Genomic DNA, 54525 nt, shown 5'->3' with positions numbered 1-54525 from the left:
TCATCGAGTTCACCGATCCCGACTGCCCCTATTGCCATGCCCTTGACCGGTTCTGGGCGGCAAAGTCCGCGGAGGGCAAGGCCGTCCAGCGGCTGATCTATTTCGTGAGCGGGATCCATCCGGAAGCCGCCGCCAAAGCCGAACATATCCTGTGTTCGGCAGACAAGGTCGCGGCCTTCAAGGCGATCTATGCGGGCGCCCGACCGACCACGTTGCTCAAATGCGAAGCCGGGCGCGAGAAAGTCGCCAAGGACGCGATGACCGTCAGGAAGATGGGCGTGTCGGGGACCCCGACGCTGTTCGTCGATGGCAAGCTGATCTCCGGATTCCAGCAGGCCGAGCTCGAGGCGTTCCTCGAGCAGAAGCAGGGGCAAGCCAATGGCCACCCCTGATCCACGAGCCGTGACCGCGCGCGAGCGTGCTCCACTCAATCTGGCGGGCCTCATCCGCGCCCCGCGCCAGCGCTCAGCCGAGCGCGCGCCGGGCTACGAGAGGGCCGGGATGCCGGCGGTCGCGCTCCTCCGGAGCCGTCCAGCGTCGCCGTCGGCCGACAACGATTCCCATCGGTGCCGGCAGGCATGTGTTTGGACGGCTCCGCACCCAAGGAGACCATCAATGCTCAAGATGCTTCGGGGCCGGACGTTCCGCACGATCGACGCGGCCGTCCTGATCCTGCTCGCCGCACTCGCGGGGACGACCATGGCCCACGCCTTCACCGCTCCCGCGGCGGGCGATCTCGGTTACGATATCTACGACATTGTCGTGAACCAGGGCGTCAAGGGCCCGCTCGGTTTCGTCGCGGGCGTCGCCGCCTTCCTGTTCGGCGTCAGTCGCCTGTTCAGCAACATCATGATCGGCATTCCGACGATCGTGGCTGCCGTCTGCCTGATCAAGGCGGACAGCATCCTCCAGACCTTCGGCATGGTGATCTGACGCATCGGCGTGCGGGCCGGCGCGACCGGTCCAGCACGCCTTCCGGGACGGGGGGTGATGGTCATTCCCCGGAAGTCACGCTGACGGCGTGATGAAGCAAGGGAGAAGGGCGTTGGACGAACGTCTTCCACAGTTCCTGCATCGGCCGGTCCAGATCCTCTGGTTCGATAGCCAGGAATTCATTGTGGTCATGTCGACCATCTTCGTCGCCGTCATCGTCGGCGGAATGATCGGCTGGGCGCTCCTCGGTGTCCTTCTCCTCTTCATCCCCTGGAAGCGCAGCAAGCCGCGCGGGTTCATCCCGCACCTCGCCTGGCGCTGGGGGCTCCTCAAATTCCGCAACTATCCGGGTCCGACCCAGACCCGCTTCTTCGAGTAGCGAACATGCCCCACCCCTCCAGACGCAAACAGGCAGCCGACATGATCGGCGACGTGCGCCCGAGCTGGCACCTGCACCGGTATCTGCAGGGCTCGGCGAACCTGTTCGAAGAGAACCGGCTGCTCAAGTTCGCGATTGCCGGCCTGTTCGGCATCACGGCGGTGCTGGGCGCGGTCGTCTACACCTCGAACCAGAATGCGCGGACGGTGATCGTCCCGTTCGGTGCGAGCGGCGATCTGTACGTCACCGGCAACAAGCCTTCGGCGACCTACCTGCGTACGATCACGCGCAACATCGTCAGCATGGCGGGGACCTATTCATCCTATTCCGCCGACCGCCAATTCCAGGAGCTGCTGAGCCTCGTCCATCCGAGCGCCTTCAACGGCCTGCGCGACAGCCTCAACCGGCTGCTCGACGAGCTCAACAGCAATTCGACGCTCTCGATCGCCACCTACATCCGCTCCGATCTGCCGGTGACGTACACCGACAATGAGATCGTCGTGCCCGTGGAGAAAGTCCGGGTGATCGGCGGCGTGATCCGCAAGTTCCGCGGCAATCTGCGCATTCGCTACGCGATCGACAATGGCCGCTTCTGGCTGACCGCCCTTCAGGAGGAGAATTTCAATGCCGAGATTCGGTAGAAGGAGCCGTGTGCGCCTATCGGCGCTTGCCTGCGGCCTCGCCGCGCTGACGGCTGCTGCGCCGGCAGTCGCCCAATCTATCGCAGCGCTGCCCGATCAGACCAGCCGCGTCCGGCTCTCGAACCGCGACGTCAATCACGTCGTCTGCGTCGGCGGCGACATCGAGGACGTCAAATTTTCGGCCGAGAAGGGTCTCGCCGTCGAGCGCGGCGGCTCGGACGCCTGGGTCAAGTTCCTGTTGCTCGAGACCGACGATATGGGGGCCAAGACGCGCACCTATGTGACGACGCCGTCCGAGTTCTTCGTCTCGTGCAACGGCGCGATCTACCCGCTCTATGCGGAGCCCGCCGATATCCCGGCGCAAACCGTCACCCTGGTGCCCGGCGCCACCCAGCGGGCGCGGGCGAACGACGCGCTGCTTGGACCCCTAGTCGAGGAGGAGCGCGCGGTCGGGATCGTCCTCGCGCTCCTTCAGGACCGCGTTCCCGCATCGTTCACCGAGGTGGCGCCAAGCCGCGAGCGGCTGACGCTCCCCGACCTTCCCGGCGTTCAGATTGGCGAACGACGGCGGCTCGCGATCGAAGGTGCCGGGCTCTCGGCCAGCGAGTATCTGGTGAGCAGTACGGACGCGGTGTCGCTTGAGGAGCGCGCCTTCCTCGATGGCGCGTTCGGGCCGGACATCTTCGCGGTGACGCTCGACCGGCTCACGCTGGCTCCAAGCCAGAGCGCGCGCCTTATCGTCGTGCGCCGGAGTATCGCACAATGAGCGCCGGCCCCGACACCGGTGCACCCGAGCCAGCGCCGCTTCCCGAACGCCATGACGCCGCGGCGGGCGCAGCACTCGACAGCGGCGCCGATCGTCCGGCACTGCTCGATCTGCGATCGCAATGGTCCCGCCTCACCTCCGATCAACGGCTCCGTGCCAAACAGATCAGCGTGGCGGCGACGATCGCGGTGCTGGGCTATGGTCTTTATTCCGCAAGTTCGAGCGGCACCAAGGAACAAGCGCCGGTGCCCGAAGCCTCGAAGCTCGACATGGGCGCGGGGCTCCGTGGCGACAGTCTCGAGCTGAAGATGCGGGGCGACCTGCAGAAGATCCTCGACGGCCAGTCGCTGCTCGGCGAGCGCGTGACCGCCATCGAAGAAGGCAAGATCGCCCCCGGTGGGACCGCGGGGCACGCCCCTCCCGACGGCACCGACGCGGGTCTGCCCCCGGCTCTGCCTGGCGAGGTCCCGGCCTATCCGCCTGCGCCGCCCGAGGCGAGCGGCGAGGCTGGGTCGCTGCCCCCACCGCCTGCGGCGCCTTCCGCACCTCCCGCCCCGCCCGCGCCGCCGACCGAGCGGCAGGTCGGCGCGATCGGCGCGGCGATCTCCGCGCCAGCGAGCGAGGGAGGCGCAGCCGGCGGGGCGCGGTCAAAAAAAGCCAATCGCACGATCTATTTGCCGCCTGGTTTCATGAAGGCGCGGCTTCTGACCGGAGTGGACGCACTCGCGAGCCGCGATGCGACGAGCAATCCCGAACCGATCATCGCGCGTGTTCAGGCGCCCGCCGTCCTGCCGAATGACGTGAAGGCAAACCTGTCCGGATGCTTCGTAATCGGCAACGCGACCGGAAGCCTCGCGAAGGAGCGGGTCGAGATCCAGCTCGTTTCGATCTCCTGCGTCGATTTCGACGAACATGCCGTGGTCGACCAGCCGATCAAGGGCTTCTTCGTCGACGCGGATGGCAAGAAGGGCCTGTCCGGCAAGGTCGTGACCCGCGCCGGGGCGACCCTCGCGCGCTCGTTCATTGCCGGCACGATCGCGGGCATCTCCCAGTCGGTCGAAGGCACGTTCGGCGACGTCTCGACATCGGCTCTCGGCAGCGTGCGCACGCTCGATGCGGGAGACGCGGCCAAATCAGGCGTCGCCTCCGGGCTCTCGCGCTCCTCGGACAAACTCACCGATTTCTATCTCGATCTCGCCCGTCAGGCGGGCCCGGTGGTCGAGGTGGGGGCCGCGAAGGATGTCGTGGTCGTCATCCAGGAGGGCCTCGCCCTCGAAATCAAACCCTCGGTCGGAGCAAAGTTCTGATGCGCCGCCCGCCCGTCTTCCAGGGAGCCCCCGCCATGCCAAGATTTCCCTCGCGCGCAGGCGCGCTCGCGCTCGCCGGCGCCAGCCTCCTCCTTTCGGGATGCGCGACGATGGGGTCGCTCATGTCGCCCTATCCGGAGAAGTTCAGCTGCAAGAATGACGACCATGGCCAATGCATCCATCCTGAGCGGGCTTATGAGGATGCGGTTGCGGGTGTCGCCTCGACATCCGACCCGGCGGTCACCAACGACCGCAAGAAGCTCCGCGACCAGTCAGCCGAAGCCCGCGTGCGGGGCAGGGGCAAGGCCGCGGTCCCGAGCGCCTATGCCGGATATCGCGCCAGCGTCTATCAGGAGCTCAAGGGCCTGATCGAAGCGCCGGTGACGCCGATGCTCAAGCCCGCCCGGACGATCCGCACGCTGATCCTGCCCTATGCCGACAGGCAACGGCCCGACCGGCTCTACATGCCTCGCTACGTTTACTCGATCGTCGACAAGCCCGTCTGGGTGGTCGGCGGCACCCTCGTCGCGCCGCCCAGCCAGGCCGCCAGCGCGCCGATCCTGGGCCAGGTCCGGGAGTCGGCCGCGGTGGCCGATGGCGCGGAGGAGGCGGCGCATGCCGTGGCTGGGACCCGCGCGCTGACGGAACCGAAGCAATGAGCGGTCCCGGCAGCAGGAACGGGGGGCTCACCTATGCGCGCCTCCGCAACGCGGTCCGCCGCGACGCCTATTCGGATTATCTGCCGCTGGTTGCCTGGGACGAGGAGACCGAGGCCTTCCTGTGCATCGACGATTGCTGGGGCCATGCCTGGGAGATCGTGCCGACCGCGTATATGTTCGCGCACGTCCAGGGAGCACTGCAGGGCCTTCTCAATATCCACTTCCCGGATGGCACGGTCCTCCAGCTCCACACCTTTGCCGACCCGCTGATCGACGACGCGCTCGACGCCTTTCTCGACCTCAAGACCCGCGACGATCCGCTGATCCAGGCCTCGGCGCGCCATACCCGCGAATATCTCAGCCAAGGACGACACGGCCTGAAAGCCCTGCACGGCATCCCGGTGCGCAACTTCCGCACTTTGCTGTCGATCAAGACGCGCCGCCCCCTCGGCGAGGATCTTCGGCGCCAGGTGGAAGAACAGCTCGCCAAGCTCGGCATCCGCCGGCTCCCCCCTGAAGAGATGGTCGCTTTCTACCGACGCATTTTCAACGGCGTCGCCCGGCCCGCACCCGGCGTCTTCGCCGATGGCGCGACGATCGGCGCGCCATCGCTCGCCAAGCAGATCATTGATGCGGGACCGGACCTGGTGTTCGAGGGCCAGGAGGTCTTTCTCGGCGACCAGGTCGCGCGATGCCTGACGCCCAAGGCGCCCGCCCGCCGGATCACCGCGGAACGCGCCAACCGGCTGCTCGGCGGCATGCGCGGCTCGGCCGAGGACAGCGACCAGATCGGCGGCCCGTTCCTCTACACGCTCAACATCCTGTTCGATCATTCGCAGTTCGAGATTCACAAGCGCGCGCAGATCCTCTCGGCGCAGAAAGCGGCGGGCTCGTTCGCGGTGGAGGTCGGCAAGCAGATTGAGGAGATCGGCTGGATCCTGGACGAGGCGGGCAATTCCAAGTTCGTCCGCGTCATTCCGACGATCTGGGTGTTCGGCCGCGACCGTGCCCATGCCCGCGATCTCGCCGCGCGCGCCAAGCGCCTGTGGGAAGGCGAACCGCTGCCCTTCTCGATGCAGGAAGAGAGCTATCTCAACCCGACCTTGCTGACGATGAGCCTGCCGTTCGGGCTCTATCCGGACCGCACGACGATGCGCATGCTCGAGCGTGACTTCCGCATGCCGGTGAAGGCGGCGGTGCTGATGGCGCCGATCCAGACCGACTTCCGCGGCGGCGGGCGCCCTGCCCTCCTTTATACGGGCCGCAAGGGTCAGCTGATCACGCTCGATCTCTTCGATCCCCGCATCAACAATTACAACTTCATCGTCTCGGCCGAATCCGGCGCGGGCAAGAGCTTCCTGCTCAACAATCTGTGCCAGCAATATTACGCTTGCGGCGCGCTGATCCGGATCATCGATATCGGCGGGAGCTATCGCAAACTCTGCACGCTTTGCTCGGGTCGCTATATCGACATCGGCGAGGAGCAGCTCGTCCTCAATCCTTTCGACATGGGGCTTGCGCTCGACGGCGACGACAAACAGTCCGCCATCACCATGGCGGTCGCGATCGTCGCCGAGATGGCGAACGCCTCGACCCGCAAGGGCGTCACGACGTCCGAATGGAATTTGCTGAAGTCGGCGGTCCAATGGACGATCGATACAGGCCGCGCCGACCACGGCATCGATTCGGTGCGCGAATGGCTCGGCACCTATCCGGCCCATGCCGGCAGCGATCTCGACCGGGTCGAGCATCTCGTGCCGACGTCGCGCGAACTGGCGTTCAACCTGCGCGATTTCGGGTCGGACGGCGCCTACGGCCATTATTTCAACGGCCCCTCGACGCTCGACATTCGAAATGACGAGTTCGTCGTGCTCGAGCTCGAGCGCCTGAAGTCCATGCCCGATCTCTTCAACGTGATCGTGATGGTCGTGGTGAACGCGGTCACGCAGGAGCTTTATCTCTCCGCCCGCGATCGGCCGCGCTTTGTGCTCTGCGACGAAGCTGCGCAGTTCATGACCCGCACCGAAGGCCAGGATCTGAGCCGCCTCGCCGAAGCATTCGGCCAGGGCTATCGGCGCGCGCGCAAATATCGCGGCTCGTTCGGTATCGTCCTCCAGTCGATGAATGACCTGACCCTGTTCGGCGGCACCGGCCAGGTCATCCTCGAAAATGCTGCGACGCGTTTCCTGCTCCAGGGCTCGACCTATGACCGCGCGGTCGAGAACAAGATCCTCGACTATTCCGGGTTCGTCCTCGACCTGCTGAAGTCGGTCCGCAACTCCAAACCCAATTACAGCGAAGTCTTCATCGACTCGCCGCTCGGTCTCGGCATCGCACGGCTCGTCGTCGATCCCTTCTCCTACTGGATCAACACGTCGGCCCCGGACGAGGTCGCCGCTTTCGAAGCGTTGCTCCGGCATGGGCTCTCGCCCCTGGAGGCGGTGTGCCGGCTCGCCGGCGTCGATCCCGCCGAAATCCTCGGACCGGCGGGCCCGGTCGCCCAGGCTGCGGAGTGATGGCCATGGTCCGCTCCACGAGACCGCACCCCGATCAGCTGCCGCTCTCGCTCGGCTCGGAGGATGAGCTCGAAGCGATCATCGAAGCGCGCGTCGCCGCGCGGTGCGAGGCCGAGTCCTTCGTCTGGAAGTTTCGGCTTGTCGCGATCGAGACCGTGCTGATGGGCGTGCTGATCGCTGCCGCCGGCATGGCACTCGATCAGCCCCCTGCCATGGTCGCCCGCGCGGCGCTGATCGTGGCGGCCTCCTGTCTTGCCAGCGGGCTCCTGCTGCTGGGCCTCTCGGTCTGGAGCGCCCGCCTGCTCGCCCGCTTCAAGCAACGGAGGGCGTCATGAGTGGCTTGCTCTCGGGGAAACCCTCGCCCGGTTCGGTGCGCCTCGCCGTCGGCGGCTTCGTCCTGCTGTTCGTGCAGACTTATCTGCTGATGCTTGCACCGGGTGTGGCCGAGCGGCTGGGGCTGATGGTCTGGATCGTGACCTTCGTGTCCGGCGCTTCCTTCATCGGCGCGCTCGTCGGTCCGCCCGATACTCCCACCACACCCTGGAGGCGCCGCCATGGCCGCTGATCTCCCCTTCCCGCCCCGCGCCCGTCGCGTGGCGCTTGGCCAGGCCGCGACCGTCGCGCTGCTCGTCGTGGCCGCCGGCACCATCGCCATCGCCGCCGACGCCCAGACTGCACAGTCAGCTCCGACGGCACGCAGCACGATCGGGCGGACCTGGCCGATTGCCGAGCCCGATGCGCTGTCCGAGATCGAGGCCAAGGTTGCGACGCTGCCGCGCGACATGTCGAAGGCATTCGGTCCGCGCGACAAATGGAGCGCGCTCAAGTCCGCGCCGCTCGCGCCGGCGACTGCCGATCGCACCCGCACCGTCGTCCCCTTTTACACGCTCGATTTCGACATCACGCTGCCGGGCGGTAAGACGCTCTACCCCAAGGGCTTCACCTTCAACCCGCTGACCTTCGTGAAGCTGCCGCAGCGGCTTGTCGTCGTGCATCCGCGCGATCTCGCCTGGGCGCTGCGGACCGCGAGGCAGAGCGATTTCATCCTGCTGACCGCACTCGGACAAGAGAATGGCGATCCGATAACGCTGACCGAGAAGACGGGCCGCGCGATCTACATCCTCGAGGAGCGGGTCAAGGAACGGCTCGGCCTCACCGTCGCGCCCGTCGTGGTTGCGCAGGCGGGGCAGAAGCTTGTGCTCACCGAGTTCGGGCCGCGCAGTCGCAAACTGGCGGACATCGTACCGGGAGCAGCGCGATGACTCGGCGCTGGCCCATCTTCCTCATCGGCATCGCCCTCGGCGTCGCCGCGTCGCTCGGCTGGCCGGGTCAGGCGCATGCCTCCAAATGCGAGAGCGGCGTCTTCAATCCGATCACCAAGGTCCGCTGGACCTGCATCTTCCCGATCACGGTCGGCGGCATCCGGGTCGGAAGCTACGACAAGCTCGACAAGGCGCTCGATGCGCAATCGGCGTCGAAGCCGCTCTGCGCGTGCCGAAAGGGCGTGCAGTTCTGGTTCGGGGTCAAGGTCTCCTACTGGTCTCCCAACCGCATGGTCGATGTGGTGACCGAGCCCGGCTGCATGATGGCGCTCGGTGCCGATCTCATGAAGACGGGTGGCAGGCTGCAGGGCAGCCAGTCGTCGATCGCCGATGGCACCAACACGCGCAAGATGTTCGCACAGATGCATTATTACATCTCGCCGGTCTGGGCGATGCTCGACATGTTCACCGATCTTCCCTGCCTGGAGGATGACGGGTTCGATGTCGCGCTGATCACCGAGGTGCTGCCAACGTGGCAGTCGGGGACACTCGGCGCGATCATCCAGCCCGAAGGCATTTTGTTCGGCAATCCCGCCGCGGGTCTCGCCTGCATGGGCGACAGCGCAGCAGCGGCTGCGGGCAACGTCATCGATCCCCTTTTCTGGTGCATGGGCAGCTGGGGCGCGACCTATCCGATCGCCGGCGATATCCATTTCGACGACAGTGTCGAGGCCTGGGCGGGGCTCGCCGCGCGCGGCACGTTCATGATGGGGCGGCTTGGCGCGCTCACAATTTCCTCGTCCGACGGCTGCTCGTTCAAACCCAGCCCGATCTGGACCAAGTCGCGCTACAAGCTCCAGCTGATGGAGCCGGTCAAGGGCGGCAAGTGCGTCAATATCGGCAGGCCCGGCTCGCTGTGGACCAGCGGCAAACACGCGCCGGGCAAGGACAATGCCCAGTTCATGCTCTTCGAGAAGGTGATCTGCTGCGCCGGGATCCCGGTGCCATGAGCGGATCGCCTGTCCCCCACCCCTTTCCCGAACGTCTCGTGGACGCCGCCGGCATATACCGGAGGTCTGCCCGCCAAGGCCCTGACGGCCGCCGGCGCGCGCACGAGACAGGAGCGGCGTCGAAGCCCCCCTGCGGCGCCGCTCCACCCCCGGCCAGCGCGGTCGTTTCGCTCCCCCCACGCTCCAGATGCTCTCCTCTCGTCTGGACCGTGAAAGCGACCGCGCTGGCCACCCTGTTCCTGCCCGCGGCCGTGCTCGCCCAGTCGATGGAAGATCGCGCGCGCACCGCGGCCGAGGCCTCCCGCGCCAAATCGGCCGACAGTGAAGCGATCCAGCGCAACTATGTGACGCCCGGCCTCTCCGGCCAGCCGATCACCACGGTCGATAGCAGCAAGACATTCACGCCCAACCTCGCCTGCCAGAAGACGGCGACGCTGATGGAAGTGGTGGTGCAGCCGGCCTCGACCGGAGACCTCGGCACGGTCCAGATCGCCCGCGACACGGATATGGACGGCACTGTCGACAGCCGCATCACCCTGCCCGTCCCGGTCTCCGGCATTTGCGCGAACGGCGTGATCTCGTGCCAGCCCGGCAGCTGGAGCCTGTGCAACTATTTCCGCTGGGACGTGGACGCCGCTCGCCGCCTCAAGCTCACCGAGGTCAACATGCCCGAACTCGCCGGCTGCTACTGCATCAACAATAGCTGCGGCGCCAATCTCGCCTGGGGCAACCTTCCCTCGGTGCTGGGCGATCTTGGCGGCGGGATGATCGGCGCGTTGACCACGGCGGACCCAAGGATCGGGGTCGCGCAGGCGGTGATCGACGGACCGAGCATCCGCTATGTCGGCGCGCAATCGACCGCCTGCTCGAGCAATCCGGAGCTGCCGCAGACTGTCTATCGGGCGACGCCCAATGCGCTTGCCGGGGACGCGGTCGCTGCATCGACCGGCAACGCGGTGTTCCAAGCGCTCGCCGCCTCGCCCGCTGGGTCGGCCAAGGGACAGCAAACACGCCGCTGCACGATCGAGCGGCAGGTCGCGATGGACGAGGTCGGCCCCGACGACATCATCTCGCGGGTCGCCGGCGGTTATTCTGAAGTGCGCAGCCCTACGTCGATCGACTGGCTGATGGGATCGCCCACGGACGATTCACTGCGCGGCGGCAATTGCCGGCTGTTCGACTATCGGATGGTGCTGCACGTCGGCGCGGCCGATCGCATCCGCGACGCGCGGCTGAGCCATATCTATTTCGACGACGCGGCGCAGGTCCGAATCGACGGCAATCTGGTGCTGGCCGATCCGGGCTCATGGACCTCGTCCTCGTTGCCCGGCTCCAAATGCGAACGGAGCAAGACCTGGCACAATTATCCGAACCTCGACCTCAAGCCATATCTGACGCCCGGCGACCACGAGATCTGGCTGCGGGTCGCCGTCGGCGGCGAAGGCGAAGCGTTCGCGCAAATCCATGTCGAGCTCGACACCAGCTGCCGCACCACCGAGCAGGTCGTCGATCTGTGCGCGCCCACCGCCTCGGATTCGCGCTGCCGCCTGACCGACGAGAATGTCGATGGTGTCCAGACCTTCCGGGCGGGCGTCCAGACCGGGCTGCGTCCGCTTCCTCAAACACGCATCCTCGGGAACGGTGCCTGTGCGGTCGAATTGCGGCGCGACTTCTTCTTGAAGGAGCGTAGCTACAGTTGCGAGATCGACAATGGGACGCTGCCCCAGCCCGACCTCAGCCGCGGCGCGTACATCCTCGATCGATCGACCGAGACGATGCTCGCCGATCGCACCCGCAACAGCGACGGTAGCTTCTCTGCGTCGACACGGCCGTTCGCGCTTCCGGATCGGGGCTCCGTCCCTGCCTGCGAGCCAATCTGCAAGACGCGCGCCCCGCGTGTGAACAACGCCGCCGCTCCTGCGGGGGTGGTCGGCAGCCAGCAGAACGATCCCGCCTCGTTCGACATTTTCTACCATAGCTGCGGCACGAACAATGTCTGCCCGGCAGGGCCAGGCGAGGAAATCGTCTCGGCGTGCGGCTGCCTGGACGATTTCCCGGAGGCAGTGGTGATGATGCAGACCGTCCGGCTGGCCGGTGCCGACCTCGTATGCACGGCGGCCCCGCAATGACCCGCTGGCACTTCCTCACCCCGCGCATGGCCGCCTGTTGGATGCTGGCGGGCGCCGCGCTCCTCATGGCGTCCGGCCTCGCGCACGCACAGGTCATGGCGCCGCAGCCTTCCGAGCGCGCCCTCGCGCTGCCGGTCAATCCCGAACCGGATCTGCCCGGAGAGCCGGGCGAACCCCCGGTCGATCCCGGCCCGGGCCCTGGTCCCGGTCATGGGCCTAATCCCGGGGCAGGCCAGCAGATGTGCGCGGCCGATCTCAACGGCAATGGCGACGCCAGCGACAGTGGGGAGTTCGCGTCGTGCGAGATGACGTCCGCCGGCCAGTATCAATGCCCGCTCGAGAAAGTCTCGTGCGTCGAGCAGCCCGGCGGCAGCTATAGCTGCCCGCTCGGGCCCCAATATGCCTGCCTCGCGCAGGATGGCGGGCCGGCCTGTTCGCCGAACAGTTGCGCGGATCTCTCCAGCACCCCGATCGTCGAGGAGCCCCCGGTCGACGACCCCGGCGTCCCCGCCGACGGCCCAGTCGACGCCGAGGGCAATTGCCTCGGCACCGTCGAGATCTTCAGCGGTCGCGGTATGCGCTGCCGCCCGCCCGGGATCAGCAACACGCTGTCCAATTGCTGCAAGGACAAGGGCAAGATCGTCAAGGACGGCATGGGCTCGTCGATCGGCTCGATCGGTACCAAGATCGCCGTCGCCAAAGGCGTCTTTACCGGCATGAGCGCGGCGTTCACGGCGTTCCGTGCCGGAGCGACGGCGGGCCAGGCGGCCAGCGCCGGGGCGAACGCCTTAATCATCGGGCTCGATCCGACCTCGATCGCGATCAGCCTTGCGATCAATTTCATGGTCGAGTTCCTGTTCTCCGGCTGCGACCAGCAGGACATGGAGACCGCGATGCTGCGCGGCTCGGGCATGTGCCACGAGGTCGGCAGCTATTGCACCGCGAGCTTCCTCGGCGTCTGCCTGCAAAAGGCGCGCGGCCATTGCTGCTTCAACACCAAGCTCGGTCGGATCATCCAGGAGCAGGGCCGCCCGCAGCTCAAATCCTTCAACGGAGTCGGCTGGGGCACGCCCAAAAAGCCGATCTGCCGCGGCTTCACGCCCGAGGAATTTCAGGCGCTGGATTTCAGCAAGATCGACCTCTCCGAATATTATGCGGACATCGAGGCCCGCGCCCAATCCGACATCCAGATCGATATGAAGGAGCGCGTGGATGCGTATCTCAACGCCATCGACCAATAGCGTGCTGGCGGCGCTAGGCTTGCTACTGGCGACTGCGGCGCTCGCCCAGGACTCGTCCCGCGACAAGATCCAGGACCAGGGCGACGCCGCGATGGAACGCGTGAAGGGCGCCGTGTCCCGAGCGAAGCGTGAACGGACCGACGTGCCCGATCCGAGGCTGCCGCAACCTGCCAGCGAAGCCGAACGCCGACGTGCCTTTGAAGGCCTGCGCAAACGCCTGCCCGCTCCCGCGATCGACGCGCGCGCCCGCGCCGCTTTGGCTTCGGGAGAAGCGCGCATGGCGGCAGAGCGCGAGGCGCAGGCGAAACGCCTACGCCAGGCACTCGGTCTCGAGCCCGGCGAGATGGAAGCCGTGGCGAAGGCAGGCGCTGCCCGTGCGATCAAGGCGTGGGTGCCGGTGCTGTTCGTGTCGTCCTCGATGCCGGTGCCGGTACTCCGGGCCTATGCCGCCCAGCTCGAACGCGTCCACGGCGTGATCGCGTTTCGCGGGATTCCCGGCGGGTTGCGCAAGGTCGGTCCGATGGCGAAGCTGACGGCGGAGATTTTGCGGCTCGATCCCGGCTGCGAGGGTCCGTCCTGCGCTATGCGCAGCGTCCAGGTCATCATCGACCCGATGGTATTTCGCCAGCACGCGGTCACCCGGGTGCCGGCGCTCGCGATGATCCCGGGCGACCCGACCCAGGCCTATTGCGAGCGGGAGGATGAGAGCCCGAGGGCGTCGCACGTCGTCTACGGCGACAGCGCACTCTCGGGCATGTTCGAGGAATATGCCCGGCTGGGCGGAGACAGGGAGGTACGAGATGCTCAGGCTCTTCTGGGCGCTCGCTAGCGCCCTGCTCGGCCTCTGGCCTCGGCTGCGGCGCTTGCCCGGCAAGGCCGCTGTCGCACTCGGCGCACCGGGCAATGGCGAGCCCGCGAGGCCGGAACGCTTGTGGCAGGTTCTGGCGGTCGTCCTGCCGGTTGCGCTTGTCGCTGGAATCGCGCTTCCCAAGGTCAGTCTGGTGATGACGCCGTCGATCGACGCCTTCGCGGTCCGGCAGGCGCCGGGTCCGATCGCCCGGGGTGATTATGTCATGTTCACGCTCCATCATCCGATCGCCGGTCCAAAGCCGGTCAAGGTGACCAAACATGCCCTGTGTATGCCGGGCGACCGCCTGACCAAGATCGAAAAACCCTCGGTGGCAGCGCGAAATGCCTTCGATGGCTATTATTTCTGCAATGGCGAGTTGCTCGGGGTCAGCCTGCCTTACGGCATCCACGGGCAGAAGCTCGACCATATGCAGTGGAGCGGCGTGGTCCCCGCCGGCATGATCTACGTTGGCTCGAACCATCCCAGAGGGTTCGACAGCCGCTATTTCGGCCTAGTGCCGATCGCCACTCTCACGCGCATGGAGCGATTGCTGTGATCGGCCGCCGTCCCCTGGTCGCGCTCGCTATCGCCATGTCCCTGTCGGCCGCACCCGCCTTTGCGCAAGGTACTGCGAGCCGGCGGCTGAGCGAGCCGGCACCCGATGCCCCCCGCAAGCAGGGCTATTGGTGGTACGAGGCGCCAAAGCCCTCCACCCCGGCGGAGGATGACCCGGAAGCGCTTCACAAGCCGGCGATCCCCCCGATGGCCGAACTGGCGACCTGGACGCCCCCGAAGATCCGCAAGCTGATCGAGCAGCAGCGCGATTATGCGGCGACGGTCCTGACGGTCGATGCTGTCGCCGACTTTTGGCGACTCCAGGATTTTGCGCGGCGCAAGGCGCGGGCCTTTGCGGGCGTGACCCAGCTCGCAATGCTCCAGAACCCGGAACTCAATTCGAAATCCGCCAACCCGATGGTCGGCGACGCCCGCTCCGAGCTGACGGCGCAGAAGGATGCCATCCGCCGTTCTTATCTCCGCGCGCATGCGGGTGAGTTCGCGCTCGTCATGTTCTCGCGCTCGACCTGCGGATATTGCCGCGTGCAGTGGCCGATCGTGCAGCGCTTCCAGGAGGAAATGGGCTGGCAGGTCACGCTGATGGACGTCGACAGGCGTCCCGAGGTTAGCCAGCGGTTCGGCGTCGAGATCACGCCGACGACGATGGTGATCCGCCGCGGCAGTGCGCAGCGCATGACAATCGCGAGCGGCGTCGAGGCTTATCCCAACCTTGCGCAGATGGCCTATCAGGCGGTCCGGTTGCTTCGCGGCGATATCCGGCCCGAGCAGTTCCTGACCGGTCCCGGCGAGGATGACGGTTTCTTCGACGCTCTCGCCAATGGCCCGGTTTCCGCGACCGATCCCCGAGCCCTCGGCGGCGATCTCGTCGATGCCAATGCCGGGCGCGATCAATGAGACGCTTTCCGCTCCCGATCGGCATCGCGATCGCGGCAATCGCCGCGGGCTCGACCGCGCAGGCGCAACCCGTGATGCGCGACCAGGCGATGCGCGCCGCTATCCATCCCGTCGCCGATAGCAAGGCGATGCAGACCTGGCTGTCACGGGTGCCCGTTACGAAGGACTATCCGGACGACTTCGACGCGACGCTGCGTGGTCAGGGGCCCGCGTTCGTCATCGAGATGACCACCAGCCCCGGCTGCGTCCCCTGCGGCGACCTGTGGACCAAGCTCACCGGCCTGGCGCAGCGCTATCGCTGGCGCGTCCGCACGATCGGTACACAGGAGGCGATGCTCCGCTCGGGGCGGCTCGGCCTGCCCTGGGTCGGCAACCCGGTCGCCTGGGTCAGGCCGCTCACCGATCCCGAGCGCATTGTTCCTGTCGCCATCGGCACCGACCATGCGCCCAACCTGGCGCGCAACCTCTATCTCGCGGCGAAGATGCTGACCGGAGTCAGGCCAGCGGTCGGCGTGCGCGCCATGTCGAAATTCACCGGCATCGTCGGGATGCCGCAACCGTCGCGATCGAGGCGCTGAGCAATGGCGGGCACAGCGTCTCCCCTTTCCATCCGATCTCACAGGAGCCCGCCATGTTCCCGAGCCTTGCACGCGTTCGACTTCTCCTCGCTGGGCTGACGCTCGCCATTGCTGCCGGCGCCAGTCCGGCGAACGCCCAGAGCTGGGCGGAAAGCTGGTTCGACAATGTCACCTATACGAGCCCGGGCAGCTTCGAGGATCAGACCCGGGGCTATGTGACCGCGGGCGGCATGTCCGGCCGGGTCGATGTCCATAACGACTATTTGATGTCGGTGACGCTCCCCAAGGTGAAAGCCGGCTGCGGCGGAATCGACATGTTCCTCGGCGGCATGTCGTTCCTCGACCCCGATTATCTCGTGCAGAAACTCGAGAGCATCCTCCAGGCGGCACCCGCCGTCGCGTTCCAGTATCTGCTCGAAACGCTCGACGAAAAGATGGGCAACATCATCTCGAAGATGGAGGCGGCGACCAACTATCTGAACTCGATACAGGTCAATGACTGCCGGCTCGCCAACCGCATGGTCCAGATCGCCAGAGGCGACGAGAACATGTCGGGGATCATCGAGGAGATGACCGGATACCGCTCGGTCAAGCAGGGCTTTTCGAAGAGCTACCAGCAGAGCCGCGAGCGGATCGAGGCGAACAAGAACAATCCGACCGAGGATCTCCGCGAGGCGCTGACGAATTGCCCCGCGGAAGTCACCGACATCTTCCGTACCGGCTCGCTGCTCGGCCATGCGGCGACGCGCGTCGGCGCGGGCGACTGGGCGAGCGTGATGCGCGCCCGCGTCGGCGACGTCTATATGCGCTGGGACCCCGCCGACAAAGTGCCGCTGTTCACGGCGATTCCGCAATGTCCTGCACAGGATACGGAAAGCGCGCAGGATTTTCTGACTGGGCGCGTGCGGAAACGCTCGCTGAACGTGCCGCCGACCGGCGCGGACTGCTCGCAGGACGGCCCGGGCCGCGGCGCGCTCGTACTTGCCCGCGAGCGGATGCAGTCGATCGCGACCAAGATCCGCACCCGCGCGGCCTTGTCGGCGGAAGAGCGGCAGTTCGTAGCCAATGTCCGGACGCTGCCGGTCTACCGGATGCTCGAATGGGGCGTCCGCCAGGGCGTGGTGGATTCGGTGATCGGCGACACTGACGAGCTGGTGGCGCTCACCTTGGCCTATCAGATGCTCAACGACCTCACCCGTTCGATCGACTTCGCCGTCAGCAACGCCGAGCGCGGCGCGAGCGCTGCGGGCGCCTCCGACGGAAACAGCGCCAACATCTGTCAGACGCGTATTCTGACCAAGGGGATCGAGCAGCTGCGCGATCTGCGCGACGAGGTGCTGCGGCAGCGCGCGCAGATGCGCCAGAGCTATATGGCCGCGCTGGGCCAGGCGAACCTCTCCGCCAATTATGCCGGACTGATCCGCCAGCGCGACCGCGATGCGCGCGACGCCGCCGGCGCCGCCTCGAACCGCAACCAATAGCCGGGGAGCCCTCCATGCGCCGCCTCGCCCGTATCCTCGCCGCCCTCCCCGCCTTGCTCGTCGCTTCGCCCGCCCTTGCGGTCGAGACCAGCTTCCACACCTATGACGGCTTCGCGGAGACGGTCGACGCGTTCCGGCTGGTATCGATGATCTTTGGCGACCCGCGCTACGAGACACTGGTCCTGATCATCGCCACGGTCGGGATCGCGCTCGGGGCACTCCTTGCCAGCGTGCGCGGTTCCGGCATGGGGCTCGTCGCGTTCGGGTTCCAGATACTGATCGGCATCGGACTGTTCGTCGGTCTCGTCGCCACCACCGGCACGGTTCACGTCTATGACCGGGTCCGCAACGCCTATCAGCCAGTCGGCGACGTGCCCGTCCTGCTGGTGCTGATCGCCGGCGCCACCAACATGATCGAGCGGGCGCTGGTCGAGACGATCGACGACAATACCCTCGATCCGAACGCCAAAATCGAGTTCGGCGCGGGCGGGCATTCGTTCGATCTCTTCCTGAACGCCGTCAGCCCGCGCGGGCCGATGACCGACACCTTCCTCGATGCGACGATCAAGGATTATGTCCGCCAATGCTATCCGGTCGCGCGCGTCTCGGCAGCATACGGCGTCGATGACGACAAGCTGTTCCGCACGACCACCGACTTGCCTGCGGCCTTCGCGGCAATGGCGGGGCCGGCGACCTTCTCGACGGTCTATGCCGAAAGCGACAAGGGCGGCACGACGGTGAGCTGTACCGACGCCTGGGACCACATCTCGGAACGGCTGTCCGACCCGACCCTGTTCGAGGGCTATAGCCGGCAGGTGTGCGCGCGCACCGGGTTCGATGCCGGCAATGCCCAGCAGCTCGCCCGGTGCCGGCAGCAACTCGGCGAGATGGGGCAGATGATGCTCGGGCGCCCGCTGACCGCACAGTCGCTGCTGACGCATATCATGCTCGCCAACACCGTCGGCGACGTGCTGTTCGAGGATTCGCCGGCGACCGCGGCGCGGGTCATGGCCAATCGGGCGGTCGTCTCCAATGGGCTCGCCACCATGTCGGTCGCGAATGAATGGATGCCGACGATCCGCGCGACCGTGTTCGCGATCATGCTCTTCATGATCCCCGTGGCACTGCTGTTCATCTTGACCCCGATCAACATGCGCGTGGCGAGCTTCGCGCTCGGCCTGTTCGTGTTCGTGGCGCTTTGGGGCGTGATCGACGCCGGCATTTACCAGCTCACTTTGGGCCGCGCCGCCGACGTCCTCCAGGAGATGCGATCGAACGCACTCGCGGCTAACGCCTGGCTGCTGGCGCCATCCGCGGCGATGAAGGCGCTCGCAATCTTCGGCAGCTTCCGCACGGCCGCCGCCGGGCTGGCCGGTGCGTTCGTGTTCACCGTCTTCCGCTTCTCGGGTAACGTATTCACCTCCTTCACCAGCGGCGCGCTCGGCGTTGCGCATCAAGGCGCAGCCGCGGCCGCACCGATCGCGACGACCGAGGGCTTTGCCTCGGCGCTCGAGAGCCAGGCATCCGCCGCCGGCACCCGCGCCCGCGCCAATGCCTCGGCCAGCTTCGGGGATTTCGGGGAACGGTCGACCTTCGGAAGCAACCGGGTATTCGGAGAGGCGAACCGGATCATCGGCGAACGGCCGGCAACGGCGGGCGGCACTGCGTTCGCGCTCGGCGGGATCGAAGGCGCACGCCAGATGGGCTCGCTCTCACCGGCACTTGGTGGCCGCGATCTCGCCGATCCGGCCGTCGCGCGCGCCGTCCAGGCTAACGCCGCGACCAGCGCCATCCACCAGTTCGCCGAGAAGGACGCGCTGCGGAAACTCGGCACCAACTATTTTGGCCAAGGCGAGGCCGGCGAGAAGGCGTTCGGCGCCTTCGCCCAGAACCTCGTCCAGTGGCGGGCGTTCGGCGACCAGCGCGCCTACGGCATGATGATGCAGGCCGCGACGCGGCATTTCGAGCGCGGCGGCTATTCGGCGAAGGATGCCGAGCTCAAGGCGTCTGGAGTGATCGGCGAGGCTCAGTCCGACCCGACCTTCGCCAAGCTCATCGCCAATGCCTATGACCAGGAAGCGATGATCGCCAACGATTTGACCTCGGCCCAGACCCAGGTCGGCGCGATGGAAGGCCGGCGTGACTTCGCCGGCGACCAGGTTGCAGCGGTCGAGCGCGGCAATGTCGCGACCGAGCAGGCGCTGCGCACCGGCACCAACCAGGGCCAGCGCGACGCAGCCCAGATGCTGGGCCTCTCCCCCCAGGAGACCGCGCGCCGCATCGGCTTCATCAATGCGCTCTCGGGGGAGGCACGAAGCTCTGCCGTTTCCCAACTCTCCCGCGCTACCGGTCGGAACGAGGCGCAGGTCCTGCGTGCTCTCGAGACGTACAATGTGGCAACACAGGTCGGCACCGCGGATGGGGCGACAGCAGAGGCCGGGCGCGAGGGTACCAGCGTCTATGGTCGCACGCGCGAAGCGGCGGGTTATGATTTCGCCGAGCGTTCGGGCAAGCTCGACGCGCAGCGCGAGGTAGGCACGGGAGGCACACGGTCGGCGGCACGGATTGGCGAGCAACGCCGCCAGTCCGAGAATTTCGGCTTCGCGGAAGGCGCGTCCGCCGCCGGTGTATCGACCCGTGAAGCAGCGCGGCTCGACAGCTTCATTCAGGCCCTCAGCCGGACCGCCGGCAACCAGGTCGATATGGCCGAAGGTGGCGCGGCCGGTATCGCCGACCGCGCGCGCAACGAACGGCTCACCCGCATCGTCGACAATGAGCGGCTGAGCCGCATGCAGGGCCTCCTGCGCGCCGAGGGCGTTACCATGTCGAAGCGCGAGATCGCGATGGCGCAGAATGGCGATCTGGCGATGAATGTCACCCCAGAGCGCGCCGGCCAGCTGCTTCGCGCCGGTCTGATCAACGAGAGCCAGTTCGGCGCGCTCGCGAACGGCGGATCGGCCCGGTTCAGCTTCGCGGACAACGACCTGCTCGTCTCCAGCAGCGCCGGCTTCCAGCAATCGGCGCGCAGCGACACCAGCACCCGGTTCGAGGCAGGGAAGCAAGCCGGCCCCGACACGATCGAGCATTTCATGGGAGGCGGCGAGGAAGGCCGCACGGCAATGGCGAACTGGTTGCGCGGCGGGTTCGAGATGGACCGCAAGGGCGAGTGGCGGCTCAAGCCCCAGGTCGCCGACACGCTCCAGCGGGACGTTCAGGCCATCATGGCGCAGACCGGCTGGCAGCGGTCGCTTTCACGCAGCGCTGAGAAGCAGACGACGATGGGTACGTCGTGGGGCGCCAATCTTGGGGGTGGTGCAACTGTCGGCTCGGGCGTAGCAGAGGGATCGGGAAGAGGTGGCACGACTGGCAAAGGTTCGCGGGGAAGTCGCGGTCACGCTGGTGTCCAGGTTGGCATCGACAGTCGCGATACCGGCTCGACCAGTTCCAGGGCCACGTCGACGATGGATATCGCCAACTACGATGTTCGCTCTGCAATCGCGGCAGCTGAGAAATCGGCAGCCCGATCAAACGATCCCGCCGCAACCTTCTCTCAGGAGTTGGGCAACCGGATTATGGGAAGTGACGGGCTACGGAACCGCTATCTCGAGAATTCGGACTCGGGGCGAGGCACATGGGATTACGCGGCGCCCATCACCTCCATGGAACAGTCGGCAATCCTCAAGGGCGGGAGGTTCACAACCGATCGTGACCATAGCGGCGGCGATGGCGACCCAACGTACAAGACCAGGAAGGACTAGCGCGGAAGCTCGTCATGCCCATGGTTGCCGATCCAGCGCGGACCTGACCGAGGATCAAATTCGTCCATTGTAGGATGTGGCATCCCCCAGCCGCGGCGAGTTCCATAACCGATGTCCAAGGGAGGATCGACGGGCTCGCCCTCTTCCAAAAACCGCCCAAAGTAGCGGAGCCCAAGGATGAAGAGCGCAGTGACTGGCAGGAACACGATGTTGGTGACGACCGCGTAGCCGCTCTCATAGAAGTCAGCCAGCCACGCGATCCGGGTCGGACCTCCGGCCGGCGCCCAATAGAGTGGGATCGCGGCCCACCACATTTTGGCGTACCAAGGTCTCCAGAGATAATCGGATGCTCGCAAGCGGGCCGGCTGTTCGGTAGCCTCGTCGGGCCCTTGGTCATCACTGCAAGTTTCTGACGACATGGAGCAATCTCCTTAGCCTCGCCTTCATAACAAAATCGAGGCTTCGTTAGAACTGTTGATCACCGGCATTGCGAAATTGTGATGTCCCTCAGCCGCCTCCGCGATGCCCCGCCCCCCTTCCCTCCTTTCCAAACGTACTCTTGTTGGTGTGATCAATAGGGCGCTGTGATTACGTTCGCAGGACGATTTGCGGCTACCGGTTTAGGCCGTCGGCAGAGCCACCAGACCGCTTCTCGGCCGTTAGCCGTCTGCCGGTGTCGGACGATAATCTAGAAGAGCAGCCACCCCGTTTGCCAATTGAAGCATTCGAAAGGGACGTGAGCCTCAATTAAGGCCGAGTTTGGAAAAGAACGCCTCGTTACGCAGGCGAGCGTCATGCAGCAGCTTGTTGTACGGAAGAACTTCGACGACAGCATTGTGAATCGGGGAAAAGCCGAAATACCCCTCGCCGTCCGCGCTCCGGCTCTGGGCAATCGACAGTGACACCATCTCGATCAGCTTTGGCGTGAAATCAGCGATCACAAAGCAGATGAACCGGGTGGAAAGAGGTATTGGTTTGCGAATACGGCCGGTCCGATCCTTAAAGGCGCCCCCGTTGCGCATGATGTTCACGTACTCCAGCACCTGGGTGATAGGATTGTCGTCATGACCATAAGCGGTCCGGCCTGGTCGTTTGAACTCGACGATGATGATGGGCTCGTCCGTCCCCTCCCGATCAAAAGCCAATGACCGATCAAACACGACGGCAATGTCGGGCTCGCGACCGCTGTCACTGTCGGCCAGAAAGGTTTTGAACGGCTTGTCGGATTTCAGATAGGAGTAGAAAGCGAGCCTGTCGTCCAGGATCCAGAGATTATGGTCCTCGTATTCAAGCGCCTCCCCATCCGATCGGATAGGGATGATCAAGTCATGAACGATCTCTTCCCGCAGATAATTGCGTGCCTCAGGATCGGCGTACGCGAGTGAGCTGTCGAGGAGGTCGAGGATCTCTTTCCGCTTCACGACATATTCTGCGAGCGAAGCCTTCTTGTCGATGTTGATCGCGCCCGCGACCTTTTGCACGCGTTCCGCCATATCCTCGCCGGTTGCGGTCACCAGTGCTTTGATCTCCCGCCGAGTTTCCCGCTGCTTGCGGCGACGCTGCCGCGCCAGCTCGAGGAAGATATCCTCTTCGGATTTTGCATTGAGCGAAAGGTTTTCTTCAACAAATGCCGGGACGTCACCCGCCACCGCAAGAAACTGAGGGTTTTCGCGGATAATGCGTAGAGTAGTCTCTGCCTGCTTTAGCCTGACGAGCTCGATATAAGGCGCCAGTCGCTGCTTGGCGGCAGCGACAGCCGCGGCGTGCAGGGCACGATAGGCTTCCTCGGAGAAGGTGAAATTCGTCCGCTCCTGATTGACATGCCCGTTCAGGAAGTCGCCGGAGACAAGGCCGATATACACACTGTCGGCATTCTCGCCGATATAGCCCAGTCCAAGCTGGTTATCGATCTTCTCATCCCGCACCACCCGTCCGTCACCGACATAGAGGTTCCAGTGCTTGGATCCCTCGTGAAGACGGAGACCCTTGTTGAGCAGGATATGATAAATGTCGGCTGAGATCGGCTCGGCGTCTGGCTCGAGCGATATGCGGATTGTCTCCAGCACCTCGGATTCTACGTTCTCGCTGTAGAAATCGAGCAAGCTGATCCGCTCTGCGCCGTCGATCAGGACAAAAGCCGGAACCTCGTAGCTGGCGAAATTACGAAGGAAGTGCCCGATAATCTGAGCGGCGATCGTATCGGTCCTACGCGGGCAGTGCGCGCTATAAGCTGGAGCATAGGGCTCCAGATGTATCCTGGTTCCGACCTTCGCCGCCGTGCCGCCCACCGACAGCTCGTGACCCCGCACTGGATTGCTGTCGCTATCCCCGATCGCAAAGGCGAACGTTCGATAGAGGATCTGGCCGTCTTCCTCGAAGCCGCTCGACACTTTGGTGTTTTCGAAGACCTTAAGCCACGAAAGCCGACCGACGCCCTTGCCGCCACGGCTGATCTTGCTGGCTGTGTCCGCCGTTCGAAACGCCCTCCAGTTTTCGGGAGTCAGGCCAATCCCATTGTCTTCGACTGAGAAGCCGATGACCGGCGGGCTTTCGTCCTCGCTATCGCTCCGCAAGACGGTCACGGTGATACTGCCCCGCTTCGTCGCTTCCCGATCCCAACGCGCCTCGATCGCGTGGAAAGCATTCGCCACTGCTTCGAACAGCGGGAACAAAGCATTGAGCGGGGACGGCGCGAACCCAAGGTTGCGCACGCGTCCAGCTAGGCTGAACTCAAAATTGTCAGAATCATCATCGCGCACGCACAGGCTCCCCCAAGTCTGGTTACGTCAGTCACCGGCCGCCTGCAAAACCTTCCTTTGCGGGAAAGGCGGACAGTCGGTTTAGCCAATCGGCTGCATGGAGACACGCAGCCCATTGGCTTGCTTAGGCGGCGGCGGCCTCGAGCTCGGACTCAAGGGTTTCGATAAACCCCTCCATGGTCGTCTCGCGCATATCGACCGCCTTCGCACCGCCCCCGGCTACGACGGTCACGTCGGTGATGCCGATCACACCGAGGACCATGCGGAGGTACTGCGTGGCGATGTCACGGTCGCGGATCGGCGAACCTTCGGTGTAGACACCGCCGCTCGCCACCAACACTGTGGCGGTCTTGCCGGTGACGAGGCCTTTGCCGTCAAAGCCGAGCGTCAGCCCCTTGCGCACGATGCTGTCGATCCAGGCCTTGAGCTTGGCAGGCACGTTGTAGTTATAGACCGGGGTCGCGATCACCAGGTGGTCGCAGGCGAGCAGTTCGCCGACGAGTTCGTCAGACAGGCGCAGTTCGGCCTTCATCTCGAGCGAGTGTTGCTCGGGCGGCGTGAAATAGGCCTGGAGCCACGGCGCGTCGATGAACTGGAGGTTGGTTTCCGTCAGGTCGCGCTCGACGACTTCGCCATCCGGGTGTGCCGTCTGCCATTCGGCGACGAAGCGACGTGTCATGTTGCGCGAGATCGAATTATCCCCGCGGGGACTGGTTTCGACAACGAGAAGCTTGGTCATGATTATTCCTTCTTGAGAATCGATCAGCCGAAACGGAAACCGGATATCGGCTTGCCGAGAGCATGGCCGTGGAAGTGAATGACGCCGGTCTCGCCCGACGCCGCGCCTGCCGCGATCATCAGAGGCAGCAGGTGGTCCTCATGGGGCTGAGCCACGCGGGCATGCGGGGCGTCTTCCCAGCGGATCAGAGCTTCGTCGCGCGTCGCGCCATCGATCATGGCGGCGCGCAGCCAGGCGTCGAATGCCTCTGCCTTCTCGTCTACCGCTCCGCCGCCGAAAAAGCCGCGCATGTTGTGGTATGACTGGCCGCTGCCGAGGATCAGCACGCCCTCGTCGCGCAGCGGCTTCAACGCCCGCCCGATCGCAAGGTGGGCGGCCGGATCGAGACCACGCTGCAGTGAAAGCTGCACCAACGGAATGTCGGCTTCGGGCACCATGACCTTGAGTGGCACGAAGATGCCGTGATCCCAGCCCCGCGCATGCTCCGCGCCGTTGGCAATGCCGGCATCCGACAACAGCTCGCGTACCCGTGCCGCAATTGCCGGGGCGCCCGGCGCGGGCCAGGTCAGACGGTAGGTGTGATCGGGAAACCCGCCATAGTCGAATAGGAGCGACGGATGCGCGCCGGTGTTGACGGTCGGCACGTCCTCTTCCCAATGCCCGGATATGGCGAGGATGGCGCGCGGCTGCTCCGTCAGCGTCGCGAGGAATCCGCGCAGATAGGTCTCCAGCTCGCGCCACGTATCGCGCATCGGCCCCGGTTCCAGGAAGAAGCAGGGCCCGCCGCCGTGATTGATGAAGAAGGTGGGTTGCATGAGAGCTATATGCCCACTGGACGATCATCGCAGGAGTGATAAAGATGTGATGATCTTTATCGGCTGGAGTGATGGATGATCGGGAACTTCACGCTGGACCAACTCCGCGTTCTCACGACCATCGCCGAGACAGGCAGCTTCTCCGCCGCAGGGCGCAGGCTCGGACGCGCGCAATCCGCGATAAGCCAGGCTGTTGCGACGCTGGAGGACACGCAGGGGGTGACGTTGTTCGACCGATCGGGCTTCCGGCCCGTTCTGACCGATGTGGGCCGGGTGCTGGTGGTACAAGCGCGCTCGGTCCTTGCGAGCGCCGCCCGGTTCGAAGCCATGGCCGCCGGCACGCGGGAGGGGATCGAGGCCGAGCTGGCAGTCGCGATCGATCCGCTGGTGCCAACCGCTGCCTTTATCGACAGCTTGCATGCGCTGCGCGCCGAGTTCCCATTCCTTCCGGTCAGTTTTTCTACCGAGGGGTTAGGCGGAGCCGAGCGACGGCTGCGAAGCGGGGACGCGGCACTGGCGTTCTGTATCCTGTTGCCAAGCGTACCCAATGACGTGGCGGCACTGCCGTTGCTTGGGATCGATCTCGTGCCCGTGGTGTCCCCTGCCCATCCCCTCGCCGAACTGGCCCGGCCGGTGACGGCCGGCGACCTGGATGAGCATATCCAGCTCGTCCTCTCCGACCCGGCCGCACCCGATGGCCCTAACTACGGCATCATTGGCACCAGAGCCTGGCGGTTCGTGGACCTTGCGCGGCGACTGGATTTCTTGCTCGCGGGCCTGGGATGGTGCCGGATGCCTGAGCATCTCATCGCGCCGCACCTCGCGGACGGTCGCCTGGTCGCCTTGACGATTGAGGACGATCCGGCCGGCGCGACCGGTCCGCTGATGATCTATGCCGCCCACATGCGGAATCGCGCGCTCGGACGGGCGGGGTCCTGGCTGCTACGCGAGCTACAGTCTCGGCTCGGCTGATCGGGATTGCGGCAGAACCACAACGAGCTAGAACCGGAACATCATGCGAACTGAACTCGATCACCTTCCAGCAAACAAGCGGCGCGAACTCGATCGCGTGGTGCAGATCCTCTTCGAAGAATTCGAAGACGCACATGGGAAGCCCGAAGGCGACCGGAAACTTGGACGGATCCACAAGATCATTCTGTACGGATCATATGCCCGCGGCGGCTGGGTCGACGAACCGCACACCGCCAAAGGGTATCAATCGGATTTCGATTTGCTCGTCATCGTCAACCAGAAAGAGCTGACCGACCGCGTCGCCTATTGGGAAAGGGCGGAGGAGCGCCTCAACCGCGAGCGCAGCATCACCCAGAACCTCAAGACGCCCGTCAACTTCATCGTCCACACCCTTCAGGAGGTGAATGATGGCCTCGCGCACGGCCGATCCTTCTTCATCGACGTCGCTCGCGACGGCATTGCCCTCTACCAATCCGAAGACAGCGAGCTCCACCAGCCCAAGCCGAAGACACCACAGCAGGCCTACGACGCGGCGACAGAGTATTTTGACGAATGGTTTTCGCTAGCTCTCGCTTCGCAGAAGGGTTTCCACTTCTACATGTCGCAGAAGGAATTCCGCCACGCGGCGTTCACCCTGCAGCAGGCGTGCGAAAGCCTCTACCACTGCGTGCTCCTGGTGATGACCTTCTACACGCCGCACGTTCACAACCTCGCTTTTCTCCGGACGCAGGCGGAACGCGAATCCAACCACCTCTTCGAAGCCTGGCCGCGCGACAACGCCCGCGCGAGGGCTCGCTTTGCCAAGCTCAAGGACGCTTACGTGAAGGCGCGCTTCTCGAAGCATTACCGGATCACGGAGGAGGAACTGAACTGGTTGGCTGAGCGCGTCGACGAGCTCGGTCGTCTGGTGCACGAGGATTGCACGGCACGGATTGCCGAGTTGCGCGCGGCGCTCTGACTGGAGTCCCCACAGCGAGCAACCTCGGTTTGAACTGATGCGACCAATGCGCCATCCCCCGTTTCGGGGGCCGTCGGTGGTTGCGCACGTGTCGCCTCTTGCCGCCACTGACGCGGTGTCTTGCCGGCGCGCCGGACGAATGTGTTGGTGAAGTGGCTTTGATCCGCGAACCCGCATTCGAGCGCGATCTCGGCGATGGGCATTCGGGAATGGGAAAGAAGTATCATTGCGCGCAGCACGCGCTGGCCGATGAACCAGCTATAGGGAGAAATACCGACGGTGCTGGTGAATGCCCGAACGAAATAGCTCATCGATAGCCGGCAGGCACAGGACAGCTCCGAAACCTGCATCGTTTCACCGACGCGCGCCGCCATGATTTTCTTCGCCAGTTGGACCTGCCACGGCGCGAGACAGGGTTGCGGGCGCGCATAGGTCCGGCCAGTCCGTCGCGTGGTTCTACCAGGCGGTTCCGGCTCGCAGTGCCGGGTCCGCGAAATCTGCGCACCAACGCTCTCGCCCACTGTCACGCGCGCCATGCCGCCATTGCGACCCCCAAGGGACAATGGGCTGGCTACGGACGCGGAATGCGGCCTGACGCCGTTCCCAATAGTCCCCACGGCGCCTGGGTGTGGCACCCGATAAGGGCGCCTTGTCCGGGCGTGGCGTGAGGACCCTGTTACTCCCTCTCACTCTGACACCTGGCGGCCGCCGAAGGCGGTCGTGCGACGCTAATTTTTCCTTGAGGGCCAGTCTGGCGATCCGGGTTGGCTTGCGCGGCAAGTGCCGGCACCAAAAGTTGGGAGGCTATCGCGACCGTTGCGACGCTGCGTCCCTGCCCTCGCCGCAAAGGGCCGTTCTCAGATCCCGCTCGGCACGAGCCAGTTCCTTCTGGACCGTCCGCTTGTGCAGACGAAACTCCCCCGCAATCTGCACCTGCGTCTTTCCGTCACGCCACGCCGCCAGGAAGATGTCGCGGCGCTGGGTCGGCAGTGCTTCCAGCATATCGAACACGCGCGATAATGTTCTCCTCGCGCTGGCCGCGCGCTCGGGGTCGGGCGCATCGTCGGCGAGATCAAGAGCGGCAGCCGCGTCCGCCGGTGTAAACCGCATCTCATGGCGGCGCCGGTTCTTCGCGAGGTTGATGGCCATCCGGTAAATGTAGGACAGCGGATGCCGTACATCGCCGACAACCGCACCGCGCTCGAGCTTGAGATACGCGTCGTGGAGTGCTTCGGACGCGGCATCCGGGGAGCGGAGCGTACCGGTCAGCCTCGCGAGGAGATGGTCGTAATCCGCCTCCAGGGCTTCCAGCAGGCGTTTGAGGCTCGCATCGTCCTGGCCGGACGGATCGTGCTCGCTCTCCTTGCCATTTCGTTGGACGGCGCCAGATGAGTCGCCGGCAGTGCCAATTTGCCGGGAGGCACTCGGACGTGCGTTCCGCAGCCCCATCTCAGGCGCGAGCAGCCTCGCGGCTGCCAAGCTCCTCATCTACCGGGCAGCAGCGGCAACTCGAATAGTCGCACAGGCGGCACACGCGGTAAGCGTGTTCTTCGTTGCCCAAGAGTGCGCGCAGCATGCGCTCCGAAAGTAGCCCAAGCATCGCGACCTCGTCATCATTGAGCACAGTCAGGGCGCGCGCGAGCGTAGCGTTGCGAGCTTGAAGCACCGCCATGCTCGTCGTTTCGCCGGCCGCCGTCAGGTGAAGCAATCTGGCTCGCCCGTCGCTCTCGTGCCCGCGGCGCTCCACCAGACCCTCGGCGACGAGCCGGTCTACCAGTCGCACTGCGCCGGCGTGTGAGAGGGCGACTCCCGCCGCGAGTTTGCGGATGGACAGGCCAGGTTCGTGGTGAAGGAGCGCCAACGCAGACGATGCGGGGCCCACCTCGGGTGCTTGGGCACTCGCGGAGCGCACGATCTCGTCTGCCAACAACAGTGCCAGCGCCCCGAACACATTCATGTTGCGCATCGACCGCATACTTCCTAATATATGCGTCGAGCATATACTTCAAGGCGAGGATGTGCTGTAACCGTGACGCGCGGCAGCGGCGGCCATCTCACCCCCCTGCTCACCAATTATTCGAGGAACCGTGATGGAGAAGATCGGCTTCGGCGGAGGGTGCCACTGGTGCACCGAGGGTGTTTTCCAGGCTATTCGCGGCGTGCAGCAGGTCGATCAAGGCTTCATCCGCTCAGATGCCCCCTCCGACACCTGGGCCGAGGCGGTCGTGGTTCATTTCGACCCGGAGGCGATCGAACTCGCGACATTGCTGGAGATCCACCTCAGGACCCACTCCGCCACGAAGACCTTTGAGCCAGGCGGGAAATACCGCAGTGCTGTCTACACATTCGAGGACGGCCAGGCGCCCCAACTGAGGGACGTGCTCGCATCGTTGAGGGGCTCTTTCGAGAAGCCGCTGTCGACGGCGGTCCTGCCGTTCCGTGGGTTCAAACCTTCGGACGCACGATATCAAAACTATTATGCGACCGATCCGGAGAGGCCGTTCTGCAGACGCTACATCGATCCGAAGCTCGACTATATAAGGGCGAACTTCGCCAAGGTTGTGCTCCCGGCCAGAGCCGCCGCTCGCGACGCGCCATCCACGCCATGAATCCCCAACAATAGGGAGCTTCGCTTACTCTGCCAGCGCCGCAATGGACTGGCACTGGCTCCGCCGGTCGGCGACGGCGCACGGACTAGCAACTCCGGCCGATCGATGGGTTCGTCCTGGAGCGCAAAGTGGTTATCGCGATGGTTTCTGGGTCCACCGCGCTGGCCGAAATACGCAATATCGCCCAGTTGGCTGCCGCCTAAAGGTGTAGCTGAACGACGAGCGCAGAGCTCCTGTGCTATGAAAACTATACGCAGAGCACATTGGCCAAATCCGGACCGCACTGCGATAGTCTACGCAATGACTGGCGAAATAAGCGACCTGTCGCTGGCGTAAAATGTCAGGATAAATGAAGTCTCCCCACAGAAGAAACACGGAGCTCACGCCATGCTGATGCAGTCCATCGATGCGATCGAGGCGGAGGTCCTGCCATGCGGCGCCTTGATCTTCACGCAGTTGGAACTGACAGTTATCGCGCTGGCCCGGAGCGAGAAAGGCCGAACTTCTGCGTCCCGAAGCCACCTGGCGCGGGCCCTCTTCAAGATCGACGAGTGTACCCCAGGAAAGCAGGCAAACTGGGCGCTGGCTGATGCGCGGCTCGAAGCGCTCCGCGCGTTCGTCAACTCTCTCCATCGGCACGGCCCAGAGGTCCTCCAGGAGACGCAGACCTTGCAGGAGGCCGGCTTCAGCGGCGCGCAAGAAAACTGGCTTCGCTCGGAATGCGCCCGTCCGCTCTCACCTGCAGCGCAAATTTGAAATCCACTCCGTTACCGGAAGACAGCCGCACATGAACATAATCTCCGAGGCTTGCAGGAGGTTGGAAGCCAAGAATGCGCGTCTTTTCCGCGTGCTGCAGCGCGCTTCGATTGCCGTCTCGATTCTCTTTGCGGCGGGCGTGACGGGTCTGGTGAGCCTGCTCTGGCGCGCCATCGTCGGGCAGGTCCACGATCCGCTGCTCTCGGCCGTCCTCGTCGGCACGATAATGCTGTCGTTAACCGCGGCCGCAGTCATGCTGCTCACGTTCGAGAGACGAGCCTGATCCCCAGGCGATGGTCGCGCCCGATCGCTGACGGGTCGCAATTCCGTCCATCAGAGGTCGAAAAGTTCGGGCGAAGTCGACCTGTCGTTGAGTGGCTGGCGGGCAGTGTGGAAGGCAGATCGCTCGCGCTAAGTCGCACAATTTGCGCCGGGATTTGCGTCGCCTGCCGCTGCGATCGGAGCTTTGGCATGACCCATGCTATTTGGCGCTGTGCCACCCGCGCATTTCGACGCTATCTTGCACGGCATGACCACCATCCGCCTGCTGTCCAGCCCAGATGCTGACGCCGCCGTCGCGGGACTGGGCTTCGCGTCCTTCTATGATAGCTTTATCGCCCGATTACAGGGCCTGAACGTAGGGAAAGTGGTGCCTCGCGTCGGTGAGGCGTTCCCGGACTTCTCGCTTCCCGACTCGTCGGGCCGCTACCGTTCGATCAAGCAGCTTCAGGACGCACGGCCGCTTGTCATCAGCTTCAATCGTGGAAGATGGTGTCCGTACTGCGTGCACGAGCTACAATCATGGGCAGCTGCCGTGCCTGCTCTTGAAGAACTGGGCGGAAAGCTGATTGTCGTGGCGGGGGAGACTGGCGAAGGGGCTGGCGCCATACAGGAAATAATCGGACCGAGCGCGACGGCGCTCTGCGACGTCGACCACGGGGCGGCGTTGGCATGCGGGCTTGCCTTTCCGATCGGCCAGGAGCTGAAGCGCAGGTATCTGGCGATCGGGATCGATCTTGCGGCCATCTACGGAAGCGATGGGGGCTTCCTGCCAATCCCGGCAACATTCGTCGTCGGCGGGGACGGCAACATCCGCTACGCACATGTCGACCCGGACTTCCGAGTACGACCCGAGCCAAAGGACATCGTCGCGTTCATCGCGGCAATGCGCTGAGCAGCCAGGTTCCGGCGACTTCGTGACGGGCCTGCGATAGTGCAGAACTCTTATTCGCGCCACTTCGGCTCAAGTGGCAGCCGCCGCCCAACTGCGCGCGCGTGACGCACGCAGGAAGGCATCTGCGGCGATGCTGCGCTTGCGACCAGCCACCGCCCCCAAGACGACGTCGCGCCGGACCTCGACATCAGCAAACCTGAAGGAACATAGGCGCTCGTCGTCCCGAGGCCGCGGTATGAAGGCGCTGCCGAGCCCCGAGATCACCAGCTGCTTCAGCTGAGCCATGTCGGTGGCGCGGTGCCGGACGACTGGCACGAAGCCGTGCGAGGCCGCGATGCCCTTGAGCCGGGCGCACCCGTTGCCCTCGTGATCGATCCAGGACTCATCGCGCACCGAAAGCAGCGACGGCATCCCCCCTCCCGCGAGCGGATGATCCGCACGTGTGACCATATGATAGCAATGGTCGAACAGCTGCCAGGCGTCCAAGCGATCAGGCGCGTTGTCCGGGAGCTCGACGACCACCAGGTCCAGTGCACCGTTCATTGCGGCTTCGATCAGTTCGTCCGACGACCCGCTGGAAAGCGAGAGCTCGAAGCCCGGGAGACAGTCGGCAAGCTCTGCCAGGATCCGATCGAGCGTGTCGGACTCAATTGCAGCATCTACGCCAAGCGCCAGCGGCGCCACTTCCGCCCTTCCCATGCCCTTTGCAAGTTGGGTCGCGGCCCGGGCTGCTTCGAATGTGCGCTCGAGATGCGGCAACATCTGTCGTCCGAGATCAGTCAGGTGGGTGCGGCTGCGCTCGCGGCGGAACAGTTCTCCGCCAAACTCATCCTCGAGCTTTTGTATCGCACGGGTCAGCGATGGCTGCGACACGTTGCACTCGTCGGCCGCCCGCGTGAAATTAAGCGTCTGCGCCGTCGCGAGGAAGTATCTGATCTGGTGCATCTCCATGAACTGATAGTAGCATCCGAACTGGCCGGTGGCGACCGCCCAGGCCCCATCAACTCATTATCTCCGGAGCGGAACTCGCGATCGTGGCATCGCGCGGCGGCCGGCAATATCGGCTGACCAGCTCATATGCCTTTGCGGGCCCCTGGACCGTGATGATCACCTCAAAGGCGGTCGGTCCCAGAATGCTGTAGGTGGCACGGTAGATGTCGTCTCCGCAGATGTGGACGTCACTCGCTTCCACGACGCTATCCGTCCGAGAGAAACGCAGGCTGAGGAACTGCTTCCCGATATCAGGTCCGTCTGCGAACTCGACAACGACACAGTCCCCGCTCGAGCGATAGAGATACTGCCGGTAGGAAGAGAATTCACCGCCATCTGCCAGCGTAAGGATGCCGCTCTCTCGATATGCGAGGGCGCCTTCGCCAGCAGGGGAGAAGACCGCGTCACCGTGCAGGTGAGCAACTCCGGGCCGGATATCGCGTCGGAGTATCCATGCTCCGCGGAGATCCTGCAGGATTTGCGCGCCCATCGTCACGAGAGGACGCCATTCACGAAGGCTCAGGGGCGCTTCTGTCGCGGACCGAAGCAAACAGCAGCACCAGCGATGCCGCCAGCAAGACCGCATCCTTCAACAGGAATTGCCCCGGTACCGCCGAGATAGCTGGAAAGCCGCCGGCCGTCGGCTCCGCGACACCTGGAGTGGTGAACAGAAAGGTCAGCGTGATGAGATAGGTCGCCGCCGACATCAGTGCACCGAGGGCGGAGAAGATTGGGCGGAATGCACCAAGGATCAGAAATAGGGCAGTCGATAGCTCGACAGTGCCGATGAAATAGCTCTGCCCCTGCGTACCGAACATGCCCAGCCAACTCATCATCGGGCTATGTCCAATGAATGGGGCGATGCCCGCTGCCTCATACGCCGTAAACTTCATCCCGCCGAACCACAAAAACACGATGACCAGCGCCCATCTGAGCAAAGCGAGGTCCTTCCGGTCATGCTCGGCGACGACAAAATCGTAACGGTCGTAAATGCTCATCTGACAGTTCCTAAACAGGCTACGCGTCGCGACGTCGAGAGACCTCTTCGTGCTTCATGTGTGGGGTACTGCCCCAAACTACGGAAAACCCTTCGCCAGCGGAAATGCCGTTGAGGTATTGTTTCGATAGCTGCCGAGCGCACATCGATTGTCGCCTGCGGGCTCTGACTTCGCGACTGACTTGCGTCGCCGCCTTTGCGACCCGGCGGGCAGACTCACGCCATAGCCGTCAGGTATTGCCCGAACCCTCGGCATTGATGAGCCGAAACAGTTTTTCCGCGCGACCGATCGCCGTAAATTCCTCTAAGGCGTTATAACGCAACGCTTTATCCGACAGCCATGCCGATCGGGAGGAAGAGGGTATTGCTTGCTGTCTATGCTCCGCGCACATATAGCCGTGGTGATGGATGGACTTCGAGATAGAAATGTCTTCGGGGCGTTCGCACTCATGATCGGCGACGACATTGTTCGCGCCAGTTCATCGCGAGCACCGGAAGCTGGACCCGCCGCCTCGGCGCTGGCGTTGCTCGCGCACAAGCCCGGGCTCTCGATCCGCGTGCTTGCGGTCGGAGTGGGGCTTTCACATGCCGGAACCGTTCGCCTCGTGGACCGGTTGGCGGCCGAGGGATTGATCGAGCGCAGAGAGCATTCGACAGACGGCCGCACGCGATCCCTCTATCTTACGGCAACCGGGAAGGTCGCGAGCGATGCTGTCCTCGCCTCGCGCGATCAAGTGATTGCTGAAGGGCTGTCGATCCTCGATCCCGACGAACAGAAAATCCTGTGCGATATCGCTGAACGCGTTCTGCGCAATCGCCTGGAGAGCCTCGAGCAGTCATACCGCATCTGCCGCCTGTGCTGCTATGAGGGTTGCACGAACTGCCCCATCGATGCCGAATTGCTCGAGCGAGGCGTAGACCGGGAAAAGAGCGACGACGCGTAGGAGAGCGAGCATCCGGGGTTGCAGGATGGGAGGCGCGCGAGCGCGAAGGCTCAATGCTGAGCGAGAAGATACGCCGCGAGAAAGCCGATGACCGTGATCAAGCCGATGAACGGCGGCGCCTTCTCGAAGGCTTCGGGGATCATCGTCTCCGCGAGCATCGCGATCACGGCGCCCGCCGCGAATGAGAGGATGGCCGGCGCCAGAGTTTCTGCAGAGCCAAGAACGAAGTTCCCCGCGCCAGCGGCGATGCAGACCAGCAGCGGAATGCCGATCCACACCGCGTAGATATAGCGTCGCGACCGGCCCGCGAGCTTCATTCCCGAGGCGCTCGAAAGGCCCTGTGGGACGTTGGCGAGAAAGAAGCCTGCGACGACGGCGAGGCTGATCCTGCCACCGCCGGCGACCGACATCCCGATCACAAGGGCCTCGGGGATCCCGTCGAGGACGCTGCCGAGCGCGATCGCGACTCCGCTGCCATGGTGCTCCTGCTCGTTTGGCTGCTCCACGCATTCACCGCACCGCTTGCGGTGCTTGGCACCACGGCGAGCAAGGTCCCAATTGGAGCCGCTGAAAATCGCGGCGCCGGCGAGCAGGCCGAATATCGCCAACGGTCCCAAGCCCGGCGGGTCTTGCCCGCCGATCAATTCAGTTCCGACCACGGCGATCAGCACACCGCCCCCGAAACCCATTATCGCCGCAATCATGCGGTGCGTCAGCCGCCCGAAGAATGTGTCCGCTATGATCGCCCCAAACAGAAGTCCGCTGCCCGACACCAGGCCCCAAAGACCAGCGATCATAAACTCAGGCATCATGGCAGTAGCGCGGCCCGTAGCGGGGAGCCGTGCTTGCGACCCTTTTCCGCACGACCCAATGGGGGCATTACCAACTTGCTCATCGGCCAGATCCATCCAGGCGCCACGTCGGACGCGCGAAGTGACAGCTATACCCCGAAGGGTCGCGCGCCAGATATTTTTGGTGCTCCGGCTCCGCTTCCCAAAAGATTTCCTCTGGATTGATCTCCGACAAGACCGGGCCAGGCCAGCGTCCTGACGCCTCGATCTCGGCGATCGTCGCCAGAGCGACCTCTTTCTGCACGTCGCTGGTGTAGAAAATCGCCGACCGATAGCTGGGGCCGACATCGCTGCCTTGCTGCTCGTAAGTCGTGGGGTCGTGGATCTGGAAGAAGAGCTCCAGGAGGGAGCGATAGCTGAGTATGGAAGGATCGAAGGTCACCTCCACCGCTTCCGCATGGCCGTAATGTCTCGCATAGGTCGGATCGGGCATTTCACCCCCTGTGTACCCCACGCGCGTCGACAGGACGCCCCTGGCTCGGCGCAGCAGATCCTCCACGCCCCAGAAGCAACCGCCTGCGAGAATTGCTCGCTCTGTCGCGGCCGCCTCATCGCCGGCAGGCGATTGGGCAACACTCGGTGCGCCCTCCCCCATGTGCTCCACCGTCAAGCCGGCCTCGCGGGATCCGCAGCCTGACTGGTGCCCAGGAGCTCGGTCTGTACGTCCGAGCCCCGGATGAGAGTGAGATCGACGGGGCATCGATCAGCGATCGCGAGGATCCGAGCACGCTGATCATCACTCAGCGGGCCATCGAGGACGATGGTGCGGGTGAAACGGTCCGGTGGCATCATGTCCGGCACCTTCTCGTGCTGCACGGTCGTGCTCGCCCGTTCGAGCGGAAAGCCCTTGCGGTCCGCATATAGACGCATCGTCATCACTGTGCAGGCCGCAAGGCCGGCGGAAACCAGTTCGAAGGGTGAGAACCCGGTTCCAAGGCCGCCGACCGATGCTGGTTCATCGGCAATCAAACTGTGCTCGCCGCTGCGGACATCGAGCTGGAATTTCCCGGCAAGGGTTTCAGTGGCGACGACGCCCTCGGCAATTTCGACCTGCGGAAGATCCGCCGTAAGCGGTGGGAGAAAGCGGCTCGCCCAGGCCGCCACCATAGCCGCGGCATAATTCGCGTCTGCAGCGTCGGTGAGAAGGTGATCCGCATTGTCGAGCGAGATGAAGCTCTTCGGATGCCTCGACGCCAGGAAGATGCGCGACGCGTGGTCGATGCCGACCACCTGGTCCAGCGGCGAGTGCATGACCAGCACCGGACGTCGCAGGGAGGCGATGGCCTTCTCGACATCGATGCCCTCAACCGCATCTAAGAACCCGCGGCTGACCAGGAACGGTCTCCCGGCGATCTCCACCGAGGCCTCGCCCTCCCGCGCGATGGCGTCGAGGCCCTCCTGTCCGAAGAAGCGCAGGATGTGCTGAAGGTCGGCCGGAGCGCCGATGGTTGCCACCGCCGCAACGTCGGGTAGTTCGGCTGCGGCCACGATCACAGCCGCTCCACCCAGGCTGTGACCGACCAGGAGGGAGGGTGGCATGCCCGCCTCGGCCATCGCCTTGGCGGCCGCGCGAAGGTCATCGACGTCCGAAGCGAAGTTCACAGCTTCCCCTGCCCCACCGCCGATCCCGGTCCCGGCAAAATCGAACCTCAACACTCCGATGCCGGCACGCGAGAGCGCACGCGCGATGTAAACGGCGGCGCGACTGTCCTTCCCGCATGTGAAGCAGTGGGCGAAGATCGCCCAGCCCCGCGGCGTTCCTTCCGGCCGTTCGAGGTGCCCGGACAGCTGAGATCCAGCCCCACTGATAAACGTGAATGTTTTTTCTGACATATCTATTTGATCCTTCAGCACGCGGTTTGACGATCGCTCTCCCGAAGTTTCCAGGCGGAGCTGAGCGCAGCGCACCGCCACCGATAGTCGCACGGCATACTTTATATGCGTGACGCATATAGACAACCCCCCATGCACATATTATATGCGTCGCGCATACAGTGTGGATCGCTCCGGGGGCCATCGCACGAATGCAGCATCAGTCAGGGCTCATTGGCGACGGTAATGGAACTCAACCAGATCAGCTATTTCATCAGATTGGCCGAGACGCTGAACTTCACGGCGGCTGCTCGTCTGAGCGGTGTATCACAGCCAAGTCTGACCCGTGCGATCCGTCGCCTCGAAGATGAACTCGGCGGGCCACTGATCCATCGCGACGGAAAGAACAGCCGCCTGACCGGTCTTGGCCTGGACGTGGAGGCCGAATTCCGGCGCATGGCGGCCGCGATGAAGAGCGTCCGCGACCACTCCGAAAACTGGGCGATGGGGAGGCACCGCGTGCTCGATGTCGCCATCGCGCCCACCATCGGACCAAAGGGGTTCGCGGCATTCTTCGAAAGCGCGTTAGCGGAAGTGCCATCCATCGAGATCAGGTTGCACTCGCTCCAGGCGAACGAGGATACATCGGAAGTGCTCTCGGGAAAGTACCACGCGTGCATCCTGCCGCGTGAGACAAGGCAGGAACGCAAGCTGGATGTGCACCCCTTATTTCGGGAACGCTTCGTGCTCGGCTGTTCGGCTAACCATCCCCTGGCTGCCCGTGAGACGGTGCGCGGGGAAAACCTGCTCGAATTTCCTTTCGTCGATCGCCTGAAATGCGAATTTCGCGATCAGATCTTCGACCACTTCGCGCGACGTGGTGCGCTCATGCAACCCCGCTTCCGATCAGATCGGGACGACTGGGTGCAGCGGGTGGTCGCCGACGGTCACTCCATATGCATCCTTCCGGAACGCTCGGCCATCGCGCACGGCCTCGTCACCCGGCCGATCGACGGTTTTGTACTGGAGCGCGAAGTCGTCATGGCGACGGTATCCGGGTCGACGGCTCCGGTAGAGATACGGAAGATCGCGCATCTGGCAGCCGGATATGCGTGGAGCTGAACGCAGTCCCAAGAGCTCCCGCGCTATGGAAACTATACGCAGAGCGCATTGGATAATTCCGGACCGCGCTGCGATAATCTGCGCAACCACTGACGAAATAGCGGCACCGGGTCTCGACCTCTTAGATAAGTAAAGGAGACTATCATGAAGTTCGAAAAATCGCAGGAAGCGGTTGATCGCCTTACTGCCGAGCAGCGTCGGATCACCCAGGAATCGGGCACCGAACGGCCCTTCACGGGCGAGTATAACGACAACAAGGAGCCGGGTATCTACGTCGACATCGTATCCGGAGAGCCGCTGTTCGCCTCGACAGACAAGTTCGACTCCGGTTCCGGCTGGCCCAGCTTCACCAAGCCGATCGTTCCGGCAAACGTGAACGAGCTGCGGGATAGCGCGCACGGCATGGTCCGGACCGAGGTCAGGTCGGTGCACGCAGACAGCCATCTCGGCCACGTGTTCCCGGATGGTCCTTCCGACCGCGGCGGTCTGCGCTACTGCATCAACTCAGCATCGCTCCGCTTCATCCCCCGCGATGAAATGGAGTCCGAGGGATACGGCGAATATCTCGATCAGGTAGAGGAGGCTTAACGTGCATCAACGCGCTATTCTCGCAGGCGGATGTTTCTGGGGCATGCAGGATCTGATCCGCAAGCGGCCCGGCATCGTCTCGACTCGTGTCGGTTACACCGGCGGCGATGTGCCGAACGCCACCTATCGTAATCACGGCACGCATGCCGAGGGGATCGAGATCGTCTTCGACCCGGCGGTGACGAGCTACCGGAACATCCTGGAATTCTTCTTCCAGATCCACGATCCGACGACGCTGAACCGCCAGGGCAATGATCGTGGGCTCTCGTACCGGTCGGGCATCTATTATGTTGACGAGGAGCAGAAGCGCGTAGCCGAGGATACGATCGCCGATGTGGATGCGTCCGGGCTGTGGGATGGCAAGGTCGTCACCGAGGTCGCGCCGGTTGGTGAGTTTTGGGAGGCCGAGCCGGAACACCAGGATTATCTGGAGAAGCGGCCAGGCGGCTACACATGTCACTTCGCAAGACCCGGCTGGGTGCTTCCGAAGCGCCAGAAGGCCGGCGATGTGCAGCCCGCGGCCGAGACTGCTGCGGAATAGGCTACACTGCCGTTCCGCTATGCCGGTCCGGTTTAGACGTTCCGATGACCGCGTCGCCCAACGATGCGGTCATCGAACCCTGCCCTGATAAGGTGGGTCATTCCAGTCGACCGCCACAGCTTCAGGATCGCAGAAACATGCCAGACCTCTCGTCCTTCCCAATCACGCAGCGCTGGCCAGCTTCGCATCCTGATCGCCTGCAACTTTACGCAGCGCCCACGCCGAATGGCGTCAAGGTCTCGATCATGCTGGAGGAGACCGGCCTGGCGTACGAGCCCCATTACGTCGACATCTCGAACAACGAGTCGAAGGATCCAGCGTTCGTTTCGTTGAACCCGAATGGCCGCATTCCGGCGATCATCGATCCGGCAGGTCCTGGTGGAAAGCCGATCGCCTTATGGGAATCCGGTGCGATCCTCCTCTATCTGGCCGACAAGACGGGCCAGTTCATCTCCACCGAACCCGCCCAGCGTTACGAGACACTGGCGTGGGTGATGTTCCAGATGTCGGCCATCGGGCCGATGTTCGGTCAACTTGGCTTCTTCCTGCGATTTGGCGGCAAGGACTATGAGGACAAGCGGCCGCAGCAGCGCTTTATAGATGAAGCGAAGCGTCTCCTCGGGGTGTTGGATCGCCGGCTGGAAGGGCGCGACTGGATCGTCGACAACTATTCGATCGCGGACATCGCGACGCTCGGCTGGGTGAACGCGCTGGTCGAATTCTACGATGCCGGCGACGTGCTTGGCCTCAGCACTTATTCGAACGTCCAGGCATGGCTGGGGCGAGGGCTGGCTCGACCGGCCGTGCGGCGTGGCCTGAAGATCCCGGCGAGGCCGGCATGAGCATCATCGCCGCTTATTATTACAAAGAAGGCAAGCGAGTTCGCGAAATCGCGCTCGATGAGCGCGTCGAGCTGAACGAGGATCGCTCGGGCTTCTGCTGGATCGCGCTCAGCGAGCCCACCGAGGACGAACTGAGAGCGATCCAGGCGACATATAATCTCCACCCTCTGGCGATCGATAACGCGATGCACCCGCTGTGCCCGCCAAAGCTCGAAGTCTATAACGATGAGCTCTACATCGTCGCGCAAACCGCCGAGCTGGTCGGCGACCGGATCGTCTATGGCAAGATGGCGATCTTCACCGGTCACAATCATCTCATCACCGTGCGGCACGGCAACGGGGGAGCGCTGGGCAAGCTTCGCGAGCAACTTGAGGCTTCGCCGACGTTTTTCGCCAAGGGTGTCGACTATGTGCTCCACGCGATCCTGCACCGCGTGGTCGATCAGTATCTCCCGATCTTCGAAATGATCGAGGACGACGTCCTGGAGATGGAGAGAATGTCGCTCGACGACTTCCTCGGGCGGAAGGAGGTCTCCCGCATCTTCGAACTAAGGTCCGAACTCACGCGGTTCCAACGCACGCTCGGGGCTATGGCCGAGTTGGTGCGAAAGCTCGTACGCGGCCACTTTCCCTGCATCAGCGTCGAAATGACACCATTCTTCCACGACGTCGCGGACCATGTTCACCGCGTGCAATCCATGGTCGATGGTCTCCTGCAGGTTCTGTCTACGGTCTTTGAGGCCAGCAGTCTTCTGGAAGCACAAAGGATCGGAGTCGTCACCCGCCAGCTCGCCGCCTGGGCGGCAATATTGGCGGTCCCGACGGCGATCGCTGGAATTTACGGCATGAACTTCAAGCACATGCCGGAACTGGACACGCCATACGGCTACTTCGTCGTGCTCGGGGTGGTAGCGGTGCTCTGCCTCCTCCTGTTCGTGCGCTTCAAGAAGGCCAAGTGGCTATGAAATCAGCACTTCGCGCGCTTGTCCGACCTCCGACGGGCGACAGCGCGCCCGGTGGAGGAGCGTGTCCAATCCAACTCGAGATGAAGGTGCTTCCATGACCTCCCAAGTGACCGACGTTCTAGAAGCAGTCCAATCCTTCATCGCCAAGGGCTACCACCGCGAATACCGCGTCAAGGACGGCAAACTTGTCGATCTCGAACTGGGATCGACCCTCGATCCGTGCGGGATCCAGATCGATGCGGCGCTGCGCCTCGAAAGTGGGGATGGCGAGGACGCCTCCAACATCTATGCGATCACCGATCCAGCGACCGCGCACAAGGGCCTGTTGATCGACGCGTTCGACGTGTTCCACGAAATTTGTCCCCGGGACCTGTCCGAGCGCCTCGTAGCGGATCGGGAAACGGCGCAGGCAGGTGACCAGGATCTGCCGAGCAAGCACGGACTCCGGAAGGTGTACAAGGTCGAGTTCAACCGCGATCCCGAGCGTTACATCTTGCGGGAAGGGTTTCCAGACTTCCCACCCTGCCCTTTCGGCCAATCCTTCAGCATCCTCGGCTTTGATACCGCCGAGCAGGAATATGTCTGGCTTGTCACGAGCATCATCCGCGATTCTCGCCTGATCCGAGTTCCATACCAGGGCGAAGACGTCATCAGCGACGAATAGCGGCATCACAGAACTTTCAAAAACACTGAAACACAACGAGGTGATCATGGACTGGAACAAGAGCCACATCCGAGAGACGATGCTTTCTCTGGAGACCGCAGCGTTGCAGAGCGCTCGCGAAAACTATCTGGACTATGTCTCTACCGCGCGACTCGATCGCAGCGAACCGATCGAAAACGACGAACTGGCGCAGGCCGAGGTCGCGAGTGACTTCGCCGAAGCGCTCGATGACACGCTCCATGACTATGCCGAGAAACTCGAAAAGCTCAGGACGATCGATTTTGGCCCCAAGTCGGCCGTCGCCGAAGGCGCTGTCGTCAAGCTGTCCGGCCGCTACTTCGCGGTCGCGGTGTCGACGAGCAGGTTCACCTGTCAGGGACGTGAGCTGATGGGCATTTCGACGATGGCGCCGATCTTCGAAGCGATCGAAGGTGCCCGCGCCGGCGAGACCGTGCAGTTCAACGGACGGGATCTCGTGGTGGAAGACGTGGAATAGCGCACACTACCAAGCCGCCGCGCAATGCCCTTTCTGCATGCATACGGTCCCCGCAGCCGCATCGACCTGTCACATCAAAGGCAAACTCATGACAACACCGTCATTCTTCATCACCCCCGGATATGGGCAGCGCCTGCATGACGCGCTGCATTACTCGCAGGCAATGCGCGTTGGTGACCGCGTGGAGACCTCCGGACAGGGCGGATGGAACGACGATCTCGTCATTCCGGAATCGATCGAGGAAGAGATCGAGCAGGCGTTCAAGAACGTGGAACGGACGCTCGCGACAGCCGGGGCACGTTGGGAGCATGTCGTCCACGTCAACTCCTACCACGTCGGGGGCTTTCCTCCGGTGATCAACGAAACAATGGCCAGGCTGTACCGCCACTATATGCCCAACCGCGCGCCAATCTGGACGCAGTTGGGAATCGAAGCGCTGGGGCTTCCAACGATGCGTATCGAAATCAGGGTAACGGCCATCATCGCCTGACCAGCGCGGTTCGTGCAGTTGGCGTGCCGCGTTACGGTCGAACCCCCTGCGACCGCTTCTGCATACACATCATCGTATCAAGCGATCCGGTGATCATCGGCGTGCTTGGAGAACGGGGGGCAGGCTTGGTTTGGGTCGAGCGGCTTGGGATCCGGGCGATGGCCAAGGCCGCCAGGAGTGTGAGCAACGCCGCTGCGTAAAGGAACAAGCCGCCCGGGCCCAGGATCGTCATCGCTGTTCCCCCGATAAGCGGGCCAGCAGCTGTCCCTATCCCGTTGAGCAGCAGCAGGGCGCGTGCGGTACCGAGCAGCCGGCCGGCCGGAAGATCGTCGTTCGCGACGGCAAGGCACAGCGAATAGATCGGGATGCCGAAGCCGCCGAACAGCGCGCCCGCGGCAAGGAGCACGGCCAGAGGCGCGTCCACCGCCAGCGCTACGCCGATCGCAGCCGCTGCCGACGCCAGTGCCGCACCGGCGATGACGAAACTCCGGGGCACTCGATCCGAAAGCCAGCCGAGCGGCCATTGCAACACCAGCGTTCCGCCAAGCACCGCGGCCATGAAAGCCGATATCCCGCCCACGCCAAGTCCGATCCTCTGGGCGAAGTTCGGACCTAACCCCCAGAAACCGCCGATAGCCAGGCCTGCCAGGAAAGCGCCGGCCGCAGGGAGCGGTGATACGCGGACGAGGTCCCGAAACGCGACCGGCTCCTGGGCCACCTGGGCCGGCGGATGACTGGGCAGCAAGGTGATGGGAACCACCGCCGCCGATATCAACAGCGACACGATGAGGAACAAGGTCACGTCGACGGGCGGCGCGACGTTGAGCAGCGCCTGCCCGATTGCCCATGAGCCCATCGAGACGATACCGAAGATCGACAGGAGCTGGCCTCGCGTGGATGGCAACGCATGGGCGTTGAGCCAGCTCTCCGTAGCGAGGATCATGCCCGCATAGGCGAACCCGGTGATCAGGCGAAGCGGTATCCAGGCAAACGGTTCCACGAACGCCAAATGAAGAAGGGCAGTCATCGAAGCGATAGCCGCAAAGCCGGCGAAGGTTCTGACGTGCCCTACGGAGACGATGATCCGCGGCAACACTAGCGCGCCGATCGTGAAACCCGCGAAATAGAAAGACATCATCGCGCTGATCGCGCCGGTCGAAAAGCCCTCCTGGCCGGCTCTCACGATCAGGAGCGTGCCCAGCAAACCGTTGCCCAGCAGCAGAGCGGCGACACTCAACAGCAGCGCCGCCACCGGCGTGAGAACGAGGCCGCGTCTGCCCGCCGACCTCATGGTATCCATGGCCGCGCTCATTTTCTCGCCTGGCGCGAGGGTTGATATTCTGTGGAGGTGATGAACTGGTCGAATGCTTCGCACCAGATGACGACCGTATTGTAATCGCGAACATCGACACCGGCAGGCACCTCGACGATGAAGCCGTTGAACGCTTTCACGTCGCCCACGCGGACCGATCTGTCTTTGATGAGGAGGAAGGCCTCCTTGGTGTCGACGAAATGTGGTGCGAGGTAGAGCTTGTAGTCCGGTCCGGGGGCGAGGCGCCCGATATGGGCGATACGGTCGCGCGATACCCGGATCTCGCCTTCCCCCCAGTGAAGCAGATCGCTGCCATTGAGATCGCGGGCCAGACGCCCTGCGTAGAGCGACTCGGCTGAAATGGCTCGCAAGGCCGCCGCGTCCGGGGCTCGGGGGGCGGTCAGGATCGGCAGCGTGTAGACGCCGCCCGCAAAACCGATGGCAAGCATCGCGAGATGGGTGGCAATCAGGATGACCCAGCGCCGCATCGGTTACACCAGCTCCAGTCCCTTTACGAGCTGATCGGCGTCGAGATGGAAGTCCGAGAAGACGATCCGGCCGCCAGCGTCCATCACGGAGAACCAGGGCGTTCCCCGGGTGCGGTAGTCCTCCATGAAGGTGGGAAGAGTCGCGCCGGCAGGTGGCTCGTCCTGGCCAAACGCGATAGGAAGCTCATACTTGAGCTGATTCACGCGCAACTTCTCAAAGGTGTTCTCATCCGCCCCTTCGAAGACGGTCTGGATCACCGCGAAGCCAACGCCCCTGAGGCTCAACGCGCTGTGCAGCCTTTGCAGCGTGGGAAAGCCATGCAGATGGCAACCATGGCACCAGTGCTGGAAGGCGAACAGGATCTTCGGGCCCGCGCCGAGGTCCGATAGCTTGAGCGGCGCGATGCTACCTCCATCAGCGCCGATCCATTTCTGCACGCGCAGCTCGGGCGCTTGTTCTCCGGCGACGCTCATCTGATCCTCCAATTCCGACGCTGAAGCCCAATGAATGGTCGCGCATCGCGATGGCGCGCGAACCTCCGAGCTGGTTTTGCGCCCGCATCCCAAATAATTGATCGCTCGGATCGCCACTTTGTCCGAATTACACTCGGGGCTCTAAGGTTTCTCCTGCCGGACTATGAGGGTATGCGCGCAGTATTTCCAATAGCCGCGCGACATAGTTTCCATACCTTACCGCACCCATCTCTCCAGCAACTTTACTTAGCTATTGCTAATACCCTGAGATGTGAGGCGCAATTTGGCTCTGGCCCGTTGAGAAGTCTGACGAGCGACTTGAAACCGCTAATGGATCGGCCGGATTGCGCTTCTGCACTCGCATCTACTCTTGCGCAGCCAGGCTACCGGGGCGACTGTCGCTCCGACGGGCAACACGGGGCGGGACGTAATGGAATCGATCGGGCGCGACTTACGAGAGATGCAACGTGTTCCCCTTTCTGCGACGCATGTCGCGGCGTTGAAAGCAGTTGGCACGATTCACCGCTATCCCGCCGGCACGTTCGTCGCACGTGCCGGGGAGCCCGCCAACCGCTTCGTCTATGTCGAGGAGGGCGAGATCGAGGTCGTGAACCCCTTCACGGACGAGCGCCATATTGCCTCAACCCTCGGGCCAACCCAGTTCATGGCGGAAATTGCGTTCCTTAACGGCGGCAACTGGTCGCTGCCGATGCGAGCGGTCACCGACACCACCGTGATCGAAGTGCCGCGCCCGGACATGTTGCGACTGATGTCCGAAACGCCGGAGATGTCCGACATCGTCATCACCGTGCTCTCGGCGCGGCGACGCCAGCAACTCGACAGACGTTACGGCACGCTCGTTTTGATCGGCGAGGAAGTGGATCGAGGCGTGCGCCGGATCGCGGAGTTCGCGAGCCGCAACCGTCTGCCCTATATGTCATATGCGCTCGGGAGTGCGGAGGCGGCGGCTGTCGCGATGACCTGCTCGACGTCACCGGACAAGCCGGCGGTAGTCTTCGGGCGCGATGTGGTTGTCGCCGACCCGACCCCCGACAAGGTGGCGCGCTTGCTCGGCCTCAATCACGATCTCGTCGACGATGAGGCCTTCGACGTTCTGATTGTAGGCGGCGGGCCTGCAGGAGTGGCAGCAGGCGTCTATGCGGGCGCTGAGGGGCTACGTGCACTGGTGATCGAGGATGTGGCGATCGGAGGTCAGGCGGGCACCTCGAGCCGGATCGAGAACTACATGGGTTTTCCGACTGGGATCTCTGGCGCCGACCTGGTGTGGCGCGGCGAGGTCCAGGCTATGAAATTTGGCACGCGTTTCGCGATGCCGCGGCGGGTAGTGAAACTGGAACGTCTGGAAGACAGCTCGTTCTGTGCGACCTTCGACAACGAACAACGGGTCCGCGGGCGGGCCGTCGTCGTGGCGACCGGTGTCCAATATCGCCGGCTGCCGATCGATCGGCTTGAAGCGTTTGAAGGGGCCGGTGTCTATTACGCGGCTACCGAGAGCGAGGCGCGCTATAGCCGGGACACCGAGACGATCATCATCGGTGGCGGCAACTCCGCCGGTCAGGCAGCGATGTTCCTCAGCCGCTCTGCGAAGCATGTCCGCGTCCTGGTTCGCGGCCGCTCGCTTGCGTCATCGATGTCGAGCTACCTGTCCAGCCGGCTCGTTGCAGACCCAGCGATCACGATCGAATATGGCACGGAAGTCAGCGCCCTCCACGGATCGGACAGGCTCGAGGCGGTCACGATACGCGACGTGCATCACGGCTCGACCCGCACGCTCGATTCCGGCGCGCTCTTCGTCATGGTCGGCGCTGCACCCAACACCGCATGGCTCTCGGGGCTCGTCGCGCTCGACCCCCACGGTTTCGTCCTGACCGGGCAAGAGGTGGACGGAGCCTCGCCTTATGAGACCTCGGAGGTTGGCATCTTCGCGGTGGGCGATGTCCGCGCGGGATCCGTGAAGCGGGTGGCATCCTCGGTGGGCGAAGGCTCGGTCGTGATCTCCAAGGTTTGGGCCCACGTTCGGGTCTAATGCCGACCGCCCGCGGTTCCGGTGGCAGATCCTACCTAGCACGCCGCTCAGTCCGGTTCGGGACCACCGGCACCATGTCCAATCAAGGGTCACGACACGAAAGTGAGTTTTGCATCGCTAGGAGCGAACAGAACGTGTCCGTGAACCCGTCGCCCGCCGATATTGTCCGGCAACCCATCAGAACGGTGCGCTGTCGGACACTATGACGCTGACCGGCATACCAGCGTTTGACGGCCAACGGCACGAATCGCCCAAACCCCACCCCTTCAGTAAGTCGGCTCACCTTTCCGAAACCAGCATTCTGCCGTGCCAAAACATTCCCGTTTTTCCATGTAGGACGGGTTGATTTGAGAAAACTCAATCGGGACAGATTTCGAGAAAATAGCTTTCCCGGGGGCATCAAAAGACCGATTCTGCCAGCTTTCTCGCTACACCTTCCTTTACGGGAACGTCGTGTTCACTTTTCCCGACCTTGCCTATTAAGCGCGAACGTCTGTTCAAGACCGACTCCTGCGAGACGGGCGGTTGCGAGCAGGCGATCAAAATTGTGCCCGTTACGGGCGCTGGCGGACAGCCCGGCCATTACGGTGCTCATATAATCTTGGATACACGCGGCTTGATCGGGATAACGGGCGGCAATGAATCGATAAATCGCCTCCTCCGCAGCCGTAATGAAAGCGCCAGCAGCGCCTTTTGCTTCTGGGTCGGCGCAGCGCGCACCCTCGATGACGAGGCAACCCGCCGCGCCGGGATCGGCTGCGTAGCGCCGGGCCGCCTCTTCCAGCACCGCCACGAGACATTCCGCGATCGGTCGATCCGCGCTTAGCAGATCGGCCAGCGGGATCGCGCCTTGGGCGGCATAACGATCGAGGATGCGGCTGTAGAGGTCCGCCTTGCTACCAAAGGCGGCATAGAAGCTGGGCGGATTTATACCGATCGCCTGGATGAGGTCAGCGACGCTGACCGCATCGTAGCCGCGGGCGTGAAACAGGCGTTGGGCGGCCGCGACCGCCTCGTCCAAGTCGAACTGGCGCGGTCGGCCACGTGTGCGGCGGCTTTCTGTATGCTCCACTACAAATACCTTGACGCGCGGGGTTGAACCATTTATGTAGCGGATCGTAAGTTATTGATCAAGGAAGAGTGCGATGGGTGCGTTCGAGGGAAAATCCGTTCTTGTGCTTGGTGGTAGCCGCGGAATCGGCGCGGCAATCGTTCGGCGCTTTGCAGCGGATGGCGCGACCGTGGTCTTCACCTATTCCGGCTCGCGAGACGCAGCCGAAGCGTTGGCGGCCGAGACGCGCAGCACGGCCGTGGAGACGGACAGCGCGGATCGCGACGCGGTGATCGCACGCGTGAAGGACAGCGGCGCGCTCGACGTGCTGGTCGTCAATGCCGGCATCGCCGTGTTCGGCGACTCGCTGGAACAGGACCCGGACGCGATTGACCGGCTGTTCCGGATCAATGTTCACGCGCCGTATCATGCATCGGTCGAGGCGGCGCGACAGATGCCCGAGGGCGGGCGCATCATCGTTATCGGATCGGTGAACGGCGATCGGATGCCCGTTCCCGGCATGGCGGCTTACGCGCTCAGCAAGTCAGCGCTGCAAGGGATGGCACGTGGGCTGGCACGCGACTTCGGGCCTCGCGGGATTACGATCAACGTCGTGCAACCCGGTCCGATCGACACAGACGCCAACCCGGCAGACGGACCGATGAAGGATCTGCTGCACGGTTTCATGGCGATCAAGCGTCACGGCCGGCCGGAGGAGGTCGCGGGCATGGTGGCATGGCTCGCCGGACCGGAGGCAGGGTTCGTCACCGGCGCCATGCACACCATCGACGGAGCGTTCGGTGCCTGATCCGTTGGAGCGATCAACTATGGCCACCATCGGCATCATTGGTGCGGGAGAGGTAGGCAGCCAGATCGCCCGCGCCGCCATCGCGAACGGCTACCGGGTGGTGATCGCCAACTCGCGCGGACCGGAAACTTTGGCCCGCCTCGTCGCCGAACTCGGGCCCGACGCGCGCGCTGCGACCGCTGCCGATGCGGCCGAGGCGGGGGATTTCGTCGTGGTGGCGGTCCCCCTCAAGCTCGCCAACGACATGCCGGTCGAGCAACTGGCGGGCAAGATCGTTCTCGACACCAACAACTACATGCCGTGGCGTGACGGGCGCTACGCCGTGGTAGACGTCGGTGAGAAGACGGAGCACGAGCTACGGCAGGAACAGCTCCCCACCTCTAAGGTCGCGAAGGCGTTCACGCACATTCAGGCACCGCGGCTGTTCCTGTCGGCGCGGCCATCTGGCACGCCGGGGCGGCACGCGCTGTCGGTATCAAGCGACCACCCCGAGGCGGTGGAGCTGGTCACGCGGCTTTACGATCAGTTCGGCTTCGATACGGCAGACAACAGTCCACTTAGCGAGTCCTGGCGGAGCGGCCCAGGTCAGCCCGCATGGCGCGCGCACGAACATCAGACGCTCCCCGAGTTGATCGTGAACCTTGCCAAGGCGAGACGGCTCCCGCTGAGGTAGAACGGCCGGCTCTGCCTTTCTCGAAACTCGATCCTTTTCGAGAAAGGCAGACGCGTCACGCGATGGTATCGATCGACCCTTCCTCCCCGAAAGCGGTTGGACCGCTTCTTACCATTGTCGTCGTTCGCTATCCGTTCGCTCCCAGCGTCCGCAAAATTCACTTTCGGGTTGTGACTCCAATCAGACCCAGTTGCGCCGCGAGCGCGGGCCAAATCTGCCGAATGTCCTGATGATACGCGTCGCCTGCACTCGCTTCCTGCAACCGAGGGTCGGCTAGCCATGCATTTTGTTGAGGGCTGAGCAGGTCGGCGATGGGCGTGTGATACGGCACCGCCAGATTGATTTGCGTGCGTTGGGCCGGTGTCAGAGGCAGGTGGCGGGCAGCATGCTTGCGCAGGTAGAATTGGGGCTCGCCGTCGAGCTTGAACAGGGCGCCTTCGAGCGGACTGAACCCCTCAGTCCTGGCATAGCTATTCAGCTTGGAGCGCGAGGCCACGCGCGGGTCGAAATCCACCCGAACCACTTCCTCTCCGTCAATCCAGCCTGCCTCGGTCGTCACGATCGCTGGATGCTGGGCGAGGCTCGTCTCGCCCGACCAGAAACATGGTGTGGTGTAGACCGCGCTTTCAGCGAGGCTATTTTCAACGAGCAGATCGCGCCCAAGCAAGCGGAAGTAGCCGGGCAGGTCGCTGCCGAGCCTTTCGAGAACAGCGGTAATCTTCTCGTGCAGTCCGAGCGCGTCATAGCGATCGGCCAGTTTGGGCACGAGCTCGGCTCCGTCGGGCCCGAGGAAGCGCACCACCGGGTTGTTCCACGATGGCTCGCCAAAACGCCGTAGGATCTCGGCGTCCTTGCCTGGATGGTTGTTGAAGATGGCCACCGGGATGAAGTGATCCGCAATCAATTCCACCATCAAGGGATGGGTGAGAACATCCTGCCCAAAGTTTATGCACGTCGAACAGCCCGGCACCTCCTGAAATAACAGGAGAATAGGTTTGCCTTGATCGGACGCGGCTACGAGGCCGCGCTCAAAGTCGCGCAACCACGCGACTTCCCCGAGCTCATGATGCTCGCGAAACGAAACTAGGTTGTCTTGCATATCGGTGACCTAGTGTGGCCAGCATGCGATACAATATGCTGGCGGGGTGAGAAGGGCTTCGCTCAGCGACCGTAACGGTCGTGCTGGTATGCCAACCCCCGGCCGTCGAGGTTGGCAACCCGGATCGCGACCGCTGCGAGTTGACCTTCAGTCAGTTGTGGGAAATTCGGGCTCGCGAAGTGCGTGACCAGGGCCATCTCGCGGTCAAGGAGCAGTTGTGCTTGGGTTTCCCGGCCACCGATCGACCAACATAACTGTTGCCCCTCCCGCTGGACCAGAGTGACGTGAAAAACATGCTGGGCGAACGTGCAGAATAAGAAGCTGCTGCCAAGCGACACCTCGCGAGGCAGACTGGCAATATCCAGCCACTCGATCATCGTTGTCCTCTCCACGGATTTTCGCCTCTCATCGATTAGCTTCGAACGCATGCGCCAGTTCGGAAACGGCAAGCCAACGCTCGCGCTCGCGCTGAGCATCCTGCAGCGCGCGGTGTGCGGGTGGGCGATCGTCAAAGCGTCCAGCCGCGTCCGCAAGGATTTTCCTTATCGCGCGGGGAATCCTCGAAGAGGGCACATGCGGCGCGAGGAGCGCTTCCGCGAGTTCTGACAAACCGAGATCTGTATCGGTCAAACGAACGGCGTGACGCGGCAGCCCTGCCGATCGCAATAGGGCACTGAGCCATTTGCCGTCCCATGAGGGGGCGCTTGCGAAGACCTCATGCCCCTGGAGCGCTGTCACCAGCCTGTTTGCTACGTGTTCGGTCGTGGCGCCGTGTTGCAACAATTCCTCCCGAGAGATGCCATGTATCGCCTGTGCTGTTGGGTCCCAATCCGTCCATTTATCGATCGGTCTGATCAGAAATGCCTCGGCGGCACCGTCCTCGAAGACCCAGGCGACCTCGATAGGATAGCCGTGCCGGCCGAGCGAGGAGGCCTCGAAGTCTATGAAAGCCCGCATCCCCAAGGCTCAAATCCGTGATTGATACGATGCCGACGCGATACAGCGACGCCCCGGCGCCATCATGATATTTCATGCCATACGCATCGGACCCCGGTGTCGTGCTCTGCGACGCGATCAACGTGCTTGGCGACGGATTCCTTGGTTGCATCGAAGCGTTCGCGGTCGGTGCCCACCAGCCTCAAGGAGAGGCTGTCGCCGTCTGCGGTCAATACGAGCTCGCCGCCCGGAAGCTGGATTTCGGCCGTCAGCGTGTCATACCGAACCGGATAGGTGTGAACCCACGCCTCAGCGAGTTTCGTCAGGTATCGACTCGATTCGATCGTAGCGATGCGTGCCTCGGCCTCGATCATCTAGAAACTCCTGGTTTTCGTGCTTGGACATATACCTCGCGGTCAGCGCCGACGTTATTTGCTGGTGTTTTACTTCCGCCCCTCAACGATGAATCCGCGGTAGCGGGAACCGGCAAAGCGATGCGCGGCGATCGTCTGGTAGGCGGGGCTATGATACCAATCATGGGCGGCCTGCATCGTCGGAAACCGCAAGATGACGGCCCCCTCGATGGGCGGCCCCTCCAATTGCTCCATAGCGCCATAGGCGGCCAGAAAGGTTACGTCGTGGCCGTCGAACGATGGGCCGACGCCCGCGGAATATGTTGCGAGTTCGTGCGGATCGGTGGTTTCCTCCCGCGTGAAGACGACGAACGCTTCCATGACATGATCTTTCACAAGGTTGGATTCGCAGGCCATCGCGCCGGCGATGGCCTGATAGTCGTCAGGCTGGCAGCTCAAAGCCGATTTTCTGAAGCGCCTCGACGCAGGCATCCTGATCCTGCTGATAGTTGCCGCCGGAGATGCCGATCCCGCCGATCAACTTGCCGTCCTCCAGGATCGGATAGCCGCCGCCGACAGCAACCATCCTGGGGCGATAGGCCAGCGGCGCCACTTTCGGATCGTTGCTTACATAGTCGTTCCAGACATGGGTCGGGAACCCGAACGAGGCTGAACTCCAGGCCTTGTCGATGGCGACATCGACCGTCAGAAACGGCGCATCGTCGGTGCGCTCGAACGCGCGCAGGTTACCGGTGGCGTCGACGACGGCGACGGCGGCCGGGATGCCGATCGCACGGGCCGCGGCGATCGCCGCGTCGATAAGGGCGACCGCGGTTTCGCGGTTGATCGAGGCGGTGGCAATGGATTTGCTCATGGGATTTTCCTTCGCCGGAGGCGTGATCGGTCCGGCATACTTGAGGTCGGGGATAGATGTTTGGCGGTGGCAGCCGTCAGAAGCCTTCGAGGACGATCTTGCCCTTGGCCGCCCCACTTTCGATCAGCGCATGCACCGTCTTCAGATTGGCGGCATTGATCGGCGAGAGTCGCTTGGTCAGCGTCGTGCGGATCTTGCCAGCGTCGACCAGCACCGCCAGCGCATCGAGGATCTTGCCCTGCTCATCCATGTCGGGCGTGCCGTAGAGCGACCGTGTGAACATCAGCTCGTGGTGGATCGACACCGCCTTTCGCTTGAACAGCATGACGTCGAGTGCCTTGGGATCGTCGATGAACGCGAACCGTCCTTGCGGGGCGATCAGCTCGGCGATGTCGGCGGCATGCTGCTCGGTATGCGTGGTCGAGAACACGAAGGCGGGAGCGCCGATCCCGAGCTCGGCAATCTGTGGCGCGAGCGGCCGGGAATGGTCAAGGACGTGGTGAGCGCCGAGTCCCCTCACCCACTCCTCCGTTTCGGGCCGGGAGGCGGTGGAGATGACGGTGAGATCCGTGCGCTGTCGCGCGATCTGGATGGCGATCGACCCGACCCCGCCCGCGCCACCGATGATGAGGATCGCCGCCGCCGCACCGGGGACGGGCTTCGTCACGTCCAGGCGATCGAACATCGCTTCCCAGGCCGTCAACGTAGTGAGCGGCAGCGCCGCCGCCTCCGCCCAGTCGAGCGACGCCGGCTTGCGACCGACGATCCGGGCGTCGACGAGATGGAACTCCGCATTCGTGCCGGGCCTTATGAGCGATCCGGCATAGTAGACCTCGTCGCCTTCCACGAACTGCGTCACTTCGGGGCCGACCCCGCGCACGATCCCGGCGGCATCCCACCCGATCACCTTCCACTCGCCATTGGCGGGGGGCGTGCTGCCGCGGACTTTGTAATCCACCGGGTTGACCGAGACGGCCTTCACCTCAACGAGGATATCGAGCCCCGCAGGGACAGGCCGGGGAAGATCGATATCGACCAGCGCGGCATCCTCGGTGATTGGTCCTGGAACCTTGTAACCAACGGCTTTCATCAGCGTCTCCAGCTGCAGCACTCCGAACTCTCGATCGCTCGGATCGAAAATTCTTCCGGCATGCATTCTTTATTCAGAGGTTTCTCGCCCCGGACTATGAAGATACGGGTGCAGTATTTCCAATAGCGACTGACCTGCTCCCCAGAATTCATGCCATTGGTAAGTTAGCTCGTCAGATGGAGACGAGCGATGCGGCGAAGCCGATTTACCGAGGATCAGATCATTGGGGTGCTGCGGGAGCATGAGGCTGGCGTGA

At 63.7% G+C, this 54525-nt stretch carries 63 protein-coding genes (1 of these 63 only partly in view); 38 read left to right on the top strand and 25 right to left on the bottom strand.

The features are described from left to right. From S2M10_RS18770 to S2M10_RS18675, 20 genes are all read left to right on the top strand, one after another. Window positions 1–392, top strand: partial view of a DsbC family protein gene (locus S2M10_RS18770; protein ID WP_168847389.1) — the 3' portion only. It extends 385 nt beyond the left edge of the window; the window shows 392 of its 777 coding nt (coding positions 386–777); its start codon lies off the left edge, out of view; its stop codon occupies window positions 390–392. A 223-nt stretch (window positions 393–615) separates the two neighbouring features. Then, on the top strand, window positions 616–933 hold the full coding sequence (locus tag S2M10_RS18765; RefSeq protein WP_168847388.1) for a hypothetical protein: 318 nt from the start codon (window positions 616–618) through the stop codon (window positions 931–933). 112 nt (window positions 934–1045) lie between these two features. Further along, the gene (locus tag S2M10_RS18760; protein ID WP_119749732.1) at window positions 1046–1312 is read left to right on the top strand and encodes a type IV conjugative transfer system protein TraL; all 267 of its coding nucleotides are present in this window, start codon (window positions 1046–1048) and stop codon (window positions 1310–1312) included. A gap of 41 nt (window positions 1313–1353) precedes the next feature. Next, window positions 1354–1953 (top strand): TraE/TraK family type IV conjugative transfer system protein, encoded by a 600-nt coding sequence (locus S2M10_RS18755; RefSeq protein ID WP_211091141.1) that lies wholly within the window; start codon window positions 1354–1356, stop codon window positions 1951–1953. 10 nt (window positions 1954–1963) lie between these two features. Next, entirely contained in the window at window positions 1964–2719 is a 756-nt protein-coding gene (locus tag S2M10_RS18750) for a type-F conjugative transfer system secretin TraK (RefSeq protein ID WP_348770638.1), read from the top strand. Further along, complete coding sequence (locus tag S2M10_RS18745; RefSeq protein WP_168847385.1) at window positions 2716–4026, top strand: TraB/VirB10 family protein; 1311 nt, start codon at window positions 2716–2718, stop codon at window positions 4024–4026. The genes S2M10_RS18750 and S2M10_RS18745 overlap by 4 nt, the downstream gene beginning before the upstream one ends. A gap of 35 nt (window positions 4027–4061) precedes the next feature. Next, window positions 4062–4685 (top strand): TraV family lipoprotein, encoded by a 624-nt coding sequence (locus S2M10_RS18740; RefSeq protein ID WP_168847384.1) that lies wholly within the window; start codon window positions 4062–4064, stop codon window positions 4683–4685. After that, entirely contained in the window at window positions 4682–7201 is a 2520-nt protein-coding gene (locus tag S2M10_RS18735; protein WP_168847383.1) for a TraC family protein, read from the top strand. The genes S2M10_RS18740 and S2M10_RS18735 overlap by 4 nt, the downstream gene beginning before the upstream one ends. 5 nt (window positions 7202–7206) lie before the next feature. After that, a complete protein-coding gene (locus S2M10_RS18730) occupies window positions 7207–7536 on the top strand; it encodes a hypothetical protein (protein ID WP_168847382.1) in 330 nt (109 codons plus the stop codon). Then, window positions 7533–7766: a hypothetical protein gene (locus tag S2M10_RS18725; RefSeq protein ID WP_168847381.1), complete on the top strand. Its 234-nt coding sequence runs from the start codon at window positions 7533–7535 to the stop codon at window positions 7764–7766. The genes S2M10_RS18730 and S2M10_RS18725 overlap by 4 nt, the downstream gene beginning before the upstream one ends. Further along, a complete protein-coding gene (locus S2M10_RS18720) occupies window positions 7756–8463 on the top strand; it encodes a conjugal transfer protein TraW (RefSeq protein ID WP_211091140.1) in 708 nt (235 codons plus the stop codon). The genes S2M10_RS18725 and S2M10_RS18720 overlap by 11 nt, the downstream gene beginning before the upstream one ends. Then, a complete protein-coding gene (locus S2M10_RS18715; protein ID WP_168847380.1) occupies window positions 8460–9473 on the top strand; it encodes a TraU family protein in 1014 nt (337 codons plus the stop codon). The genes S2M10_RS18720 and S2M10_RS18715 overlap by 4 nt, the downstream gene beginning before the upstream one ends. Before the next feature lie 266 nt (window positions 9474–9739). Beyond that, window positions 9740–11602, top strand: a complete 1863-nt coding sequence (locus S2M10_RS18710) for a hypothetical protein (protein WP_168847409.1) — start codon at window positions 9740–9742, stop codon at window positions 11600–11602. A 239-nt stretch (window positions 11603–11841) separates the two neighbouring features. After that, a complete protein-coding gene (traN, locus tag S2M10_RS18705) occupies window positions 11842–12843 on the top strand; it encodes a conjugal transfer protein TraN (RefSeq protein WP_247650913.1) in 1002 nt (333 codons plus the stop codon). Continuing rightward, the gene (locus S2M10_RS18700; RefSeq protein WP_168847379.1) at window positions 12815–13672 is read left to right on the top strand and encodes a type-F conjugative transfer system pilin assembly protein TrbC; all 858 of its coding nucleotides are present in this window, start codon (window positions 12815–12817) and stop codon (window positions 13670–13672) included. Before traN ends, S2M10_RS18700 begins: the two co-directional genes overlap by 29 nt. Then, window positions 13644–14249: a S26 family signal peptidase gene (locus tag S2M10_RS18695; protein WP_168847378.1), complete on the top strand. Its 606-nt coding sequence runs from the start codon at window positions 13644–13646 to the stop codon at window positions 14247–14249. The genes S2M10_RS18700 and S2M10_RS18695 overlap by 29 nt, the downstream gene beginning before the upstream one ends. Before the next feature lie 35 nt (window positions 14250–14284). After that, complete coding sequence (locus S2M10_RS18690) at window positions 14285–15163, top strand: conjugal transfer protein TraF (RefSeq protein ID WP_168847407.1); 879 nt, start codon at window positions 14285–14287, stop codon at window positions 15161–15163. After that, the gene (locus tag S2M10_RS18685) at window positions 15160–15741 is read left to right on the top strand and encodes a hypothetical protein (protein WP_168847377.1); all 582 of its coding nucleotides are present in this window, start codon (window positions 15160–15162) and stop codon (window positions 15739–15741) included. The genes S2M10_RS18690 and S2M10_RS18685 overlap by 4 nt, the downstream gene beginning before the upstream one ends. Before the next feature lie 53 nt (window positions 15742–15794). After that, the gene (locus S2M10_RS18680) at window positions 15795–17222 is read left to right on the top strand and encodes a conjugal transfer protein TraH (RefSeq protein ID WP_168847376.1); all 1428 of its coding nucleotides are present in this window, start codon (window positions 15795–15797) and stop codon (window positions 17220–17222) included. 14 nt (window positions 17223–17236) lie between these two features. Further along, window positions 17237–20980: a conjugal transfer protein TraG N-terminal domain-containing protein gene (locus tag S2M10_RS18675; protein WP_168847375.1), complete on the top strand. Its 3744-nt coding sequence runs from the start codon at window positions 17237–17239 to the stop codon at window positions 20978–20980. Here the strand turns inward: S2M10_RS18675 and S2M10_RS18670 are convergent. From S2M10_RS18670 to S2M10_RS18655, 4 genes are all read right to left on the bottom strand, one after another. Beyond that, a complete protein-coding gene (locus S2M10_RS18670; RefSeq protein ID WP_168847374.1) occupies window positions 20977–21399 on the bottom strand; it encodes a hypothetical protein in 423 nt (140 codons plus the stop codon). The genes S2M10_RS18675 and S2M10_RS18670 overlap by 4 nt on opposite strands. A 324-nt stretch (window positions 21400–21723) precedes the next feature. After that, window positions 21724–23739 (bottom strand): hypothetical protein, encoded by a 2016-nt coding sequence (locus S2M10_RS18665; RefSeq protein WP_168847373.1) that lies wholly within the window; start codon window positions 23737–23739, stop codon window positions 21724–21726. A 124-nt stretch (window positions 23740–23863) separates the two neighbouring features. Then, the gene (locus tag S2M10_RS18660) at window positions 23864–24478 is read right to left on the bottom strand and encodes an NAD(P)H-dependent oxidoreductase (protein ID WP_168847372.1); all 615 of its coding nucleotides are present in this window, start codon (window positions 24476–24478) and stop codon (window positions 23864–23866) included. A gap of 23 nt (window positions 24479–24501) precedes the next feature. Then, window positions 24502–25230: a class III extradiol ring-cleavage dioxygenase gene (locus tag S2M10_RS18655; RefSeq protein WP_247650910.1), complete on the bottom strand. Its 729-nt coding sequence runs from the start codon at window positions 25228–25230 to the stop codon at window positions 24502–24504. Between the two features lie 138 nt (window positions 25231–25368). Here S2M10_RS18655 and S2M10_RS18650 point away from each other — a divergent pair, with 138 nt between their 5' ends. Together S2M10_RS18650 and S2M10_RS18645 are read left to right on the top strand one after the other, a co-directional pair. Further along, complete coding sequence (locus tag S2M10_RS18650) at window positions 25369–26265, top strand: LysR family transcriptional regulator (protein WP_168847370.1); 897 nt, start codon at window positions 25369–25371, stop codon at window positions 26263–26265. 43 nt (window positions 26266–26308) lie between these two features. Further along, complete coding sequence (locus S2M10_RS18645) at window positions 26309–27223, top strand: nucleotidyltransferase (RefSeq protein ID WP_168847369.1); 915 nt, start codon at window positions 26309–26311, stop codon at window positions 27221–27223. Here the strand turns inward: S2M10_RS18645 and S2M10_RS18640 are convergent. From S2M10_RS18640 to S2M10_RS18630, 3 genes are all read right to left on the bottom strand, one after another. Then, entirely contained in the window at window positions 27109–27534 is a 426-nt protein-coding gene (locus tag S2M10_RS18640; RefSeq protein WP_247650912.1) for an AraC family transcriptional regulator, read from the bottom strand. The two genes, S2M10_RS18645 and S2M10_RS18640, sit on opposite strands and share 115 nt — an antisense overlap. A gap of 493 nt (window positions 27535–28027) precedes the next feature. Beyond that, window positions 28028–28702, bottom strand: a complete 675-nt coding sequence (locus S2M10_RS18635; protein WP_247650909.1) for an RNA polymerase sigma factor — start codon at window positions 28700–28702, stop codon at window positions 28028–28030. Further along, a complete protein-coding gene (locus S2M10_RS18630) occupies window positions 28674–29189 on the bottom strand; it encodes a MarR family transcriptional regulator (protein WP_247650908.1) in 516 nt (171 codons plus the stop codon). Before S2M10_RS18630 ends, S2M10_RS18635 begins: the two co-directional genes overlap by 29 nt. 124 nt (window positions 29190–29313) lie before the next feature. Here S2M10_RS18630 and S2M10_RS18625 point away from each other — a divergent pair, with 124 nt between their 5' ends. The 4 genes from S2M10_RS18625 (at window position 29314) to S2M10_RS18605 (ending at window position 31762) form a co-directional block, all read left to right on the top strand. Next, window positions 29314–29832: a peptide-methionine (S)-S-oxide reductase gene (locus tag S2M10_RS18625; protein WP_168847366.1), complete on the top strand. Its 519-nt coding sequence runs from the start codon at window positions 29314–29316 to the stop codon at window positions 29830–29832. Between the two features lie 387 nt (window positions 29833–30219). Continuing rightward, window positions 30220–30588 (top strand): hypothetical protein, encoded by a 369-nt coding sequence (locus S2M10_RS18615; protein WP_168847365.1) that lies wholly within the window; start codon window positions 30220–30222, stop codon window positions 30586–30588. Between the two features lie 31 nt (window positions 30589–30619). Further along, window positions 30620–30871, top strand: coding sequence for a hypothetical protein (locus S2M10_RS18610; protein WP_168847364.1), 252 nt, complete (start codon window positions 30620–30622; stop codon window positions 30869–30871). A 246-nt stretch (window positions 30872–31117) separates the two neighbouring features. Continuing rightward, window positions 31118–31762, top strand: coding sequence for a peroxiredoxin-like family protein (locus S2M10_RS18605; protein WP_168847363.1), 645 nt, complete (start codon window positions 31118–31120; stop codon window positions 31760–31762). A gap of 69 nt (window positions 31763–31831) precedes the next feature. Here S2M10_RS18605 and S2M10_RS18600 read toward each other — a convergent pair whose 3' ends face one another. From S2M10_RS18600 to S2M10_RS18590, 3 genes are read right to left on the bottom strand one after another with little or no spacing between them, the layout of a single operon-like run. Further along, complete coding sequence (locus S2M10_RS18600) at window positions 31832–32713, bottom strand: LysR family transcriptional regulator (protein WP_168847362.1); 882 nt, start codon at window positions 32711–32713, stop codon at window positions 31832–31834. Window positions 32714–32762: 49 nt separating this feature from the next. Beyond that, window positions 32763–33242, bottom strand: a complete 480-nt coding sequence (locus tag S2M10_RS18595) for a DUF6314 family protein (protein WP_247650911.1) — start codon at window positions 33240–33242, stop codon at window positions 32763–32765. A 19-nt stretch (window positions 33243–33261) separates the two neighbouring features. Then, window positions 33262–33750 carry a DUF417 family protein gene (locus tag S2M10_RS18590; protein ID WP_168847361.1) on the bottom strand — a complete coding sequence of 163 codons (489 nt, stop codon included), beginning with the start codon at window positions 33748–33750 and terminating at the stop codon, window positions 33262–33264. Window positions 33751–34198: 448 nt separating this feature from the next. Between S2M10_RS18590 and S2M10_RS18585 the strand changes: the two genes are divergently transcribed. After that, window positions 34199–34693 carry a MarR family winged helix-turn-helix transcriptional regulator gene (locus S2M10_RS18585; protein WP_247650907.1) on the top strand — a complete coding sequence of 165 codons (495 nt, stop codon included), beginning with the start codon at window positions 34199–34201 and terminating at the stop codon, window positions 34691–34693. Between the two features lie 50 nt (window positions 34694–34743). Here the strand turns inward: S2M10_RS18585 and S2M10_RS18580 are convergent, their stop codons facing one another. From S2M10_RS18580 to S2M10_RS18570, 3 genes are all read right to left on the bottom strand, one after another. After that, window positions 34744–35505, bottom strand: coding sequence for a ZIP family zinc transporter (locus S2M10_RS18580; RefSeq protein ID WP_247650906.1), 762 nt, complete (start codon window positions 35503–35505; stop codon window positions 34744–34746). 79 nt (window positions 35506–35584) lie between these two features. Then, a complete protein-coding gene (gene msrA, locus S2M10_RS18575) occupies window positions 35585–36139 on the bottom strand; it encodes a peptide-methionine (S)-S-oxide reductase MsrA (RefSeq protein WP_168847403.1) in 555 nt (184 codons plus the stop codon). 11 nt (window positions 36140–36150) lie between these two features. Next, a complete protein-coding gene (locus tag S2M10_RS18570) occupies window positions 36151–37383 on the bottom strand; it encodes a bifunctional alpha/beta hydrolase/OsmC family protein (RefSeq protein WP_168847402.1) in 1233 nt (410 codons plus the stop codon). A gap of 219 nt (window positions 37384–37602) precedes the next feature. Between S2M10_RS18570 and S2M10_RS18565 the strand changes: the two genes are divergently transcribed. The 8 genes from S2M10_RS18565 to S2M10_RS18530 all read left to right on the top strand — a co-directional run bounded on the left by S2M10_RS18565 (window position 37603) and on the right by S2M10_RS18530 (window position 43064). Then, window positions 37603–38478 (top strand): LysR family transcriptional regulator, encoded by an 876-nt coding sequence (locus tag S2M10_RS18565; protein ID WP_168847359.1) that lies wholly within the window; start codon window positions 37603–37605, stop codon window positions 38476–38478. A 144-nt stretch (window positions 38479–38622) separates the two neighbouring features. After that, on the top strand, window positions 38623–39066 hold the full coding sequence (gene msrB / locus S2M10_RS18560) for a peptide-methionine (R)-S-oxide reductase MsrB (RefSeq protein WP_168847358.1): 444 nt from the start codon (window positions 38623–38625) through the stop codon (window positions 39064–39066). A 1-nt stretch (window position 39067) separates the two neighbouring features. Next, on the top strand, window positions 39068–39607 hold the full coding sequence (msrA, locus tag S2M10_RS18555) for a peptide-methionine (S)-S-oxide reductase MsrA (RefSeq protein ID WP_168847357.1): 540 nt from the start codon (window positions 39068–39070) through the stop codon (window positions 39605–39607). Between the two features lie 137 nt (window positions 39608–39744). Continuing rightward, on the top strand, window positions 39745–40449 hold the full coding sequence (locus S2M10_RS18550) for a glutathione S-transferase N-terminal domain-containing protein (RefSeq protein WP_168847401.1): 705 nt from the start codon (window positions 39745–39747) through the stop codon (window positions 40447–40449). Further along, a complete protein-coding gene (locus tag S2M10_RS18545) occupies window positions 40446–41414 on the top strand; it encodes a magnesium and cobalt transport protein CorA (protein WP_168847356.1) in 969 nt (322 codons plus the stop codon). Before S2M10_RS18550 ends, S2M10_RS18545 begins: the two co-directional genes overlap by 4 nt. Before the next feature lie 94 nt (window positions 41415–41508). Next, window positions 41509–42078 (top strand): hypothetical protein, encoded by a 570-nt coding sequence (locus S2M10_RS18540; protein ID WP_168847355.1) that lies wholly within the window; start codon window positions 41509–41511, stop codon window positions 42076–42078. A 46-nt stretch (window positions 42079–42124) separates the two neighbouring features. Further along, window positions 42125–42574, top strand: a complete 450-nt coding sequence (locus S2M10_RS18535; protein ID WP_168847354.1) for a hypothetical protein — start codon at window positions 42125–42127, stop codon at window positions 42572–42574. A 37-nt stretch (window positions 42575–42611) separates the two neighbouring features. Further along, window positions 42612–43064 (top strand): RidA family protein, encoded by a 453-nt coding sequence (locus S2M10_RS18530; RefSeq protein WP_247650905.1) that lies wholly within the window; start codon window positions 42612–42614, stop codon window positions 43062–43064. A 31-nt stretch (window positions 43065–43095) separates the two neighbouring features. On the opposite strand, the gene S2M10_RS18525 is transcribed toward S2M10_RS18530, so the two are convergent. Genes S2M10_RS18525 through S2M10_RS18515 form a run of 3 tightly spaced genes read right to left on the bottom strand, consistent with a single transcriptional unit; the run spans window position 43096 to window position 45338 of the window. Further along, the gene (locus S2M10_RS18525; RefSeq protein ID WP_247650904.1) at window positions 43096–44376 is read right to left on the bottom strand and encodes an MFS transporter; all 1281 of its coding nucleotides are present in this window, start codon (window positions 44374–44376) and stop codon (window positions 43096–43098) included. Continuing rightward, a complete protein-coding gene (locus tag S2M10_RS18520) occupies window positions 44373–44864 on the bottom strand; it encodes a DM13 domain-containing protein (RefSeq protein ID WP_168847353.1) in 492 nt (163 codons plus the stop codon). The genes S2M10_RS18525 and S2M10_RS18520 overlap by 4 nt, the downstream gene beginning before the upstream one ends. 3 nt (window positions 44865–44867) lie before the next feature. Further along, the gene (locus S2M10_RS18515; RefSeq protein ID WP_168847352.1) at window positions 44868–45338 is read right to left on the bottom strand and encodes a TlpA family protein disulfide reductase; all 471 of its coding nucleotides are present in this window, start codon (window positions 45336–45338) and stop codon (window positions 44868–44870) included. Window positions 45339–45768: 430 nt separating this feature from the next. Between S2M10_RS18515 and S2M10_RS18510 the strand changes: the two genes are divergently transcribed. Beyond that, window positions 45769–47385 (top strand): cyclic nucleotide-binding domain-containing thioredoxin-disulfide reductase, encoded by a 1617-nt coding sequence (locus S2M10_RS18510; RefSeq protein WP_168847351.1) that lies wholly within the window; start codon window positions 45769–45771, stop codon window positions 47383–47385. A 457-nt stretch (window positions 47386–47842) separates the two neighbouring features. Here S2M10_RS18510 and S2M10_RS18505 read toward each other — a convergent pair whose 3' ends face one another. Then, the gene (locus tag S2M10_RS18505) at window positions 47843–48406 is read right to left on the bottom strand and encodes a TetR/AcrR family transcriptional regulator (protein ID WP_211091137.1); all 564 of its coding nucleotides are present in this window, start codon (window positions 48404–48406) and stop codon (window positions 47843–47845) included. 124 nt (window positions 48407–48530) lie between these two features. Here S2M10_RS18505 and bdcA point away from each other — a divergent pair, with 124 nt between their 5' ends. Beyond that, window positions 48531–49244 carry an SDR family oxidoreductase gene (bdcA, locus tag S2M10_RS18500; RefSeq protein ID WP_168847349.1) on the top strand — a complete coding sequence of 238 codons (714 nt, stop codon included), beginning with the start codon at window positions 48531–48533 and terminating at the stop codon, window positions 49242–49244. Window positions 49245–49263: 19 nt separating this feature from the next. Further along, on the top strand, window positions 49264–49917 hold the full coding sequence (locus tag S2M10_RS18495) for an NAD(P)-binding domain-containing protein (protein ID WP_211091136.1): 654 nt from the start codon (window positions 49264–49266) through the stop codon (window positions 49915–49917). A gap of 157 nt (window positions 49918–50074) precedes the next feature. Here the strand turns inward: S2M10_RS18495 and S2M10_RS18490 are convergent, their stop codons facing one another. From S2M10_RS18490 to S2M10_RS22465, 8 genes are all read right to left on the bottom strand, one after another. Continuing rightward, window positions 50075–51016: a VPGUxxT family thioredoxin-like (seleno)protein, type 2 gene (locus S2M10_RS18490; RefSeq protein WP_168847347.1), complete on the bottom strand. Its 942-nt coding sequence runs from the start codon at window positions 51014–51016 to the stop codon at window positions 50075–50077. A gap of 62 nt (window positions 51017–51078) precedes the next feature. Next, the gene (locus S2M10_RS18485; protein WP_168847346.1) at window positions 51079–51393 is read right to left on the bottom strand and encodes a hypothetical protein; all 315 of its coding nucleotides are present in this window, start codon (window positions 51391–51393) and stop codon (window positions 51079–51081) included. Window positions 51394–51421: 28 nt separating this feature from the next. After that, complete coding sequence (locus S2M10_RS18480) at window positions 51422–51973, bottom strand: transcriptional regulator (protein WP_168847398.1); 552 nt, start codon at window positions 51971–51973, stop codon at window positions 51422–51424. 62 nt (window positions 51974–52035) lie between these two features. Next, window positions 52036–52326 (bottom strand): DUF2218 domain-containing protein, encoded by a 291-nt coding sequence (locus S2M10_RS18475; protein WP_161731355.1) that lies wholly within the window; start codon window positions 52324–52326, stop codon window positions 52036–52038. 69 nt (window positions 52327–52395) lie between these two features. After that, a complete protein-coding gene (locus S2M10_RS18470) occupies window positions 52396–52686 on the bottom strand; it encodes a DUF1330 domain-containing protein (protein ID WP_168847397.1) in 291 nt (96 codons plus the stop codon). A 61-nt stretch (window positions 52687–52747) separates the two neighbouring features. Continuing rightward, window positions 52748–53179, bottom strand: a complete 432-nt coding sequence (locus S2M10_RS18465; RefSeq protein ID WP_168847345.1) for a heme-binding protein — start codon at window positions 53177–53179, stop codon at window positions 52748–52750. 76 nt (window positions 53180–53255) lie between these two features. Next, the gene (locus S2M10_RS18460; RefSeq protein WP_168847344.1) at window positions 53256–54269 is read right to left on the bottom strand and encodes a zinc-binding alcohol dehydrogenase family protein; all 1014 of its coding nucleotides are present in this window, start codon (window positions 54267–54269) and stop codon (window positions 53256–53258) included. A gap of 69 nt (window positions 54270–54338) precedes the next feature. Continuing rightward, window positions 54339–54525, bottom strand: a 187-nt coding sequence (locus S2M10_RS22465; RefSeq protein ID WP_211091135.1) for a hypothetical protein, incomplete at its 5' end; no start/stop codon positions are given.

This window comes from Sphingomonas sp. S2M10 (assembly GCF_012650175.1).
Classification (GTDB): domain Bacteria; phylum Pseudomonadota; class Alphaproteobacteria; order Sphingomonadales; family Sphingomonadaceae; genus Sphingomonas.
This window is presented reverse-complemented; position numbering and strand designations above follow the sequence as displayed.

Bases quoted from the DNA above. Each gene is read 5' to 3' on its own strand.
- S2M10_RS18765 (WP_168847388.1), top strand. From the start codon at position 616: ATGCTCAAGATGCTTCGGGGCCGGACGTTCCGCACGATCGACGCGGCC.
- S2M10_RS18755 (WP_211091141.1), top strand. From the start codon at position 1,354: ATGATCGGCGACGTGCGCCCGAGCTGGCACCTGCACCGGTATCTGCAG.
- S2M10_RS18745 (WP_168847385.1), top strand. From the start codon at position 2,716: ATGAGCGCCGGCCCCGACACCGGTGCACCCGAGCCAGCGCCGCTTCCC.
- S2M10_RS18740 (WP_168847384.1), top strand. From the start codon at position 4,062: ATGCCAAGATTTCCCTCGCGCGCAGGCGCGCTCGCGCTCGCCGGCGCC.
- S2M10_RS18735 (WP_168847383.1), top strand. From the start codon at position 4,682: ATGAGCGGTCCCGGCAGCAGGAACGGGGGGCTCACCTATGCGCGCCTC.
- S2M10_RS18730 (WP_168847382.1), top strand. From the start codon at position 7,207: ATGGTCCGCTCCACGAGACCGCACCCCGATCAGCTGCCGCTCTCGCTC.
- S2M10_RS18725 (WP_168847381.1), top strand. From the start codon at position 7,533: ATGAGTGGCTTGCTCTCGGGGAAACCCTCGCCCGGTTCGGTGCGCCTC.
- S2M10_RS18720 (WP_211091140.1), top strand. From the start codon at position 7,756: ATGGCCGCTGATCTCCCCTTCCCGCCCCGCGCCCGTCGCGTGGCGCTT.
- S2M10_RS18715 (WP_168847380.1), top strand. From the start codon at position 8,460: ATGACTCGGCGCTGGCCCATCTTCCTCATCGGCATCGCCCTCGGCGTC.
- S2M10_RS18710 (WP_168847409.1), top strand. From the start codon at position 9,740: ATGGAAGATCGCGCGCGCACCGCGGCCGAGGCCTCCCGCGCCAAATCG.
- traN (WP_247650913.1), top strand. From the start codon at position 11,842: ATGTGCGCGGCCGATCTCAACGGCAATGGCGACGCCAGCGACAGTGGG.
- S2M10_RS18700 (WP_168847379.1), top strand. From the start codon at position 12,815: ATGCGTATCTCAACGCCATCGACCAATAGCGTGCTGGCGGCGCTAGGC.
- S2M10_RS18695 (WP_168847378.1), top strand. From the start codon at position 13,644: ATGCTCAGGCTCTTCTGGGCGCTCGCTAGCGCCCTGCTCGGCCTCTGG.
- S2M10_RS18690 (WP_168847407.1), top strand. From the start codon at position 14,285: ATGTCCCTGTCGGCCGCACCCGCCTTTGCGCAAGGTACTGCGAGCCGG.
- S2M10_RS18685 (WP_168847377.1), top strand. From the start codon at position 15,160: ATGAGACGCTTTCCGCTCCCGATCGGCATCGCGATCGCGGCAATCGCC.
- S2M10_RS18680 (WP_168847376.1), top strand. From the start codon at position 15,795: ATGTTCCCGAGCCTTGCACGCGTTCGACTTCTCCTCGCTGGGCTGACG.
- S2M10_RS18675 (WP_168847375.1), top strand. From the start codon at position 17,237: ATGCGCCGCCTCGCCCGTATCCTCGCCGCCCTCCCCGCCTTGCTCGTC.
- S2M10_RS18670 (WP_168847374.1), bottom strand. From the start codon at position 21,399: ATGTCGTCAGAAACTTGCAGTGATGACCAAGGGCCCGACGAGGCTACC.
- S2M10_RS18660 (WP_168847372.1), bottom strand. From the start codon at position 24,478: ATGACCAAGCTTCTCGTTGTCGAAACCAGTCCCCGCGGGGATAATTCG.
- S2M10_RS18655 (WP_247650910.1), bottom strand. From the start codon at position 25,230: ATGCGCGATACGTGGCGCGAGCTGGAGACCTATCTGCGCGGATTCCTC.
- S2M10_RS18650 (WP_168847370.1), top strand. From the start codon at position 25,369: ATGATCGGGAACTTCACGCTGGACCAACTCCGCGTTCTCACGACCATC.
- S2M10_RS18645 (WP_168847369.1), top strand. From the start codon at position 26,309: ATGCGAACTGAACTCGATCACCTTCCAGCAAACAAGCGGCGCGAACTC.
- S2M10_RS18640 (WP_247650912.1), bottom strand. From the start codon at position 27,534: ATGAGCTATTTCGTTCGGGCATTCACCAGCACCGTCGGTATTTCTCCC.
- S2M10_RS18630 (WP_247650908.1), bottom strand. From the start codon at position 29,189: ATGCGCAACATGAATGTGTTCGGGGCGCTGGCACTGTTGTTGGCAGAC.
- S2M10_RS18625 (WP_168847366.1), top strand. From the start codon at position 29,314: ATGGAGAAGATCGGCTTCGGCGGAGGGTGCCACTGGTGCACCGAGGGT.
- S2M10_RS18615 (WP_168847365.1), top strand. From the start codon at position 30,220: ATGCTGATGCAGTCCATCGATGCGATCGAGGCGGAGGTCCTGCCATGC.
- S2M10_RS18610 (WP_168847364.1), top strand. From the start codon at position 30,620: ATGAACATAATCTCCGAGGCTTGCAGGAGGTTGGAAGCCAAGAATGCG.
- S2M10_RS18605 (WP_168847363.1), top strand. From the start codon at position 31,118: ATGACCACCATCCGCCTGCTGTCCAGCCCAGATGCTGACGCCGCCGTC.
- S2M10_RS18600 (WP_168847362.1), bottom strand. From the start codon at position 32,713: ATGGAGATGCACCAGATCAGATACTTCCTCGCGACGGCGCAGACGCTT.
- S2M10_RS18595 (WP_247650911.1), bottom strand. From the start codon at position 33,242: ATGGGCGCGCAAATCCTGCAGGATCTCCGCGGAGCATGGATACTCCGA.
- S2M10_RS18590 (WP_168847361.1), bottom strand. From the start codon at position 33,750: ATGAGCATTTACGACCGTTACGATTTTGTCGTCGCCGAGCATGACCGG.
- S2M10_RS18585 (WP_247650907.1), top strand. From the start codon at position 34,199: ATGATCGGCGACGACATTGTTCGCGCCAGTTCATCGCGAGCACCGGAA.
- S2M10_RS18580 (WP_247650906.1), bottom strand. From the start codon at position 35,505: ATGATGCCTGAGTTTATGATCGCTGGTCTTTGGGGCCTGGTGTCGGGC.
- msrA (WP_168847403.1), bottom strand. From the start codon at position 36,139: ATGGGGGAGGGCGCACCGAGTGTTGCCCAATCGCCTGCCGGCGATGAG.
- S2M10_RS18565 (WP_168847359.1), top strand. From the start codon at position 37,603: ATGGAACTCAACCAGATCAGCTATTTCATCAGATTGGCCGAGACGCTG.
- msrB (WP_168847358.1), top strand. From the start codon at position 38,623: ATGAAGTTCGAAAAATCGCAGGAAGCGGTTGATCGCCTTACTGCCGAG.
- S2M10_RS18550 (WP_168847401.1), top strand. From the start codon at position 39,745: ATGCCAGACCTCTCGTCCTTCCCAATCACGCAGCGCTGGCCAGCTTCG.
- S2M10_RS18545 (WP_168847356.1), top strand. From the start codon at position 40,446: ATGAGCATCATCGCCGCTTATTATTACAAAGAAGGCAAGCGAGTTCGC.
- S2M10_RS18540 (WP_168847355.1), top strand. From the start codon at position 41,509: ATGACCTCCCAAGTGACCGACGTTCTAGAAGCAGTCCAATCCTTCATC.
- S2M10_RS18535 (WP_168847354.1), top strand. From the start codon at position 42,125: ATGGACTGGAACAAGAGCCACATCCGAGAGACGATGCTTTCTCTGGAG.
- S2M10_RS18530 (WP_247650905.1), top strand. From the start codon at position 42,612: ATGCATACGGTCCCCGCAGCCGCATCGACCTGTCACATCAAAGGCAAA.
- S2M10_RS18525 (WP_247650904.1), bottom strand. From the start codon at position 44,376: ATGAGCGCGGCCATGGATACCATGAGGTCGGCGGGCAGACGCGGCCTC.
- S2M10_RS18520 (WP_168847353.1), bottom strand. From the start codon at position 44,864: ATGCGGCGCTGGGTCATCCTGATTGCCACCCATCTCGCGATGCTTGCC.
- S2M10_RS18515 (WP_168847352.1), bottom strand. From the start codon at position 45,338: ATGAGCGTCGCCGGAGAACAAGCGCCCGAGCTGCGCGTGCAGAAATGG.
- S2M10_RS18510 (WP_168847351.1), top strand. From the start codon at position 45,769: ATGGAATCGATCGGGCGCGACTTACGAGAGATGCAACGTGTTCCCCTT.
- bdcA (WP_168847349.1), top strand. From the start codon at position 48,531: ATGGGTGCGTTCGAGGGAAAATCCGTTCTTGTGCTTGGTGGTAGCCGC.
- S2M10_RS18495 (WP_211091136.1), top strand. From the start codon at position 49,264: ATGGCCACCATCGGCATCATTGGTGCGGGAGAGGTAGGCAGCCAGATC.
- S2M10_RS18490 (WP_168847347.1), bottom strand. From the start codon at position 51,016: ATGCAAGACAACCTAGTTTCGTTTCGCGAGCATCATGAGCTCGGGGAA.
- S2M10_RS18485 (WP_168847346.1), bottom strand. From the start codon at position 51,393: ATGATCGAGTGGCTGGATATTGCCAGTCTGCCTCGCGAGGTGTCGCTT.
- S2M10_RS18480 (WP_168847398.1), bottom strand. From the start codon at position 51,973: ATGCGGGCTTTCATAGACTTCGAGGCCTCCTCGCTCGGCCGGCACGGC.
- S2M10_RS18475 (WP_161731355.1), bottom strand. From the start codon at position 52,326: ATGATCGAGGCCGAGGCACGCATCGCTACGATCGAATCGAGTCGATAC.
- S2M10_RS18470 (WP_168847397.1), bottom strand. From the start codon at position 52,686: ATGGAAGCGTTCGTCGTCTTCACGCGGGAGGAAACCACCGATCCGCAC.
- S2M10_RS18465 (WP_168847345.1), bottom strand. From the start codon at position 53,179: ATGAGCAAATCCATTGCCACCGCCTCGATCAACCGCGAAACCGCGGTC.
- S2M10_RS18460 (WP_168847344.1), bottom strand. From the start codon at position 54,269: ATGAAAGCCGTTGGTTACAAGGTTCCAGGACCAATCACCGAGGATGCC.